We start from the raw sequence: 56,237 nt of genomic DNA, 5'->3' as shown, positions 1-56,237 counted from the left end.
TCCGCTGACCGGCCTGGCCAACCGGCGGGCCGTGGACATGCGGCTCGACGAGGCCCTGGAGGAGCACCGGCGCAGCGGGGCGGTGGTGAGCCTGGTGGTGTGCGACCTGAACGGCCTCAAGCGGGTCAACGACACCCTCGGGCACGCGACGGGCGACCAGCTGCTGGAGCGGTTCGGGTCGGTGCTGAGCCTGTGCGGGGCGATGCTGGCGGGGGCGCTGGTCGCGCGGCTGGGCGGGGACGAGTTCTGCCTGGTCAGCGTGGGGCCGTCGGCGGACGAGGTGGTCCGGGTCACCGGGGAGGTGTGCCGGCGGGCCGCCGAGCTGGAGCTGGGGGAGGGCGTGGCGTGCGGGGTCGCCTCCACGGGGGACCCGATCGGGCCGGTGAAGTCCTCGCGGCGGCTGTTCCGGCTGGCGGACGCCGCGCAGTACAAGGCGAAGGCGGCGAGGTCGGCGGGGCCGGTGGTCGCGGGGCGCGATACGGCGGTGGTCCGGATGGCCGATGCGGCTGCCGCGCGGGAGCTGCCGGGGGAGCGGAGGCGGTTCCGCGGGCGGCGGTGAGCCGGGCGGGTGGCCGGTACGGGTGCCGGTCGCCGGGCCGGCGGCGGGTCGGCGTGCTCGCCCCCGGGCCGGCGGCGCGGGTGTGCCGGGCTGCGGGTGCCGCTGCGCGGGCCGGTCCCCTAGCCGCCCTTCGCCCGTTCCCCGGGGCTCCGCCCCCGGACCCCTGCCGGGAGCTCCGCCCCCGGACCCCCGCGTCTCAAACGCCGGCGGGCTGGGGTGGGTGCGCCTCGAACGTCGGCGGGGCGGGATCCCCGGGCCTCAAGCGGTGGTGCGCCCGGTGGGTGCGCGTCAAGCGTCGGCGGGGCTGGGCGGGTGCGGCTCGGGCGCTGGGAATCAGAGGGGTGACATGAAGGGATTCAGTCCGTAGGGTGCTGAATATGGATATGCACACTGTCGTGGTGGGGACGTCCGGGACCACCGCCGAGGACGTCATCGCCGTCGCCCGCGGCAACGCGCGCGTCGAGCTGTCCGCCGAGGCGCTGGAAGCGCTCGGCCGCGCTCGTGAGATCGTCGACGCGCTCGCCGCCAAGCCCGAGCCCGTCTACGGGGTCTCCACCGGCTTCGGGGCGCTCGCCTCCCGGCACATCAGCCCCGAGCTGCGCGCGCAGCTCCAGCGCAACATCGTCCGTTCGCACGCCGCCGGCATGGGCCCGCGCGTCGAGCGGGAGGTCGTCCGCGCCCTGATGTTCCTGCGCCTGAAGACCGTGGCCTCCGGGCACACCGGCGTGCGGCCCTCGGTCGCCCAGACCATGGCCGACCTGCTCAACGCCGGGATCACCCCCGTCGTCCACGAGTACGGCTCCCTCGGCTGCTCCGGCGACCTCGCGCCGCTCTCCCACTGCGCCCTCGCGCTCATGGGCGAGGGTGACGCCGAAGGCCCCGACGGCACCGTCCGCCCCGCCGGAGAGCTGCTCGCCGAGCACGGCATCGAGCCCGTCGAGCTCCGCGAGAAGGAGGGCCTCGCCCTCCTCAACGGCACCGACGGCATGCTCGGCATGCTGGTGATGGCCCTCGCCGACCTGCGGACGCTCTACACCTCCGCCGACATCACCGCCGCGCTCACCCTGGAGGCGCTGCTCGGCACCGAGAAGGTGCTCGCCCCCGAGCTGCACGCCATCCGCCCCCACCCCGGCCAGGGTGCCTCCGCCGCCAACATGGCCGCCGTGCTGAAGGGCTCCGGACTGACCGGGCACTTCCAGGAGGAGTCCGCCCCGCGCGTGCAGGACGCCTACTCCGTGCGCTGCGCCCCGCAGGTCGCCGGCGCCGGCCGCGACACGATGGCGCACGCCGCCCTCGTCGCCTCCCGCGAGCTGGCCGCCGCCGTCGACAACCCGGTGGTCCTGCCCGACGGCCGCGTGGAGTCCAACGGCAACTTCCACGGAGCGCCCGTGGCCTACGTACTGGACTTCCTTGCCATCGCCGCCGCGGACCTCGGCTCCATCGCCGAGCGGCGCACCGACCGCCTGCTCGACAAGAACCGCTCGCACGGCCTGCCGCCGTTCCTCGCGGACGACGCCGGCGTCGACTCCGGCCTGATGATCGCCCAGTACACGCAGGCCGCCCTGGTCAGCGAGATGAAGCGGCTCGCCGTGCCGGCCTCCGCCGACTCCATCCCCTCCTCCGCCATGCAGGAGGACCACGTCTCCATGGGCTGGTCGGCGGCGCGCAAGCTGCGTACCGCGGTCGACAACCTGACCCGGATCATCGCCATCGAGCTGTACGCGGCCACCCGCGCCATCGAGCTGCGCCACGGGCTCACCCCGGCGCCGGCCAGCCAGGCCGCCATCGCGGCGGTGCGGGCGGCGGGCGTGGAGGGCCCCGGCCCGGACCGCTTCCTCGCGCCCGACCTGGCCGCCGCCGACGCCTTCGTCCGCGCGGGCGGCCTCGTTGCGGCCGTGGAGCCGGTGACGGGTCCGCTGGCCTGACGGACCGGCGCCCGAGCGCAAGGGCCGCACCCCGCCGGGGTGCGGCCCTTCGCCGTGCCTACAGGCTGCGGGAGCGGCGTACGGAGTAGGTGACGAAGCCCGCCCCCAGTCCCAGGCAGAGGGTGCCGCCCAGCACGTACGGGGTGGTGTCCACGCTGCCGGTGTCGGCCAGCGAGAGGACGGTGACACCGGCGGGCCGCCGGTCGGCGACGCCGGAGACACCGGTGACGCCGGGGACGCCGGCGATGGTTCCCGTACCCGTACCCGCACCGGGGTCGTTCCTGGTGCCCGAGACGGTTCCGGTGTTGGCGGCGGCGGGTGCGCCGCCCGAGGTGCCCTCCGGCAGGCCGGGGGCGGTGGCGTTCGCCGACGGGACGAACCAGAGGGCGGCGAGGAGGGTGGTCGCTCCGAGAGCGGTGAGCAGAGGCCGACGTGCGGACACGGTGCGATCCCCCTTGCGGAAGCAGCGAATTGGCCGTGTGCGCAGATGCTAGTGAAAGGGGCGGGTCGCGGGAAAGTCGAGGCTGTCGCGGGCTTACTCTCCGTCGTATGAACCCTTCTGATGAATCACGATACGTACGGCTTCGAGTGGATTTGGTGCTGGAGGTGTCGGACTCCGACGCCCTCACCGGCGCGGCCCTCGCCCACATCAAGGCCGACGAGTTCATGCCGGACGAGGAGCGGGCGCACGCGGAATCGGCCGTCATGGAGGACGAAGCGGAGGCGCTGGCCTACCTCGTCGACCCCACCGACCTGGTCGCCGAGCTCACCGGCGTCGAGCTGGCCCAGGCCTCCTGGAGCAGCGAACCGGTCGAATACGACCCCGACTCCCTGGAGTGGGACCTCGACGAGGAAGATGGAGACTTCGAGGAAGGGGCCGACAACGCCTGACCGTGGGGTTGCGCACATTCGAACGGAATGTGGAACCGAACCGCGTCGTTAACGCGTTGTCAGGACGAGCGGGGGGCGACGCCCCCTGCCCGGCCCGACCCCGGGATAGCAGCCCGGGGTTTCCGGCAACGATGGAGTGACGTGTGAGGACGTACAGCATGCGACGGAGAAGGTCCCTGGTGGCCGTGTCCGCCGTGCTCGGTGGCGTACTGATGCTTTCGGCCTGCAACGACGGGGGTGCCGACAAGCCGCAGGGCAGCGCCGAGGCAGGCAAGTCACAGGCGGAGGTCGACGCGGCAGCGGCCAAGGACGCCTCCAAGGCCCGAATAGCCATCACGCCCAAGGACGGTTCCGCCAACGTCCCGCTGAACGACGGGACGAACGTCGCCGTCAGCGATGGCACGCTCACCAAGGTCGAGCTGAAGAGCTCGGACGGCACCCCCGTCGCCGGCAAGATCGCCGGCGACGGCAAGAGCTGGAAGCCGGACGCCGCCCTGAAGCGTTCCACGAAGTACGCCCTGACGGCGACCGCCAAGGACGCGGCCGGGCGCGAGGCGCACGAGAACGCCACCTTCACCACCCTCTCCCCGGAGAACAGCTTCATCGGCTCCTTCGTCCCGGACGACGGCGAGACGGTCGGCGTGGGCATGCCGGTCTCGATCACCTTCAACAAGCCGATCAAGGACCAGAAGGCCGTCCAGGCGGCCATCAGCGTCAGCTCCAGCAGCGGCCAGGAGGTCGTCGGCCACTGGTTCGGCAACCAGCGGCTCGACTTCCGCCCCGAGCAGTACTGGCAGGCGAACTCCACCGTCACCCTGAAGCTCGCCCTCCAGGGCGTGCAGGGCGCGCCCGGCATCGTCGGCGCGCAGAACAAGACCGTCACCTTCAAGGTCGGCCGGAGCCAGGTCTCCACCGTCGACGTGAAGGCCAAGACGATGACGGTCACCCGTGACGGACAGGTCCTCAAGACCATCCCCATCTCGGCCGGTTCCCCCGAGAACCCGACCTACAACGGCCAGATGGTGATCTCCGAGAAGTTCAAGGAGACCCGCATGGACGGGTCCACCGTCGGCTTCACGAACAAGGAGGGCAAGGGCGAGTACGACATCAAGGACGTCCCGCACGCGATGCGGCTGTCCACGTCCGGCACCTTCATCCACGGCAACTACTGGGGCGCCGACTCGATCTTCGGCAAGGTCAACACCAGCCACGGCTGTGTCGGCCTGAACGACGCCAAGGGCGCCAACGACCCCAACCAGCCCGGCGCCTGGTTCTTCGACAACTCGCTCATCGGCGACGTCGTCACCGTGGTGAACTCCCCTGACAAGACCATCAAGCCCGACAACGGCCTCAACGGCTGGAACATGTCCTGGGCCGAGTGGAAGGCCGGTCCGTCGGCCTGATCCGACGCGGCACGGCACGCGAGACGTAACGGACGGCGGGGAGCCCGGAAGGGCTCCCCGCCGTCCGGCGTCCAAGGGGCGGAAACCGCCAACCCGCCGCCGGAAAAGCCCAGTCGGGTTCACGGGAGAAGCGCTTAGGGTCCTGGCATGACGAAGATCAGCCCGCTGTCCGTCCCCCCGACCGACGCCGAGGCGGACACCTGGTGGGCGGTCCAGACCGCCGCCCACGCCACCGACGCCGCCGGCCTGCCCGCGCTGCCCGCCCCCTCACGCCTCGAAGCCGCCGGACGGCTCAGGGTCCCGCCGCAGCGCGGCCGCCTCGCGCGCTGGACGGCGGGCGACGGCGACGGTCAGGCCGCCCTGCTCCTCTTCACCGAACGCGGCAACACCCACACCGCCTTCCTCGACGAGCTGACCGTACGGCCCGACGCCCGCCGGCGCGGCGTCGGCACCGCCCTGTGGCAGCGGGTCCACCGCGAGCTCCTCGACCAGGGCCGCACCTCCGTCACCACCGTCACCGACCTCGGCGGCCCCGGCCAGGCCTTCGCGGAGGCCCTCGGCTTCGAGAACGTCCTCACCATGGGCTGGTACGTACGCGAACTCGGCCAGGACGGCCCCCCGCCGCTCCCCGCCACCCCCGGCTACGAGCTCCACGTCTGGCCCGGCCTGGTGCCCGACGCCTGGGCGCCGGCCACCGCCGTCGCCCACGGCGCCATGGAGGACGCCCCGAGCGGGGACAGCGAGGAGACCTTCCAGCCCTGGACCGCCGAACGGGTGCGCGGCGCCCAGCGGCTGGTCCTCGACCGGGGCGGCGAGATCACCGTGGTCGCGGCCGTCACCCCCGCCGGAGAGGTGGCCGCGTACACCGTCCTGGTGCTCCCGGACCCCCGGGGCCCGCGCGCCCTCCAGTACGACACCGTCGTCGTACCCGCCCACCGCGGCCACGGCCTGGGCCGCGCGGTCAAACTGCGCATGGAGGTGTACGCCGCGGAGCACCTGCCCGGCCTGCGCCGGATCGGCACCACCGTGGCGGACGAGAACACCCCGATGCGGGCCGTGAACGAATCCCTCGGCTACCACCGCGAACGCGGCGCGGGCCTCTTCCAGTTCAGGCTCTGACCCCGGCCCAGGCCCGGGCCCCAGCCCAGGCCCCGGCCCTGACCTCGGTCCCCGCCGGGGCCTACGCCCGCTCCTCGGCGGGCCGCGGGGACGACAGCGGCGACGGCGCCGTCCAGGACGACAGCAGCCGCAGCGCGTCCGCCGACGGCGAGCCCGGCTCGGCGTGGTACGTCACCAGGAACTGCGCCGGGTCGTCGGGCAGCGTCAGCGTCTCGAAGGACAGCTCCAGCTCGCCCACGATCGGGTGCCGCAGCCGCTTCACCCCGTGCGTCTTGTCCGCCACCGTGTGCGCCGCCCACAGCCGGCGGAACTCCTCGTTCTTCACCGACAGTTCCCCGACCAGCGCCGACAGCCGCTCGTCGTCCGGGTGCTGGCCCGCGTACAGGCGCAGGTTGCTGACCACCTCGCACGCCCGGCACTCCCAGTCCGCGTACAGCTCGGCCGTCGCCTCGTCCAGGAACACCAGCCGCACCAGGTTCCGCTCCGCCACCGGCAGCGCCCCGAAGTCCCCGAAGACCGCCGCCGCGAGCGGGTTCCAGCCGATCACGTCCTGCCGCCGCCCCACCAGGTACGCCGGTACGCCCTCCATCGCGGCCAGCAGCGTGCGCAGCTCCGGCCGGACCTGCTGCGGCCGGGCGGAGCGGCCGCGCCGGCGGGTACGGGGGCTCGCCAGGTGGTTCAGGTGCGCCGACTCGGTACCGCTCAGGCGCAGCGCCCGAGCGATGGCGTCGAGCACCTCCGCCGACACGTTCTGCCCGTGCCCCTGCTCCAGCCGCGTGTAGTACGCCACCGACACCCCGGCCAGCTGCGCCAGCTCCTCGCGCCGCAGACCGGGCACCCGGCGGCGCCGGCCGTGGTCGGGCAGGCCCACGTCGGCGGGGCGCAGCCGCGCGCGGCAGCTGCGCAGGAAGTCCCCGAGTTCGGCTCGCTGATCAAGCTGGTCCATACCGCAAGTATCCCCGCCGGGAGCACCGGGAACGGAGCTCAACCTGACCCCGCCAGGGGTAGGTCCGGCAGTCCTAGGCTCAGCAGGGGGCTGGGTGCGCCGCACGGACCGGGGCATCGTGGGGACATCGCAGAACGGACGCCACGGCACGCGCCGCCCGCACCACGCGGCGCGGCCCCCGCGGCGTCCTCGTCCGAGGAGAACACCCCATGTCCGTTACCCAGGCAGCCGCCTACGCCGCCCCCGCCCCCAAGGCCCCGCTGGAGCGCACCACGATCCCGCGCCGCCCGGTCGGCGAGCACGACGTCCTCATCGAGGTCAAGTACGCCGGCATCTGCCACTCCGACATCCACCAGGCCCGCGACGGCTGGGGCGAGGGCATCTTCCCGATGGTCCCGGGCCACGAGGTCGCCGGTGTGGTCACCGAAGTCGGCCCGGGCGTCTCCCGGTTCGCGGTCGGCGACCGGGTGGGCGTCGGCTGCATGGTCGACTCCTGCCGGGAGTGCGAGTACTGCCTGGCCGGGCAGGAGCAGCACTGCGTGAAGGGCGCGACGGGCACCTACAACGCCCTCGACCGCGACGGCGAACCCACCTACGGCGGTTACTCCACGCACCTCGTCGTCGACGAGAACTACGCCGTTCGCATCCCCGAAGGCCTCTCCCTCGACGTCGCCGCGCCGCTGCTGTGCGCCGGCATCACCCTGTACTCGCCGCTGCGGCACTGGCAGGCGGGCCCGGGCAAGAAGGTCGCGGTCGTCGGCCTCGGCGGGCTCGGCCACATGGGCGTGAAGATCGCCGCCGCACTCGGCGCGGAGGTGACCGTCCTGTCCCAGTCGCTGCGCAAGAAGGAGGACGGCCTGAAGCTGGGCGCCTCCCACTACTACGCCACGAGCGACGGGGCCACCTTCGAGGAGCTCAAGGGCAGCTTCGACCTGATCCTGTCCACGGTGTCGGCGCCGCTCGGCCTGGACCGCTACCTGTCCCTGCTGCGGGTGGGCGGCGCACTCGTGAACGTGGGCGCCCCCGAGGAGCCGGTGGCGCTGAACCTGTTCTCCGTCATCGGCGGCAACAAGACCCTCGCCGGGTCGATGATCGGCGGCATCGCCGAGACCCAGGAGATGCTGGACTTCTGCGCGCGGCACGGCCTGGGCTCGGAGGTCCAGGTGATCCGCGCCGAGGAGATCAACGAGGCGTACGAACGCGTCCTGGCCAGCGACGTCCGCTACCGCTTCGTCATCGACGCCTCGACCATCTGACCCCCGGCCCGGCCGGCGCCCGGGGGATCATCCCGCCGGGGCCACGCCGATCGGGCAGGAGACGCCCGTGCCGCCGATGCCGCAGTAGCCGCCGGGGTTGCGGTCGAGGTACTGCTGGTGGTACGGCTCCGCCGGCCAGAAGGGGCGGTCCGCCGCGGGGAGGACGGCCGTGGTGATCTCGCCGTAGCCGGAGGACGTGAGGACCTTCTGGTACGCCGCGCGGGAGGCCTCGGCGGCCGCCTGGTGGGCGGGGGAGTGGGTGTAGACGGCCGAGCGGTACTGGGTGCCGACGTCGTTGCCCTGGCGGAAGCCCTGGGTGGGGTCGTGGGACTCCCAGAACAGCTTCAGGAGGGCTTCGTAGGAGACCCGGGCCGGGTCGAAGACCACGCGGACGACCTCGGTGTGTCCGGTCCCGCCGGAGCACACCTCCTCGTACAGCGGGTTCTCGGTGTAGCCGCCCTGGTAGCCGGCCAGGGTGGTCCACACGCCGGGGGTCTGCCAGAACTTGCGCTCGGCGCCCCAGAAGCAGCCCAGGCCGAAGTCGGCGACCTCCAGGCCTTCCGGGTAGGGGCCGGACAGCGGGTTGCCGAGGACGGTGTGGCGCTCGGGCAGCGAGAACGGTGCTTCTGCGCGGCCCTCGATGGCTTCCTCGCGGGTGGGGAGCTCGGGGGTGCGGCGGTACGAGAACATGGATTCCCTCCTTGTGGGAGGGACAACGGCCGGGGGCGGGCGGGGATTCCCCGGCCCGCCCCCTTCCGTTCCGCCGACGCGGCGCCGTTACCGCTCCGGCGCCGTTACCCCGCCGGCGTGGTCACGTCCACCGCCCAGTCGCGGGCGTACAGGTAGCGCCGCTTCGGCGACCCGGCGTACGTCCACGGCGCGGCGCCGATGTACCCGTCGACGTGGCGGAACTGCTCGACCGCCTCCGCGTCCCGGTCCTGCCAGAACAGCAGGTAGGCCAGCATGTGCCGCATCCGCGGGGTGCCGGGGTGCTCGTTGCCGGCGGCGGCCAGGTCGGCGAGCGCCGCGTCGGCCGCGGCGACGATCTCCGGCTCCTTGTAGTACGTCTCCGGCAGGAGGTCGTCCTCGTACGTCTCCTGCTCGAAGTGGGCCATGAGGGGGAGCAGGGTGAGCAGGTCGCCCGGCTCGCCGGCGGCCGCCGACGCGCGGGCGAAGTCCATGGCCAGCTCGTGCGAGCCCTGCCACTTCGCGCACCAGTACTGAAGGCCCGCGACGTGCGACCACAGCAGCCTCGGGGCGCGCTCGGTGATCCGCTCCCACAGCTCCCGGTAGCGCTCGTGCGAGTAGCCCAGACCCATGCCGATGGCCTGCTCGACGACGTACGGGGTGGGGTCCGCGGGGTCGGCCAGTTCCTGCGCCTCGTGCGCGTCGGCCTGGGCCGTGGTCAGCAGCTCGTGGAAGAGCCGGAACTGCTCCTGCGTGGTGCGGCTGCCGGACTGGCTGCCGCGTACGTTCCAGGCCACCATCACGCTGGTGTCGGCGTTGACGAGCGCCGCCGTGGGGTCGCCGGGCCGGGCGGCGCGCCAGGCCAGCAGCCACGCGTCGTCCTCGGCGGCCGCCTCGGCCAGCGGGCGCACCCGCTCCAGCCGCTCCTGCCAGTCCTTCCCGGCTGCCTCGACGTACGCGGCCGCCGCCTCCCAGTCGCCCGAGCGGACGGCCTCCAGGACGGCGAGGCGCTCGGCCGGGACCGGCGCCGGGTGGTCGGTGTCGAGGTCGGCTTCCGCGACGAAGCCCAGCGCGACGACGGCAGCCGCCTTGCGGGCCTCCTCGTCGGCTTCGCCGGCCTCGGCCCGCGCGTCCAGGGCGCCGATCTCGGCCTCCAGGCGCTTGGCCTTGCGGATGAGGTACATCCCGCGCAGCACCCAGCAGGCGACGGCCAGCAGCAGGGCGGCGAGGGCGATGAGTACGACGGTCACGGGGCGAGCACCAGCTTCCGCAGGAGTTCGGTGTCGGGCTGGTCGGCGACGGCCGCGTCCAGGGCGGGGCCGAGCTCGTCCTCGAAACCGGGAACGGGGTAGGACAGGACGGCCGGGGCCGACCAGGACAGCTGCCAGCGGGCGGCGCCGCGGGCGAGCAGTTCGACGGTGACCAGCCGGACGAGGGCGCGCCGGACGACGGGCCGGGCGAACTCGCGGGCCGTGCGGCCGGTCGCGGCCTGCGCCTCCTCGGACTTCGGGAAGCGGTCGGCGATCCGCCAGCGCACCGCCGGGTCGGCGTCGACCGCGTCGAGGAAGGCGGCGAGGCCGGGGCCCGCGCCCTCGGCGTCGAGGGCCTCGCCGACCTCCTGCGCGGTCCGGCCGGCGTACGTGGTCATCGCCTGGTGGACGAGGTCCTCCCAGTCCAGGCGGGTGAGCGCGAGGGCCTCGGGGGTGAGGACCGCCTGCTCCAGCGCGGCCAGCGCCTCCTGCGGGGAGGACAGCAGTTCCAGGGCCGGGCGGGCCGCCTGGCCGGCGCGGCCGTCGTCGGGCAGGGCCTCGATGCGGGCCACGCGTTCGGCGAGCGCGGGGTGGGAGTCGTACGGGGAGGCGGGCTCGGTGGACAGCTCGCGGCGCAGGTCCTCCAGCTCGGCGGAGCGCGCGTCGAGGAGCTGCCGGAGGCCGCCGAAGACCTGGCCGGGGCGCGGCAGCAGGCCGGCGCCGACGCCGAGGGTGGCGTACGAGCTCATGTAGAAGTCGTGCGCGGAGCCGATGGCGTTCAGTTCGCGCAGTGCGGAGGCGGCGGAGTCGCGGCCCGCGACGCGGACGGAGGCGAGGTCGGCGGCCAGCTCCTGGCGGCGGGCGGAGGAGAGGGTGGCGCGCATGTAGAACTCGGCGTAGGCGGTGTAGATCCTCGCCATGGTGCGGTAGGTGATGCCCGCGCCGCCGGTGTCGATCTCCTTGGCCTTCTTGCCCTTGGCGAGGCGCTTCCCGGCGCGCTTCTCCTGCCTGGCGCGCTCCTTGGCCTCCGTGCCGGCGGCGCGGTCGTGGAAGTGGCCGATGGTGCGGATCAGCTGGGCGCGGCCGCGGGCGATCAGCGGGGTGAGGCGGGTGTCGAGGTTGGCGTAGTGGCCCATCTCGTGGGCGAGCACGGCGCGCAGCTGCATCTCGTCCAGGCCCGCCATCAGGGGCAGGCCGATGTAGAGGCGGCGGGTGCCGGACCGCAGGCCGAGCAACCGGGCGTCCTCGGCGACGGCCGCGTTGACCTCGTCGATCAGGACGATCTCGTCGGGGGCGCGGGTGCCGACCTGGTCGGCGACGTCGCGGACCGTCCGCCACAGGGCGGGCTCCCGCGCCTCGGTGACGGGGACGCCGGGGAGCGGGTCCTCCCTGGGGGTGCGGAGCATGAACATGCCGCGCACGATCGGGACGGCGAGGACCACCGACACGATGACGATCTTCCCCGCGACGGGGCCGTGCAGCCAGGTGAAAGTGGCCCAGTCGGCGAGTGCGAGCAGGGCGAGCAGGATGACGCCGAGCAGATAGAAGCCGGCGAGCAGGACAAGGGCGCGCAGAGCGCGCAGCGAAGCGCCCATGTGGATGGGGTCCCCCAGGAATGGTGCGCTTTATTGACGCGCACATGATGCAATGTTCACGCGCACCTTATGGCCCGGCGCCGCCGGCCTGCGAACGGGGGTGCCGGTGGGGGAGCGGCCGGGGGCGGACGCGGCCGTCCGCCCCGTACCGCGGGTCAGTGCGGCAGCGTCGCCGGGGAGCCGCCGTTGGCCTCGTAGCCGGCCACCGCCATCGCCCGGGCCACCGCGTACGCGGCCGCCGGGTCCTCCGAAGCCGACCAGGGCAGGGCGCCGACGTAGCCGTCGACGTGCCGGACCTGCTCCATGGCCTCCGCCCAGCGGCCCGTGCCCACCAGGAACCACAGCAGCAGGTGCCGTACGTGCGCCAGCATCGGGTCGTCCGCCCGCGCCTGGTGCACCGCGTACAGGGCCCCCTCCAGCGCCCGCGAGACGACCGCGGTGCGCCCGAAGTCGCTGACCAGGACCGTGTCGGGCATGTTCTCGTACACCGAAAACAGCGGCAGCGCCGCCAGCAGCGAGCCCTGCGGCGCGCGGGCGGCGGCCGCCTGCGCGAAGGCGTCGGCCTTCTCCCGCGAGCCGTGCCACTTCTCGCACCAGTAGTGCAGGGCGGCCAGGTGGGCGCCCATGTGCGCCGGGGCCACGTCGATCACCCGGGCCCACAGGGCGTCGAACTCCGCCTCCGAGTAGCCCAGGCCCCGGGCTACGGCGAGCTCCGTGATGACGGGGACCGGGTCGCCGGGCGACAGCAGCGACGCCTTGCGGCAGGCCTCGCGCGCCTCCTCCAGGATGATCCGGTGGTCGTGCGAACCCACCCCGCCGGAGGACCGCCACGCCTGCTGCACCAGCAGCTCCGCGTGGACCTGTGCGCCGCCCGCGTCCTTCTCCGCCTCCAGCCGCCAGGCCTTCAGCCACGGCGCGCCGGCCCCGGGCTGCTGCGCCAGCTCCAGCGCCGCCGCGCCGCCGAAGGCCTGCACGCGCTGCCAGCGCCGCTCGCCGTCCTTCGGGGTGCCGGCGAGCAGGGCGGACGCGGCCTGCCAGTGGCCGGTGCGCTGGACGTTCTCCAGAGCGTCCATCAGGTCCTGGTCGGGGCCGGGCACCCGGACGTCCAGCTCCTCCTGGCGTACGAACCCGTAGTCCGCGGGGTCGGCGGCATCGGGGCTGCCCGGGGCGACCAGGCGCAGCCCCCCGTCGCGCCGGGCCCGTGTGAACGACCAGACCAAGAGGGCGACCAGGGCGAGCCCCATCAGGACCGAGATAATCTCCATACCGCCAAGCGAACCAGACCGGGCGGCCCAATGGCCAACGGCGGGTGCCGCGCACCGGGCCCGTGCGGGGCCGGTCCAGGAGAGGACCCCGGCGCTGACGGGGCATAGCATCTGCCTCATGAGCGACGACAGCCACGAGCACCAGAGCTTCGAGACCCGCGCGATCCACGCGGGCAACACGGCGGACCCGCAGACCGGTGCGGTCGTACCGCCCATCTACCAGGTGTCCACCTACAAGCAGGACGGCGTGGGCGGACTGCGCGGCGGCTACGAGTACAGCCGCAGCGCCAATCCGACCCGGACCGCGCTGGAGGAGAACCTCGCGGCGCTGGAGGGCGGCCGGCGCGGCCTCGCCTTCGCGTCCGGGCTCGCCGCCGAGGACTGCCTGCTGCGCACGCTGCTCTCCCCGGGCGACCACGTGGTCATCCCGAACGACGCCTACGGCGGCACGTTCCGCCTCTTCGCGAAGGTCGTCTCCCGCTGGGGCGTGGAGTGGTCGGTGGCCGACACCTCCGACGCGGACTCGGTGCGTGCCGCCCTCACCCCGAAGACCAAGGTCATCTGGGTCGAGACCCCCTCGAACCCGCTGCTGGGCATCACCGACATCGCGATGGTCGCCCAGATCGCGCGGGACGCCGGCGCCCGCCTGGTCGTGGACAACACCTTCGCCTCCCCCTACCTGCAGCAGCCGCTGGCGCTCGGCGCCGACGTGGTCGTGCACTCGCTGACCAAGTACATGGGCGGCCACTCCGACGTCGTCGGCGGTGCCCTCGTCACGGCCGACGAGGCCCTGGGCGAGGAGCTGGCCTACCACCAGAACGCGATGGGCGCCGTCGCCGGGCCCTTCGACTCGTGGGTCGTGCTGCGCGGCATCAAGACGCTGGCCGTGCGGATGGACCGGCACGCGGAGAACGCGGCGAAGGTCGTGGAGGCGCTCAAGCGCCACCCGAAGGTCACCAAGGTCCTCTACCCGGGCCTGCCCGAGCACCCGGGCCACGAGATCGCCGCCAAGCAGATGCGCAACTTCGGCGGCATGGTCTCCTTCCAGGTCGCCGGCGGCGAGGAGGAGGCAGTCGCGGTCTGCGGCCGCACCAGGATCTTCACCCTGGCCGAGTCCCTCGGCGGCGTCGAGTCCCTCATCGAGCACCCGGGCCGGATGACGCACGCCTCGGTGGCCGGCTCGGCACTGGAGGTCCCCGCGGACCTGATCCGTGTCTCCGTCGGCATCGAGAACGCCGACGACCTCGTCGCGGACCTCACCCAGGCCCTCGGTTAGGCGCTGCCGTCACGGCACCCCGGCCAGTCCGGGACCGCCCCTGGAGGTCACCAGCCCTCCAGGGGCGGCGAGACCTCGCTCGGCGGGACGGCCCAGGGCCGGGTCAGCGCCGCCCACACCGTGAAGGCCACCGCCGCCGCCCACAGCAGCGCCCAGCCGAACCGGCGCAGCGCCCGCCGGCGGCGCAGCAGCCGCCTGCCGTGCGCCCGGGCCGCCGTCGCCAGACCGGCCGGCACCGCCGGATGCGGGCCGTCGAGCAACCGTCTGACCTGGGCCTCCTTGCGGTCGAGGGGGCTCATGCCGCCTCCGCCGAGGCCGCGGCCGCCGCGCGCAGCACGGCCACCGCCCGGTTGCACACGGCCTCGACCCTCTCCGGCGGCAGCCCCAGCTGCGCGGCCGTGACCTCCTCCGCGACACCCTCGTAGATCCGCATCACCAGCACCAGCCGCTCCTGCGGGCCCAGCGGTGCGAGGACCCCGCCGCCGCGGGGCAGCCGGCGGGCGGTGCGGGCGTACGCGGCGCACAGCTCGGCGCGGGTGTGGTCGTACGGGTCGTCGTCGCGCAGCCGCGCCCAGTGCGCGTACGTACGGGCCAGCGCGCCCGCGAGGATCCGCCGGGCGGCGGGCGCCGCGTCCGGGGGTTCGGCCGTCAGCAGGGCGGCGACGTGCAGCAGCCGCCCCGCCGCGCCCGCGACGAAGGCCTCGAACTCCGCATCCCGCCCCGAGCGCCGGTCCACGGCACCCATGGTGCGGCCGGTGCCACCACCCCGGTCAAGAGGTCGGACACGGCGTTGTGAACGCCGAGGTGGCGTCAGGGCGGCGGCGGGTGCGGGAGCGGCGCGCGCGCCGGCCGGCTCAGGAGGCCGGGCCGCCCTCGGAGACGGCGGACATCAGCTCCGACAGCGAGCCGTTGAAGCGGGTCAGCAGCGCGGTGAACACCTCGCGCTCCTCCTGCGACCAGCCCTCCGTCACCCGGGCCATCAGCTCGCGCCGCGAGGAGCGGACCTCCTCCAGACGGGCCAGGCCGCGCGGCGACAGCGCCAGCACCACGGCCCGGCCGTCCTCGGGGTGCGAGGTGCGCTTGACCAGGCCGCTGTCGACGAGCGGGGCGACCTGGCGGGTGACGGTGGACGAGTCGATGCCCATCCCGCCCGCGAGGGCCTTCACCCCCATCGGGCCTTCCAGGTCGAGCCGGTTCAGCAGCAGGTACGCGGCGCGGTCCATCGAGTTGCGGGCCTGGCCGACACCGCCCAGGCGGGTCTGCTCGGCCCGGCGGGCGAAGACGGCCACCTGGTGCTGGAGCGCGTCGAGGAGTCCCGCTCCGGCGGGCGCTTCGGCCGCCGCGGGCAGGTCGGAACTGGCCGGGATCGAGGGCATGGCCGTGGGCTCTCTTCGCATGGGGCCGACAGGGATGGGGGACAGAGTACGCGGCCCCGCGTCGGCTCGTACGCCGCGTTTGACAACTGATACGGCCCCCGGCCGCGGCCGTGGGGGGAGTGTCCCGCATGGCCGGATTCCGCCCCCCGTGCGGCCCTTGTGCGCTCTCCCCGCCGCCCCGGCGCGGTCCGCGCGCGGCGTTCCCCCGGATCCCGCGGCCGGGTCCGTCCCTGAGCCGGGGCCCCCGCGGGCTGCGAGACTGGCCGCATGAACTACCGCGTGCCCGTGCCCGTCCCGCAGGTCATCCTCGACGACGTCCGGGGGGCCCAGAAGATGCTGTCGGGCGTGTCCAGGGTGACGCCGATGGAGGGCAGCCGGCACCTGTCGGCCCTCACGGGCTCCCCCGTCCACTTCAAGTGCGAGAACCTCCAGCGCACCGGCTCCTTCAAGTTGCGCGGAGCTTACGTGCGCATCGCGGGCCTGCGCCCCGAACAGCGCGCCGCCGGAGTCGTCGCGGCCAGCGCGGGCAACCACGCCCAGGGCGTGGCGCTGGCCTCCTCCCTGCTCGGGGTCCGTTCCACCGTGTTCATGCCGGTCGGTGCCCCGCTGCCCAAGGTGGCCGCCACCCAGGAGTACGGCGCGGAGGTGCGCCTGCACGGCCAGGTCGTCGACGAGACCCTCGCCGCCGCCCAGGAGCACGCCGACCGCACCGGGGCGGTGTTCATCCACCCCTTCGACCACCGCGACATCATCGCCGGCCAGGGCACGGTAGGCCTGGAGATCCTGGAGCAGTGCCCCGAGGTGCGCACGATCCTCGTCGGCATCGGCGGCGGCGGGCTCGCCGCCGGCATCGCCGTCGCGGTCAAGGCGCTGCGCCCGGACGTGAAGGTGGTCGGCGTCCAGGCGGAAGGGGCCGCCGCGTACCCGCCGTCCCTGCGGGTCGGGCACCCCGTGTCGATCGAGAACCCGAACACGATGGCGGACGGCATCAAGGTCGGCCGCCCCGGGGACGTCCCCTTCGCGATCATCGGGGAGCTGCTGGACGACGTACGGACCGTGTCCGAGGACGCCCTGTCCAGCGCCCTGCTGCTGTGCCTGGAGCGGGCCAAGCTGGTGGTGGAGCCCGCCGGGTGCAGCACCGTGGCGGCCCTGCTGAGCGAGCCGGAGCTGTACGGGAACGGGCCGGTGGTCGCCGTACTGTCCGGCGGCAACGTGGACCCGCTGCTGCTCCAGCGGATCCTGCGGCACGGCATGGCGGCGGCGGGCCGTTACCTGTCGCTGCGGCTGCGGGTCGCCGACCGGCCGGGGGCGCTGGCGGGGCTGCTGGCGGTGCTGTCGACGGTGGACGCCAACGTGCAGGACGTCAGCCACGTACGCACGGATCCGCGGCTCGGGCTGACCGAGGTCGAGGTGGAGCTGCACCTGGAGACGAAGGGGCCCGAGCACTGCGCGGAGGTCGCCCGCTCCCTGCACAGCGCGGGATACCGGGTCATGGCCTGACCCTGGCGGCCCCGATGCCCCCGTTCCGCGCGAAAACCGTGGCGGGACGCGATATGACGCGATACGGTGCCGGTGCGCGCCGGGCGGACACGGCCCGGCGACCCTAGGCTTGCCTGGGAACGCCCAGAATCTGCCGGCCCCATCGCTCAGGGAGAACCCCCTATGCCAGGCGCCATATACGCCGAAGGCCTGGTCAAGTCCTTCGGTGACGTACGGGCACTGGACGGCGTGGACCTCGATGTCCCCGAAGGCACCGTCCTGGGCCTGCTCGGCCCGAACGGTGCCGGCAAGACCACGACCGTGCGCGTCCTGACCACCCTGCTCCAGCCCGACAGCGGCCACGCCGTCGTCGCCGGGATCGACGTACTCAAGCACCCCAACGAGGTGCGCCGCTCCATAGGTCTCTCCGGCCAGTTCGCCGCCGTCGACGAGTACCTCACCGGCCGCGAGAACCTCCAGATGGTCGGCCGGCTCTACCAGATGAACGCCAAGGCGGCCCGGGCCCGGGCCGTGGAGCTCCTGGAACGCTTCAACCTCGCCGACGCCGCCGACCGCACCGCCAAGACCTACTCCGGCGGCATGCGCAGACGCCTCGACCTCGCCGCCGCCCTCGTCGTCCGCCCGCCGGTGATGTTCATGGACGAACCCACCACCGGCCTCGACCCGCGCAACCGTCAGGCCCTGTGGGACGTCATCGAGGAACTCGTCGCGGGCGGCACCACCCTGCTCCTCACCACCCAGTACCTGGAGGAGGCCGACCGGCTCGCCCACGACATCTGCGTGGTCGACCACGGCAAGGTCATCGCCCGCGGCACCTCCGACCAGCTCAAGGCGCAGACGGGCGGAGAACGCGTCGAGGTCGTCGTCCACGAACGCGACCACATCACCACCGCCCGCGAGGTCCTCGCCGGCTTCGGCAAGGGCGAGACCACCGTCGAGGAGCACACCCGCAAGCTCACCGTCCCGGTGCGGGGCGGCGCCAAGCTGCTCGCCGAGGTCATCCGCGAACTGGACGCGCGGGGCATCGAGATCGACGACATCGGCCTGCGCAGGCCCACCCTCGACGACGTGTTCATCTCCCTCACCGGCCACGCGGCCCAGCTGACCACCGACGAGAACGGCACCCCGGAGGCCGCCCGCGGCCGCGAGGAGGCGGCGAAGTGACCATCACCTCCCCCCGTACGGAGCCCACCGCCCCCCGCCCCGGCGGGGGCATCACCCAGGGCGTCAGGGACTCCCTGGTCATCGCCCGGCGCAACCTCGTGCGGATGGCGCGGATACCCGAGGTGGTGATCTTCGGACTCATACAGCCGGTGATGTTCGTCGTGCTGTTCAGCTACGTCTTCGGCGGTTCCATCGCCGTGGGCGGCAGCACCTCGCCGGCCGCCTACCGCGAGTTCCTGATGGCCGGCATCTTCGCCCAGACCGTCACCTTCGCCACCGCCGGAGCCGGCGCGGGCATCGCCGACGACATGCACAAGGGCCTGATCGACCGCTTCCGCTCGCTGCCCATGGCCCGCGGCGCCGTCCTCACCGGCCGCACCCTCGCCGACCTCGTCCAGACCATGCTGACCGTGGTCGTCCTCGCCGTCGTGGCCCTGTTCGTCGGCTGGCGCACCCACGAGAACATCGGCAAGGTCCTCGCAGGCTTCGCCCTGCTGCTCCTGCTCGGTTACGCATTCTCCTGGATCGGCGCCCTGATCGGCCTGTCCGTGCGCACCCCTGAGGCGGCCACCTCGGGCGGCCTGATCTGGCTCTTCCCGCTGACGTTCATCTCGAACGCCTTCGTCCCCTCCGAGAACATGCCGGCCTTCCTGCGGCACATCGCGGAGTGGAACCCCTTCAGCGCGACCGTCCAGGCGGCCCGCGAGCTCTTCGGGAACCTCCCCGAGGGCTACCCGGTGCCGCAGGCCTGGCCCATGCAGCACCCGGTCGCGGCGTCCGTCCTCTGGTCGCTGCTGATCATCGTGGTCTTCCGGACCCTGGCCGTACGCAAGTACCGCTCGGCGAGCGCCTGAGACCCGGGAACGCGCAGGAGCCCCCGCCGGACCGGGTCCGGCGGGGGCTCCTACGCGTACGTGCCAAAGGGTGATCAGCCGGTGAAGGGCTTGACGGCCAGGATCTTGACCGTGGCCTTCTTGCCGTTCGGCAGCTCGTACTGGGCGTCGTCGCCGACCTTCTTGCCGTTCACGCCGGCGCCCAGCGGGGACTGCGGCGAGTAGGTCTCGAAGTCGCCGGACGCGTACTCGCGGGAGGCCAGCAGGAACTCCAGGGTGTCGTCCTCGTCGCCGTCGAAGGCGATCGTGACGAGGGTGCCCGGCGCGACCTCTCCGTCGGAGGCGGGGGCCGTGCCGACCTTGGCGTTCTCCAGGAGCTGCGTGAGCTGGCGCACCCGCAGTTCCTGCTTGCCCTGCTCCTCCTTGGCCGCGTGGTAACCGCCGTTCTCGCGCAGGTCGCCCTCCTCGCGGGCAGCCGCGATCTTCATGGCGATCTCCGTGCGGGCGGGACCAGAGAGGTAGTCCAGCTCGGCCTTCAGCTGGTCGTACGCCGCCTGGGTCAGCCAGGTGACGCTCTCGCTCGTCTGGGTCACGGGTGCTCCTCGTCGGTACAGGGGACTACTTAGCCGCCAGCGGCGGGCGAAACCACGAGCCTAACAATTCGGGAAGAAAAGGGGGAGGACACCCTGCGTATGAAGTGTGTCATTGGACCAGGGGAGCGCGCGCGGCCTCCCAGACGGTGCTGGTCCCGAAATACGAGTCGTACAGCTCCTGGACCTCCAGCAGGCTCTCCGGCGGCACCGACCCGTACCGGATGCGCTCCAGGTGCCGGAAGTACTCGAACCGCTCCACCCCCGGGGTGATGATCACCAGCATCTCGGCGGTCTCCCCGGGGGCGGCGGCGAAGGCGTGCTGCTGTCCCGGCGGCACGATGACGACGTCCCCGGCCCCCGCGGTGACCACCTTGTCGCCGGCCAGCAGCTGAGCCGTCCCGTCGACCACGTAGAACATCTCGGCGGACCGTCCGTGGTGGTGCGGGCGGGCGCCGTCGGCGCCCTCGCCCAGGGTCACGCGCATGCTGGACAGGGCCCCGCCGGCGGCCGCACTGTCGGCCAGGAGCCGGACGGCGGAGTCGGACCCGAACCGGATCTCCTCGGCGTCGGCGGCGCGCACGACCACGGCGTCGTCGAAGTCAGGGACGAAGAGTGACATGGCGGCTCCTGGCGCTCGGATGGCGGAACACCCCAGTCCACCCCGCCCGGGGCGTGCCGCGCACGCCCCGGGCCGCCGTCTGTCACCTCGGCCGGCGCCCGCTCGTCAGCGCTCGTAGTTGGTCAGGACGCAGCCCTCGACCTGAGCCTTCTCCAGCCGGTACCCGGCCGGCGCGGTGAAGCCGGCCTCGCAGTTCAGGGAGAGGAACTGGAGCTGGTAGAGCCCGTGGCGCAGGCTCTCGTTGTTGGTCTCCACGGCGATGTCCGTACCGACCAGCAGCTTGCTCTTGGTGGCCCTCGGCCGGCCCGCCCGCAGGTCGGCCAGCTGCGCCGTCTTGGCCTTGGCCTGGAGGGTCTTCATGTCGGAGACGGTGTTCAGCCAGTTCAGGTCGTGCGCGCGCCGTTCCCCGCCGAGCTGGCCGCAGACGGCCCGCTTGCCGATCCCCCAGGAGCGGGGGTCGCCGTCGACGACCGGCTGGTAGTCGATCGACTCGACGTGCTCGTCGGTGACGGTCATGCGCGTGCAGTCCACCCCGCCCTGGCCGACGAGCTTCCTCAGCTCCTCGATGCTGCCGGCGCTCGGCAGGCCCAGGCTGCCGGTGGCCGGCTGGCCCGGCTTCTCGGCTCCCGCCGTCCGCTCGGTGGCGGGGTCGCGGACCGGCCCGCGGAAGGGGCTGCCCTGCCCGTCCGCACTGTTGACGTAGTCGGTGAGGACGCAGCCCTCGACCAGGGCCTTCTCCTTCTTGAACCCCTCGGGCACGTAGACGTCGGGGTTGCAGCTCAGGATGCGCAGGTCGGAGCCGGCGGGGTCGACCAGGGACACGGCGGTGGCGGTCTTGAGCGCGGTCAGCGCGAAGGTCTTGCCCACGACGGTGCGGCTGGCGAGGTCGTGTTCCTCGCGGCCCTCGGCGAGCAGCTTCGCGGCGTTGTCCTTGGCGGCCTGCTGGAAGGCCTTCATGTCCGGGGTGAGGAAGAGGACGATCTCGCCCCGCGCCTTCTTGTCCGTGCAGACGCCGCGCTCCGTGATGGACCAGTCCCCGACGCCGATGAAGCCGCTGAGCGGCACGCGGCGGTCGTTGGGGTCGGTGCTCAGGTTCTCGCAGGACGTGTACTTCCGCACGTGCGCCTGCGCCCCGGCCAGCGTGGCGGGCGCGGAGCCGGCGGCCGCCGGGGAGGCCTGGGCGGAGGCCGAGGCGCTCGCGGCCGGGCCCGCCCCGGGCGGCGGCTTGGCGGGGTCATCACAGGCGGTGGCGAGGACCGTGAGCGAGGCGAGGGCTGCGGTGGCGGCGAGCATCCGCTGGAGGCGCATGGGTGTCTTCCGTCGGCTGGACCTGGCACGGGGGATGGCGTGCACATGCTAAGCAACGGGCATGATCATGATCAAAGACGCGGCGCCGGGTCCGACCCCCGGGTTTCCGCGGACCGGAGTCGCGGCGGGCCTGGGCTTCCGCAGGCCCGCGGTACGGGTGCGCGGTGCGGGTCCGCGCACGGGTCCGCGGGTCTCAGCCGGCGCTGCCCGCCGGCTGGCAGCCGACGAGCTCCACCATCGTGGCGCGGCCCGTGGTCTTCAGGGTGACCACCTCGTCCACCCGCTCCTCCGCCTGCCCGAACGTGAAGTCGGCACGGCCCACCTCGCCGTGCTCCTCGTCCTGGGAACTCAGGGTGCACACACCGGTGACCGAGGCCTCCTTGCGGATCTCCAGGTGCACCTGGACCTCGCTGTCGGAGACGATCTGGAACTTGATCACCTCGGCGCTGACGCTCTGCCCGCCGACGTAGTCCCAGCCGATCCAGCCGACCACGGCCAGCAGCCCGACCCCGAGCAGCGACCCGACGACCTTCAGCTTCCGGTCCGCGCGCTCGTCCGCCGACCGTCCGTACCGGCCCTCGGGAAGCCCTTCGCGCACCGCGCTCATGATCGAATCCTCTCGTCGGGAAGGGGTGGCACAGCCAGGAATTTTCCCTCCCCCGATTCGGTCAATATAGAGGCTGACCGTCGCGCCGAATCGCAGAGGATCCTGTCTTGACCGAGCAGCTTCGACTGATGGCCGTCCATGCCCACCCCGACGACGAGTCGAGCAAGGGCGCGGCCACGATGGCCAAGTACGTATCCGAGGGGGTGCCGGTGCTCGTCGTCACCTGCACCGGCGGCGAGCGCGGCTCCGTGCTGAACCCCAAGCTCCAGGGCGACAAGTACATCGAGGAGAACATCCACGAGGTGCGCGCCAGGGAGATGGACGAGGCCCGCGAGATCCTCGGCGTCGAGCAGGAATGGCTCGGTTACGTCGACTCCGGCCTCCCCGAGGGCGACCCGCTGCCGCCGCTGCCCGAGGGCTGCTTCGCCCTCGCGGACGTGGACGAGGCCGCCGGAGAGCTGGTGAAGAAGATCCGCGCCTTCAAGCCGCAGGTCATCACCACCTACGACGAGAACGGCGGCTACCCGCACCCCGACCACATCATGACCCACAAGATCACGATGGTGGCCTTCGACGGCGCGGCCGACACCGAGAAGTACCCCGAGGCCGAGTACGGCGCCCCGTACCAGCCGCAGAAGCTCTACTACAACCAGGGCTTCAACAAGCCGCGCACCATCGCCCTCCACGAGGCGCTCCTCGCCCGCGGCCTGGAATCCCCCTACGGGGAGTGGCTGGAGCGCTGGAAGGAGTTCGAGCGCACCGAGCGCACCCTCACCACGCACGTCCCGTGCTCCGACTTCTTCGAGATCCGCGACAAGGCCCTCATCGCGCACGCCACGCAGATCGACCCGGACGGCGGCTGGTTCCGCGTCCCGATGGAGATCCAGAAGGAGGTCTGGCCCACCGAGGAGTACGAGCTCGCCAAGTCGCTCGTCAACACCTCCCTCCCCGAGTCCGACCTCTTCGCGGGCATCCGGGAGAATGTGTAGCCATGAGCGCTACGCAGGCCGCAGTCACCCAGCTCCTTCCGCTGGCCGCCGACACCTTCGACAAGAACAAGGTGACCCCCGGACTCCTGGGGTTCGTCGTGTTCGCCGCCCTCGCCCTCGGCGTGTGGGGCCTGATGAAGTCGATGAGCAAGCACATGGGGCGCGTCGACTTCCAGGAAGCCCCCGAGCCGGCCGCCGCCACCCCGGCCGCCGACGCCCCCAAGGCGTAGGACCCCGCGCACGGCGCGACAGCGCCGTCCCGCCCCACACCCGGGCGGGACGGCGCCCCCGCGCGCGCCCCTACGCCCCGGCCGGACGGCGCCCCGCGTCCGCCTGCACCTCCGGTGGCTACGGCGCCCCCCGTCCGCCTGCACCTCCGGCCCCGGCCCCGCGCGGGTACGGCGCCTCCGCGCCCGCCCCTACGCCTCCGGCACGGCCACCCCCATCACCTCCCGCGCCCGCAGGCCCGGGACCAGGCCCAGCCGCCACGCCTGCCAGCCCTCCGCCGGGTCCGCCCCCCGCGCCAGCACCACCCCGTACGTCTCCAGGCAGTCCTCCAGCCGGCCGTCACGCAGCGCATGCGGCGCCGCCACCAGCCGCGCCAGCTCCGCCCGCGCCTCCTCCACCACCGCGTCACCCCCACCCGCGTACGGCAGCATCGTGCAGCGCAGGAACCGCGCCCAGTCCTCCCCGCGCCGGTCCCCGTACGACACGAACAGCCGCACCGCGTCCTCGCACAAGCCCACCGCCTGCGCCGCCCGCGCGTTCCCCGCGTCGATCACCGCCAGCTCCACGCACGTCCACGCCTCCCCGTGCGCCAGCCCGATCCGCCGGAAATCGGCCCGCGCGTCCACCAGCAGCTGCCGCGCGAAACCCGAGTTCCGCAGGTTCCCCGTCTGCGCCGCCCGCTGGTCCCGCGTCACCCGGCCCGACTGGTAGCGGGCGTGCGCCAGCCCGTACACGTCCCGCATCCGCGAGAACATCGTCCGGGCCCGCTCCAGCTCCCGCACCGCCCGGTCCCGCTCACCGGCCTCCTCCAACGCCTGCCCCAGGTGGTACAGCGTCCACGCCTCACCCCGCGCGTCCTCCGCCACCCGGTGCCGCGCCAGCGCGTCCCGCAGCCGCTCCAGCGCCCCCTCCGGATCCCCGTCCACCACCCGGGCCCGCCCCAGCTGCGTCAGCGCCCACGCCTGACCGCGGTCGTCCCGCGTCCGCCCGTACAGCTCCAGCGCCAGCCGGAGCTCCTGCTCCGCCCGCGCCACCCCGCCCGTCCGCAGGTACACCTGCCCCAGCTGGAAGTGCGCCCACGCCTCACCGTGCACGCTCTCGCTCTCCCGGTGCAGCACCAGCGACCGCTCCAGCAGCTCCAGCGCCTCCGCCAGCCGCCCCCGGTCCCGCTCCACCGCCCCCAGCGCGTGCAGCGCCCACGCCCGGTCACCCGCCAGCTCCTGCGGCTCCTGCAACGCCAGCGCCTCCCGGATCCGCGCCGCCGCCTCCGGCAGATTGCCCTGATGGTGCAGCGTGATCCCGAGCGACACCAGCGCCATCCCCGCGCCCGCCTCCTGCCGGGCCTCCCGGTACTGGTCCACCAGCGAGGTCAGCGTCGTCCGCGACTTGTCCAGCTCGCCCAGCTGACGCGCCGCGATCCCCGTACGCCACTGCACCGAACGGTTCAGCCGCCCCCGGTCCACCGCCCGCGTCAGCTCGTTGATCTCCCCGAGCCGGTACAGGTCCCCGCGCAGCAGACAGAAATCGCACAACGCCCCCAGCAGATCCAGCACCGCCTGCTGGTCCACCCCCTCCGAATGCCGCAGCGCCGCCGTGATGAAGCTCGACTCGTCGTCCAGCCAGCGCAGCGCCGCGTCCAGCGAGCCGAAACCGTGCCCCCCGACCGCGTCCGACCTCAGCACCGCGTTCGACCGCGTCGACATCTTCCCGTCGACCATCCGGATCACCGAGTCCGCGAGCCGCGCGTAGTCCCGGATCAGCCGCTCGTGCGCGGCCGCCGCCTCCGCCCGCTCCTCGTCCGCCTCCAGCCGCGCCGCCGCGTACGCGCGCACCGCGTCGTGCATCCGGTACCGCTCCCCGCGTACGAGGTCCAGCAGACCCGCCCGCGCCAGCTCCCCCAGCAGCCGCCCGGCCTCCACCCGCTCCGCACCGGCCAGCGCCGCCGCCGCGGCCGCTCCCAGCGAAGCCCGCCCCGCCAGCGTCAGCCGCCGCAACAGCCGCCGCCGCTCCTCCGGCAGCCGTACGTAGGCCAGCTCCAGGGCGTGCTCCAGACCCCCGCCCCCACCACCGTCCGAGGCCCGCGCCGACCCCAGCGGAGCCAGCACCCGCAGCGCCAGCGGCAGCCCCGCCCCCAGCTCCAGCAGCCCCGACAGCGCGGCCCCCTCCGGCGCCGGCTCACCCGCCGCCCGCGCCCCCGCGCGCAGCACCCCGGCCGCCTCCTCCCGCGCCAGCCGCACCACCGGCAGCCGGTGCGTCCACGCCGCCAGGCCCTCCGGCAGCTCCAGCGGCTCCCTGGCCGTGACCAGCACCAGGCTCTCCGAGCGCTCCGGCACGAGCGCCCGTACCTGCTCCGGATCCACCGCGTCGTCCAGCACCACCGTCACCGGCGACCCCTGGAGGTGCTGGTGGTACAGCTCCGTCAGCCGGCGCACCTGCGACTCCGCCGACGCGCCCTCACGGAACAGCAGCTGCTCCCGCGGCGCCCCCAGCCGGTTCAGCAGGTGCAGCAACGCCTCCCGCGTCGACAGCGGCGCCTCGCCCGCCCCGGTGGACCCGCCCCGCAGATCCACCACGCACGCCCCGCGGAACTGGTCCCGCAGCGCGTGCGCCGCCCGCAGCGCCAGCGCCGTACGCCCCACCCCCGGCTCGCCGTGCAGCACCACCACCACCGGCCGGGTCTCCGTACTGGCCCGCGCCGCGCCCACCCACTGCGCGATCCGGGTCAGCTCCGCCCGCCGGCCCGTGAACAGCGCGTCGGCGTCCGGGAGCTGCCCGAACGACTGCTCCAGCATGCCGCGCCGACGGGCCTCCGCGCTGCGGTCACCCCCGCGCGGCAGCGGCGCCACGCCGCCGCTGCCGTTGACGGCCCCGCCGCCGGCGGAGGCCCGGGACCGCGACGGGCCCCGCACCGCGGCCGCCGCGACCGCCCGCTCCTGCTCCAGGAACGGCCGGATCCCGCGCACCTCCAGCGCCGTCAGCCACTGCAGCCGCAACTGCTCCGGCCCGCCCGGGCGGCCCGCGGCCCCGGCCCGGCGGTTCGCCGCGGGCACGTGCAGGGCGGTCACCGTGGCCACCGTCGCCGCCGCCCCCGCGACGCCCACGACGATGCCCGCGCTGACCGCCGTCCCCGCCGCCACCCCGAAGGCCAGGTCCGCCCCCACGGCGGCGGCCGCCGCGACCCCCGACACGAACAGCGACGCCCCGGTGCTGCCCCGCCGGAAGGCCTCCCCGAGGGACCGCTCGCCGGCGGCGGCCTCGTCCAGGGCGGCCACGTACGCCGCGTACTCCTCCCCGGCGGCCGCCGCGATCCCGTCCAGCGCCTCCCGCCCCCGCGCGAACAGCGCCTCGCGGTCCCCCGCCCCCGCCCGCCGGACCTCCTCCTCGACGGCCCGGGCCAGCACCCGTTCGGCCTCGACACGATGGCTGTCCCGCATCGGCATCCTCCTCGGAGAGCTCCGGAAACGTGCGCCAAGTGTCCTGCGGGACAGGGCGCAGCGCGAGGAATCTGAGCTATTTCAGAGGGAGTTGAGCATCGACGGACATCCGCGTGCATATATGTACGCCTAGGCTGGGCGCATGACCCCGCGCTGGACGGCCCTGGCCCTGTGCGCGGCCCTCCTCGCGGCCTCGTCCGGCTGCGGGAAGGAGCCGCCGGCCCCCGGTTTCGCCATCCGGTACGAGGACCCCGACCGGCCCGACGAGGACCACGCCGCCCTGCTGCGCTCCCGCAGGCCCGTCGAACGGGCCGTCGAAGCCCTCAACGCCTACCTCCGCCTCCCGGCCCGGGTCACCGTCCTCGCCCGCTCCTGCGCGGGCGAGGGCACCGGCTACGACCCGGACGCCCGCCGCATAGAGCTCTGCTACGACGACCTCGCGGAGGAGCGGGCCCTCCTGGGCGACGACGAAGCCGCCGCCGACGTCACCACCGAGACCGTCCACCACGAGGCGGGCCACGCCCTCATCGACCTCCTCGGGCTGCCCGTCGCCTCCGACCGGGCGGAGGAGGACGCCGCCGACCGCTTCGCCGCGTTCATGCTGATCCGCGAGGGCCCGCGGGGAGAACGCGCCCTGCGCGCCGCCGCCGAGGCGTACCGGCTGTCGCCACCCGCGGACCCCGGCCCGGACGAGCACGCCCCGCCCGCCGCCCGCGCGGCCGCCCACCTCTGCCTGCTGCACGGCGCGGCCCCCGACCGCCACCCGGACCCGGCCCCCCGCCCCCACGCCTGCACCCCCACGTGGCCCACCGTCCGCGACACCTGGACCCAAGCCCTGACCCCCCTCCTCCGGCACCCCTGAGCGCCGGGCATCACTGCCCTTGCTGTTTCGGGGGCCTTCGCGGCCGGGGCGCTCGTCTACCGCCGGACCGCACCGTCGAAGGGGGAAGGGGAAGGCCCCGGGGCGCCGCCAGTATCCAGGTGCGCCCTACAGATGACCGCCGGCATCTGCGATGCGACGGCGCGGGGCGGATCCACGACCGCTCGACGGCGGGTTCGGGCGGGGCTCCGTTGACCGAGGTTGGTGGGCAGCCACTTTGAGAAAGTGCCTGTCTAAGGCCCATGGTTTCCGTACCGTTTTCCCCGAATACAGAGGGGATTCTGGTGCGCGAGGACCATGCGACGCTGGTTGGGTTGGGGCTCAGTCCTGAAGACTTGGAAGCCCTGGGACTGGACCGCCCCGCGACGGCCGAGCCGTCGGGACTCATGGACGCCTACCTGCGGCGAAGCAGCAAGAAGGAAGGCCTGGCCACGCTCCGGGGACACTTGCGGGACGTGGTGCGCTGGGCGCAGACGAACGGTCTCCAGATCCGACACGTATGGTTCGAGCAACTCTCCGCATCCAAGGCCTACGTAAGGCGTCGGGAGTTCGAGAAGGCCACCCAGGCGGTCATGGACGGTAAGTCCAAGACGCTCGGCGTGTGGAAGACGGACCGCTTCGACCGGCGCGGCATGGGAGCGGTGGGCCGGATGCTCGACGAGTTCGACCGCCGGCAATCGCGGCTCGTCTCCGTTTCCGAAGGGCTGGACTCGTCACAGGGTGGCCGCATGGTCTTCGCGATCCTGAGCGAGCGTGCCAGGGAGGAAGCGAAGGACATGGCGAAGCGCGTGAAGATCGGCCATGACTCGCACAAGGCGGAAGGCCGAAGGGGAACGGGCAGGCCACCGTTCGGTCTGTACAGCGCGCCCGGAAGCGGGAAGGTCGAGCCCCATCCCGACGAGTACGGCACAGCCCGCAGGCTGGCCGACCTCTTGCTCGACAAGAAGACGACGAAGGACACCGCCCACCAACTCAACGAGGAGGGGTACCGGACCCGGAGCGGTGCTACCTGGTCGCCCACCGCGGTGAGCAAGCTTGCTCAGTCGCCCCTCTTCGCGGGCATGGTCCCGGTCCGGCGCCGCAGGATGGACGAGCACGGCAACCCCTTGGACAGTTGGGAGGGGTACGGGGAGCCCCTGCGCAACGAGAAGGGCGAAGTCACCATGTGCGGCAAGGGGGTCGTGACGCCGGGCGAGTGGTTCAAGATCAAGGCGCTCATTGCCGAGCGGACCGACGAACGGTGGGCGAAGGGGAAGCCGGAAGCGAAGTATCTGGGCACGGGGAGCTATCGATGCGGGCGGCTACGGGACAAGACGGGCGCGGGGGAGCTTGAGTCGTGCGGTGGCTCGATGAGCCACCGTGGCGGACGCTACCGGTGTGAGGTCCGGCAGACGCGGGGCAAGTCCATCTGCGAGGGAGTGGTGACCCTCGCCGACCGCATCGACCACGCGGTGGGACAGGCTTGGGTCCGCCACATCACGGCTCTTCAACCCGGCGACCCGGTGATCACCGAGATTGCCCGCCGGTGGCTCGCCTTCGCGGACCCCGAAACGCAGGCGAAGAAGGACGAGGTCCGGAAGGCCCTTGAGGCCGCCCAGTGGCGTGTGAGGAAGCTGGAAGACGACTTCTACGTGTACGGGAAGATGGACGAAGAGCGCTTCGAGGAGCTGAGCGAAGGGCAGCGCGCTGTCATCGAGAGCACCACCGCGACCCTTGAGGCATTGGATGCTGAGGCAGACCTGTCGCCCCTCGGGCAAGCCGACACGCTGCGTGAGGCATGGGAAGCGGCGAGTGTGGCCGACAAGCGGATGCTCCTGAAGTGCGCTCTCGGAGAGAAGGGCATCACGGTCAAGCCCGCCGCGCGGCAGGGGGACCACACCCCCATCCTGGAACGGCTCGAGTTCGACTGGCTGTCGGAGAAGGACACGACCACCGAGAAGTAGGACCCCTGCTCGTGCGCAGGTCACCGTTGCCATGGGTGCCCTCGGGCAACGTGCGGGCAACCTCGGTCAGGCGCCGGGGGAGCTGGTTCTGCTCCCCCCGGCGTGGTCGCATCGGGCCGCGTGAGGGCCGGCCGGAGCTGTGATGGCGGCGCAACGCGGCCACTCGCCAGCCGGACCGGCCGCGCGAGCACGGACCGGACCCCTCGGCCCCCGTTTGTGTGCCGCCCCTGTGGCGCATGGGCGGCCGGAGGCCGGGTGCGTAAGGATGGGGGTATGTCGAACCGACTTGCGCAGGCCACATCCCCCTACCTCCTCCAGCACGCGGATAACCCCGTCGACTGGTGGCCTTGGGAGACCGTCGCGTTCGAAGAAGCCCGGCGGCGCAACGTCCCAGTGTTCTTGAGCGTGGGCTACAGCGCGTGCCACTGGTGCCATGTCATGGCACATGAGTCCTTCGAGAACGACGACACCGCTGCGTACATGAACGAGCACTTCGTGTCCGTCAAGGTGGACCGTGAAGAGCGGCCGGACGTGGACGCTGTCTACATGGAAGCCGTGCAGGCCGCCACGGGCCAGGGCGGCTGGCCGATGTCCGTCTTCATGACGCCGGACGCGCAGCCGTTCTACTTCGGCACGTATTTCCCGCCGGAGCCCCGCCATGGGATGCCGTCATTCCGGCAGGTGCTCGAAGGTGTTCACAGCGCGTGGACGAGTCGGCGTGACGAGGTGGGCGAAGTCGCCGCGAAGATCACCAGGGATCTTGCCGGGCGGGAGCTGAGGATCGAGTCCACAGGATCGCCCACCGACGAGACTCAGGCCCTGGCGCTCCTCCAGCTGACCCGGGACATCGACCCCGCGAGCGGTTGGTTCAAGGGCGACACCAAGTTCCCGCCGTCGATGGTGGTCGAGTTCCTGTTGCGCCACCACGCGCGTGCCGGTTCGGTGGCTGCCCTGGAGATGGCGGAGGGACTGTGCGGCGCGATGGCTCGTTCGAGCCTGTACGACCAGGTGGGAGGGGGGTTCCACCGGTACGTACTCACGCCCCGTCCGAATGGACCTTTGGTACCCCACTTCGAGAAGATGCTGTACGACAACGCGCTGCTGTGCCGGGTGTACGCGCACCTGTGGCGGGCCACCGGGTCCGATCTGGCGCGGCGCGTCGCGCTGGAGACGGCCGACTTCATGGTGCGGGAGCTGCGCACCGAGCAGGGCGGGTTCGCGTCGGCGCTCGATGCCGACAGTGAGGATCCGCTGACCGGCGGGCACGTCGAGGGGGCGTACTACGCCTGGACGCCCGCGCAGCTGGCCGAGGTGCTCGGGGAGGAGGACGGGGCCCTCGCCGCCGCGTACTTCGGGGTCACCGAGGAGGGGACCTTCGAGCACGGCAAGTCGGTGCTGCAACTGCCGTCGGCCGGGCCGGCGGTGGAGGCGGAGCGGATCGCCTCCGTCAGGGAGCGGCTGCTGGCGGCCCGGGCCCTGCGGCCCGCGCCTGGGCGGGACGACAAGGTCGTCGCCGCCTGGAACGGGCTGGCCGTCGCGGCGCTCGCCGAGTGCGGGGCCTTCTTCGAGCGGCCGGACCTGGTGGAGCGGGCCATCGAGGCCGCCGACCTGCTGGTGCGGGTGCACATGGACGGCAGGGCCCGGCTGGCGCGGACCAGCAAGGACGGGAGGGCCGGCGCGAACGCGGGGGTGCTGGAGGACTACGGGGACGTCGCCGAGGGGTTCCTCGCGCTGGCCTCCGTCACGGGGGAGGGGGTGTGGCTGGAGTTCGCCGGGTTCCTCGTCGACCTGGTGATGGCGCGGTTCACCGCCGAGGACGGGTCGCTGTACGACACCGCGCACGACGCCGAGCAGCTGATCCGCCGGCCGCAGGACCCCACCGACACGGCCGCCCCCTCGGGCTGGACGGCGGCCGCCGGCGCGCTGCTGTCGTACGCCGCGCACACGGGGTCGCGGCCCCACCGGGAGGCGGCGGAGCGGGCGCTCGGGGTGGTGCACGCGCTCGGGCCGCGCGCCCCGCGTTTCATCGGGCACGGGCTGGCGGTCGCGGAGGCGCTCGTCGACGGGCCGCGTGAGGTGGCGGTGGTGGGGCATCCGGAGGATCCGGCGACGGCCGCGCTGCACCGGACGGCGTTGCTGGGGACGGCTCCGGGGGCGGTGGTGGCGGTCGGGCCGCCGCGCAACGCCGACGGCAGTGGCGGGGAGTTCCCCCTTCTGGCCGAGCGCACACTGGTGCGCGACCTTCCGACGGCGTACGTGTGCCGACATTTCGTCTGCGCGCGGCCTACGACCGAACCGGTCGAGTTGGCCGAGCAGTTGGGTGTGGTACGTCCCTGATTGGGGCGGAGTGGCGTCAATTCCGGTTGCGCTGGGGCCACTTGGAAATGTGGTTTTTATTCGTGCGGCGCCTGACCTTCGTCCTCGCTGCCTAGTCTCGTGTCTCCGGGAGTAACCGAGATCGCGCACTGGGGGGTGCGCGCGTGGGGGAAGCGGAGGCGGCGGGCCGGGGGGCCGGGCCGTCCTCCGGGGTTCGGTCGCCGCCTGGGGTTGCGGCTTGTCTGCGGGGGACGGTTTGCTCACCTCTGTCTTTGTTTCCGCCATTTCTCTGGCGCTCTTCTGGATGGCCGCGTTCACGCTGTGGTGGCAGATGCACGCCTGGCGCACGCCCGAGACGCTGGCCTCGACCCGCTTCGACAGCCCTGACGGCGGGGGCCGGCTCTCCTTCTCGCTGCTGCTGCCCGCCCGTCACGAGCAGGCCGTGCTGGAACACACGATCGACCGGCTGCTCGAATCGAGCCACACCGATTACGAGATCATCGTCATCGTCGGCCACGACGACCCGGAGACGGCCGCGGTGGCCGCCCGCGCCGCGGCCGGCGCGCCCGAGCGCGTACGGGTCGTCGTCGACCACCACGAGACCAAGAACAAGCCGAAGGCCCTCAACACGGCCCTCCCGCACTGCCGGGGCGACATCGTCGGGGTCTTCGACGCCGAGGACCAGGTCCACCCCGAGCTGCTCACCCACGTCGACCACGCCTTCCGCGCCACGGGCGCGGACGTGGTCCAGGGCGGGGTGCAGCTGATCAACTTCCACTCCAGCTGGTACAGCCTGCGCAACTGCCTGGAGTATTTCTTCTGGTTCCGTTCCCGTCTCCACCTGCACGCCGAGAAGGGCTTCATCCCGCTGGGCGGCAACACCGTCTTCGTGCGCACCGGGGTGCTGCGCGAGGTCGGCGGCTGGGACCAGAACTGCCTGGCGGAGGACTGCGACCTGGGCGTGCGGCTGTCCTCGGTGGGCAAGAAGGTGGTCGTCGCCTACGACTCCGACATGGTCACCCGTGAGGAGACCCCGGGCTCGCTGATGAGCCTGCTGAAGCAGCGCACCCGCTGGAACCAGGGCTTCCTCCAGGTCTACCGCAAGAAGGACTGGCAGCAGCTGCCCGGGCGCGGTCAGCGCTGGCTGGCCCGCTACACCTTGATGACGCCCTTCATGCAGGCGGCCTCCGGGGTGATCATCCCGGTCAACTTCGCCGTGGCGGTCTTCCTCGACGTGCCGGTCGGCATCGCGGTCATCACCTTCCTCCCCATGATCACCGCGATGGTGACCTTCGTCTTCGAGATCGTCGGCCTGCACGACTTCGGCCGCCAGTACGGCCTGCGGGTGCGCTTCGCGCACTACGTCAAGCTCATCGTGGGCGGCCCCTTCTACCAGGTGATGCTGGCGGGCGCCGCGATCCGTGCGGTCTGGCGCGAGCAGCGCGGCCGCAACGAGTGGGAGCTGACCAGCCACACCGGCGCCCATCTGACCTCCGCCACCGCGATCCGAGAGGACAGCCTCCAGTGACCGCCACCCTGCCCACGGCCACTGATCCCCAGCCGGCCGACGCCACGGCCGCCGCCCAGCTGCTGCCCGTCCGGCGCCCGCCCGGCTCCGGCACCGGGTCCGACGCCGGCTCCGGCTCCGGCTCGGGCACCGGCACCGGACCCGATGCCGGCTCCGGAGCGCGTCCGGCGGCTCCCGCGCGCCCGATGGTGCGCTTCCGCTCCTCCCGCCCGGACCTGCTGCTCTGCGGCGCCGTCCTGCTCGTGATCCTCCTCGTACAGGGCTGGAACATCACGGGCTTCCCGACGCTCAGCGACGACGAGGGCACCTACCTGGCCCAGGCGTGGGCGGTCCAGCAGGGCGAGGGGCTGGCCCACTACACGTACTGGTACGACCACCCGCCGCTCGGCTGGATCCAGGTCGCCGCACTGACGTACCTGCCCTCCCTCTTCGTGCCCGACTGGATGACGGTCGCGCCGATGCGCTTCTCGATGCTCGCGGTGTCCGGCGCCGGTTCGGTGCTGATGTACGTCCTGGCGCGCCGGCTGTGGCTGCCGCGCTGGGCGGCGGGGCTGGCGATGGGGCTGTTCGGGCTGTCCCCGCTGTCGGTGGTCCTCCAGCGGGAGATCTTCCTCGACAACCTCGCCGTGGTGTGGATGCTGCTGGCCTTCTGCCTGGCCGCGTCCCCCAGACGCCACCTGTGGCACCACTTCGGCTCGGGGCTGGCGGCGGCCACCGCCGTCCTGACCAAGGAGACGATGCTGGTGGTGCTGCCGGCGCTGCTGGTGACGATGTGGCGCCACAGTCACCGCGACACCCGCAAGTTCGCCGTGACCGGGGCGATCACCGCCTGCACCCTGATAGGGCTCTCGTACCCGCTGTACGCCCTGCTCAACAACGAGCTGCTGCCGGGCGACGGGCACGTCTCCCTGATCGACGGCATCACCTACCAGATGAGCCGTCCCGGCTCCGGTTTCATCCTCGATCCCGGCTCCGGCTCGAACGGGGTCTTCCGGTCCTGGCTGTACTACGACACCGTCCTGCCGCTCGGCGGGCTGGCCGGCGCCGTGCTGCTGCTGACGACCCACCGGTGGTCGGTGACCGCCCGCGCGCTGGCCGGGCCGGCCCTGGCCGCGGTGATCCTGGCCGTGGTCGCGATGCGTCCCTCCGGCTACCTGCCGGCGATGTACGTGATCCAGGCCCTGCCGTTCCTCGCCCTGGTCCTCGCCGGGGGCGCGGCCAGCGTCACGCACGCGGTGCTGCGCCGCCGCCGTACGCCGGGGGAGCGCAGGGGCGTGGTGTACGCGCGCCGGGCGCTGGTCGGCGTCCTCGCCGTGGCGGCCGCGGCGTACGTGCTGCCGCGTTGGTACGAGGGCAACCGCACCGCCCTGACCGTCGACGCCAACGGCCCCTACCGGCAGGCCGCCGCCTGGCTGGGCCGGGAGGTCGCCGACCCGGCGAACACCCGCGTCCTCCTCGACGACGCGCTCTGGCTGGACGCCGTCCACCACGGTTTCGCCCCCGGAGACGGGGCCATCTGGTTCTACAAGGCGGACCTCGACCCGGCCGTCACCAGGACCCTGCCGCGCGGCTGGCGGGACATCGACTACGTGGTCTCCTCGCCCACCGTGCGTCGCGACGCGGTGGACCTGCCCAACGTGAAGGCTGCTCTCGAGCATTCGACCGCGGTCGCCGTCTTCGGTACGGGCGAGGACCGTATCGAGATCCGCCGCACCGACCGCGAGAGTGGGAGCTGAACCACCATGAGCGAGGACCCGTGGCCCCCGCATGCCCCGAACGATCCGGAAGTCGACGCTCCGCCGGTGGCGGCCGGCGGCGGCGTCACTTTGATCGTCCCGACCCGCAACGAGTCCGGGAACGTACGGGAGTTGCTCGGCCGGCTGAGCGCGGCCGTCCCCGGCCGGCCGGCCTTCGAGGTCCTGTTCGTCGACGACTCCACCGACGACACCCCCGCCGTGATCGAGAAGGCGGCCGCCGACTGCCCCTTCCCGGTGTCCGTCCTGCACCGCGAGAGCCCGGACGGGGGCCTCGGCGGGGCCGTCGTCGCCGGGATCGAACGGGCCGGGTCCGACTGGATCGTGGTCATGGACGCCGACCTCCAGCACCCGCCCCACCTGGTTCCCGAACTCGTCGGCGAGGGCGAGCGCACGGGTGCCGACCTCGTCGTCGCCTCCCGCTACCTGCCGGGCGGCAGCCGGGCCGGGCTCGCCGGCGGCTACCGCGTCGCCGTCTCGCGCGGTGCGACCTGGCTGGCCAAAGGGCTCTTCCCGCGGGCCCTGCGCGGCATCAGCGACCCGATGAGCGGCTTCTTCGCGATGCGGCGGACGGCCGTGACGAGCGCCGCGCTCCAGCCGCTCGGCTACAAGATCCTGCTGGAGCTCGCCGTCCGCTGCCGCCCCGAGCGGCGCGCCGAGGTCCCCTTCGTCTTCCAGGACCGCTTCGCCGGGGAGTCGAAGTCCACCGCCCGCGAAGGGCTGCGCTTCCTGACGCACCTGGCGGCCCTGCGTTCCGCGAACCGCCTGGCCCGGATGGCCGGCTTCGGGCTGATCGGGCTCTCCGGCTTCGTCCCCAACCTGCTGGCGCTCTGGCTGCTCACCCGCGCCGGGATGCAGTACCTCGTCGCGGAGGCCGTCGCCAACCAGGCCGGGGTCCTGTGGAACTTCCTCCTCATCGAGACCCTGCTCTTCCGCGACCGGCGCCGCCACCGCCACTGGGCGGACCGCCTGGGCCGCTTCGCCCTCCTCGCCAACGCCGACCTGCTGCTGCGCATCCCGCTCATCGCGCTGTTCGTGGGCCGCTTCGGCATGGACGTGCTGCCCGCGACCGCCCTCGCGCTGGCCACCACCTTCGTCCTGCGCTTCGCCGCCACCGAAGCGCTCGTCTACCTGCCGCGCGGGCCGCGCGCGGCGCGCACCGCCAGGAGTTGAGCCGCACCGAAAGGAACCGCGTATGCGTAGGAAGATCCGACGGAGGGCGGGGCGCCGGGCCGCCCTCCTCGCCGTCGGCGCGATGACCGCCTGCCTCCTCCTGACCGCACCCCAGCAGGCCACGGCCGGACCGCCCAACCTGCTGACCAACCCGGGCTTCGAAACCGCCGGCGCGGCGGGCTCCGACATGCCGTCCTGCTGGTCGAAGTCGGGCTGGGGCGACAACGACTTCACCTTCGCCACCGTCGCCGACGCCCACAGCGGCACCAAGGCCATGAAGGTCTCGCTCACCCGGCGCGTCAGCGGTGACCGCAAGGCCCTGGTCACCGAGAACACCGCCTGTGCCCCGACCGTGGTGCCGGGCAGGCAGTACGACCTGTCCGCCTGGTACAGGTCGGACACCCCCGACGTGTCGGTGACCGTGTTCCGCCACGACACCACCACGGGCTGGCAGTACTGGACCGACCTGCGGAACCCGCCGGTCAGCGCCGCGTGGGCGCGTACGGAAGTCCGTACGCCCGCCGTCCCGCCGAACACCGACAAGATCGCGTGGGGCCTGTCCGTCTACGGGGTGGGCAGCCTCACCTCCGACGACTACGCGCTGGAGGAGGTGGCGGCACCCGTGCCCCAGCCCGTCTGCACGGGTACCGCCGAGCAGTGCGCCAAGGGCGAGTGGGAGGTGATGGCGGCCCGGAACCCGGTGCGTTCCATGCACGCGGTCGTGCTGAGGAACGGAAAGGTGCTGCTGATCGCCGGCTCCGGCAACGACATCTCCCAGTTCAACGCCGGTACCTTCACCTCCGCCGTCTACGACCCGGTGACCGGCAGCGTCAGGACGATCCCGACGCCGGTGGACATGTTCTGCTCCGGGCACGTGCAGCTGGCCGACGGCCGGGTGCTGGTGATGAGCGGCAACAAGGGCTACCCGTCCGCCGACGGCACGATCGGCTACCAGGGCCTGAAGGACTCGTACGTCTTCGACCCGGCCACCGAGCAGTACACGAGGACCAACGACATGAACGGCGGCCACTGGTACCCGTCCGCCACCATCCTCGGCAACGGCGACGTGATCTCCTTCGGCGGGCTGAAGGAGGACTCCACGGGCAACGTCACCGCGGAGAAGTTCTCGGCGGCGCAGGGCAAGTGGCTGCCGATGAACGAGGTCAACCAGACCTGGTCGTACTGGGGCCTGTACCCGTCGATGATCCTGATGCAGGACGGCCGGCTCTTCTACTCCGGCAGCCACACCTTCGGCAACGGCACGCCCGGCTCCGGCGCCTCGGTCTACGACTACGACGCCAACACCATCACCGACGTGCCCGGACTGCGGAACAAGGACCAGCGCGACGAGTCGGCGAGCGTCCTGCTGCCCCCGGCCCAGGACCAGCGGGTCCTGACCATCGGCGGCGGCAACAACGAGACCAATCCGGCCGCCAGCCGGCTCACGGACATCATCGACCTGAAGAAGCCGAGCCCCGCCTACACCGCGGGCCCCGACCTCCCCCAGGGCCTGGTCGACACCGGCACGGGCAAGCGTCCGCAGACCGGCGCCGAGGGCAAGATGTACGTCTCCGCCGTGCTGCTGCCCGACGGAAAGGTGCTGGAGACCGGCGGCGGCCTCCACGACCGCGCCGACCCGGTCTTCGAGGCCTCCTTCTTCGACCCCGCCGCCAACACCTACCAGGCGGGCCTCGCCACGGACCCGATCCCGCGCACCTACCACTCGGGGGCGTTCCTGCTCCCCGACGGCCGGGTCATGTCGGTCGGCGACAACCCGGGCAACGGCACCTACAACCACGCGGTGTCCGTCTACAGCCCGCCCTACCTGTTCAAGGGGCCGCGCCCGAAGCTCACCTCGGTGATCGACACCGAGTGGGTGTACGGGGACACGCAGCGGATCACCGTCGACCGGCCGATCGCCAAGGCGGAACTGATCCGCCCGGCGGCGGTGACCCATTCCTCCGACCCCAACCAGCGGTTCGTGGACCTGCCGATGACGGTCGTCAACGGCACCACCGTCGACCTCAACGTCACCAGCAACCCCAACCTGGCCCCGCCCGGCTGGTACATGCTCTTCGGGGTCGACGCGAACGGCGTCCCGTCGGTCGCGACCTGGGTCCACCTGGGCGGAGCGCCCGCGCTCGCGGCGGCCGCCGCGGCCGGGCAGCTGCCCGCACCGCACGAGCACGCCTTCGCCGACAGGCTCGCCGCGCCCAAGCCCAACCCCGCGCGGCGGGACGCGGCGCCGGTCGCGCCCACCGTGGCCGGCTGCGACCGGCACTACGGAACGGCGAGCGTGTGCGTACCGGGCACCTTCCCGGCGGGGGTGAAGAAGACGACCGAGGCCCGCTGCGCGTGGCTGGCCGGCCACCGGTTCCCGAAGCGGATGAAGGTGAACGGCAGCGACCCGCTGCGCCTGGACGCGGACCGCGACGGCTACACCTGCTGACACCGCCCGGCGCCCTACGCCCGGATTGCACCCGTTTGACGGCCCGTCGCCCCCTGGGGGAGGCGGGCCGTCCTCCTACGCTGAGCGCTGGGCCGGCGGCGCGGCCGCGTCCCGCCGGCGGGCCGGTCTACGCGTGCTGGTAGGCGGCCAGCGAGATGCCGATGTAGTGGGCCACGAAGGCCGCGAGCGTCAGGGAGTGGAAGACCTCGTGGAAGCCGAAGAAGCGGGGGGAGGGGTTGGGACGCTTCATCCCGTAGATGACCCCGCCCGCGCTGTAGAGCAGACCGCCGACGATCACCAGGACCAGGACGGCTACGCCGCCGGTCCGCATGAAGTCCGGCAGGAAGAAGACGGCCGCCCACCCCATCGCGATGTAGCACGGGGTGTAGAGCCAGCGTGGTGCGCCGACCCAGAAGACCCGGAAGGCGATCCCGGCCGCGGCCGCGATCCACACCGCCCACAGCAGGGTCTTGCCGGTGGAGCCGGGCAGCAGCAGGACCGTGAGCGGGGTGTAAGTGCCCGCGATGATCAGGAAGATGTTCGCGTGGTCGAGCCGCCGTAGGACGGCTTCGCCGCGCGGCCCCCACGTGCCGCGGTGGTAGACGGCGCTGACGCCGAAGAGCAGGCAGGCGGTCAGGACGTACACCCCGCAGGCGACGCGGGCCTCCGTCGAGTCGGTGAAGGCCATCAGCACCAGGCCGGCGACCACCACGGCGGGGAACATCCCGAGGTGCAGCCAGCCGCGCATCAGCGGCTTCTCCTCCAGGGCGGTCTCGGCCGCCTCCAGGGCCTGGACGACCGGGGAGGCCTGGGCGGCCGGCGCGGCGGTGGCGTCTGAAGTCATGGTCCACATGTTACCTACGGGTCCGTAGGTTTCCGTTAGTCCTCTTTACGGAAGATTGACGGACGTGGCGATGCTCACGTGAGAGGCCCCCTGGACATATGCGCACATCCACCGGATGATCAGATGAGTGCGGTCGGCACCGGATGAGCGGAGCGCGAAGCGTCCGGGTCGCAGCCCCCACGGGGCATACACCAAACAACCCCTCAACAAGGAGCAATCGTGGCGCGCGACAACGCGGCTCCCACTTCCGTCCCGACGAACCACCGGGAGCTCGTCTCCTGGGTGGAGGAGATCGCAGCCCTGACCCAGCCGGACCGCATCGTCTGGTGCGACGGCTCCGAGGCCGAGTACGAGCGCCTGTGCGAGGAGCTCGTCGCCAAGGGCACGTTCAAGAAGCTCGACGAGACCAAGCGCCCGAACTCGTACTACGCCGCCTCCGACCCCTCCGACGTCGCGCGCGTCGAGGACCGCACCTTCATCTGCTCCGAGAAGGAGGAGGACGCGGGCCCGACCAACCACTGGAAGGCCCCGGCGGAGATGAAGGCCCTCTTCACCGGTGAGGGGGGCTCCGAGGGAGAGCAGGGCATCTTCCGCGGCTCCATGAAGGGCCGCACGATGTACGTCGTCCCCTTCTGCATGGGCCCCCTCGGCTCCGACCTCTCCGCGATCGGCGTCGAGATCACCGACTCCGCCTACGTCGCGGTCGCCATGCGCACCATGACCCGCATGGGCAAGGCCGTCCTCGACGAGCTCGGCACCGACGGCTTCTTCGTCAAGGCCGTCCACACCCTCGGCGCTCCGCTCGCCGAGGGCCAGGACGACGTGCCGTGGCCCTGCAACACCACCAAGTACATCTCGCACTTCCCCGAGACCCGCGAGATCTGGTCCTTCGGCTCCGGCTACGGCGGCAACGCCCTCCTCGGCAAGAAGTGCTACGCGCTGCGCATCGCCTCCGTCATGGCCCGCGACGAGGGCTGGCTCGCCGAGCACATGCTGATCCTCAAGCTCACCCCGCCGGCCGGCGAGGGCGAGGCGAAGTACGTCGCCGCCGCCTTCCCGAGCGCCTGCGGCAAGACCAACCTGGCCATGCTGGAGCCCACGATCCCCGGCTGGACGGTCGAGACCATCGGCGACGACATCGCCTGGATGCGCTTCGGCGAGGACGGCCGCCTCTACGCGATCAACCCGGAGGCCGGCTTCTTCGGCGTCGCCCCGGGCACCGGCGAGCACACCAACGCCAACGCCATGAAGACGATGTACGCCAACACCGTCTTCACCAACGTCGCGCTCACCGACGACGGCGACGTGTGGTGGGAGGGCATGACCGAAGAGGCGCCCGCCCACCTCATCGACTGGAAGGGCAACGACTGGACCCCGGAGAGCGACACCCCGGCGGCCCACCCCAACGCCCGCTTCGCCGTCCCGGCGTCGCAGTGCCCGACGATCGCCCCCGAGTGGGAGGACCCCAAGGGCGTCCCGATCTCCGCGATCCTCTTCGGCGGCCGCCGCGCCTCCGCCGTCCCGCTGGTCACCGAGTCCTTCGACTGGAACCACGGCGTCTTCATCGGCTCGAACATCGCCTCCGAGAAGACCGCCGCCGCCGAGGGCAAGGTCGGCGAGCTGCGCCGCGACCCCTTCGCGATGCTGCCCTTCTGCGGCTACAACATGGGCGACTACATGGCCCACTGGGTCAAGGTCGCGGCCGGCAAGGACCAGTCCAAGCTCCCGAAGATCTACTACGTGAACTGGTTCCGCAAGAACGACGCGGGCAAGTTCGTGTGGCCCGGCTTCGGCGAGAACAGCCGCGTCCTGAAGTGGATCGTCGGCCGCCTCGACGGCACGGCCGAGGGCGTCGAGACCCCGATCGGGATCCTGCCGACCAAGGACGCCCTCGACCTCGACGGCCTCGACATCGCGGACGAGGACCTCGACTTCCTCCTCACCGTCGACAAGGAGGTCTGGCGCGAGGAGGCCGCTCTGGTCCCCGAGCACCTCAACACCTACGGCGACCACACCCCCAAGGAGCTGTGGGACCAGTACCACGCACTGGTCGAGCGCCTCGGCTGAGCACCCGGTCGGCCGTTCTCCGGCCGGCCGCCCCGCCCTGACACGACAGGGCAGCCCTGACACGACAGGGCACACGAACGTGGGAGTCCCCGACCAAGGTGCTCCCACCGCTGTGGGAATCCCCGACCAAGGCTTTCCCATCGCAGCACACGCCTGACTGGCCGACGGGCCGGCGCCACTGTCCCGGCCGCCGCCCGCCTCAGGAGCGTCCGCGCTCCTCCAGATAGGCCGTGTGCGTCTGCTGACGGCGGACCTCCCTGTCCTGGAGGTCCGCCGTCAGGCGTTGCGCCTCCTGCGACAGCACCGACAGCTGCCGCTCCGGGCCCTCCCCGCCCGGCGTCAGCCGGGTCCACCAGCGCGTCCGGTGGTACGTGTCCACGCACTCCGGCACGTCCGTGCGGACCGCCCGCGCCAGCGCGTGCACCGCCTCCGGCTCCGCCGCCGGCACTTGCGCCACCCAGCCCGGCCCCAGCAGGGCCGCGTACAGGTCCAGCAGCTCGCCCGGCTTCCCCTCCACCGCCGCAGGCAGCTCCACCTCCGCCACGCACGCGCGCAGCCGGCCAGGTCAGCAGTCCGTCCGCCACCGACCGGGCACCGGGGAAGGGCAGTTCACGCCGCACCGAGGTGTCCAGCCCGGCCGCCGGAGCCACCCCGGCCGCCACCGGCCGCCGGAAGGTCTTCTGGGTGATCGCCTTCTGCGCCGTGTCGCCCCGCAGGTACTCCGTCAGCGGCCGCCCCGACTCCCGCGCCCCGGCCGGGGCCGAGGCGAGCAGCGTCAGCGGGTAGTGCGCGGTGACCACCCCGTCCTTCGGCCGGATCACCTTCAGCGGGGCCTGGCCTTCGCGGCGATCTCGTCTGCGGGCTCGCTGCTGCTGGGAAGGGCCTTGACGACATCGGGGTCGCGGAAGAATCCGGACTTCTCCGACCCGATGACGCCGCGCACGGTCTTCGTTGCCGTGCCCTCCGGTGTTCCGGTCCGCCCGAGGACGATGACGGCGATCACGCCGCCTGTCAGGAGGACCGCCAGAGCGATGCCAAGGATGCGTCTCACGGGTGCAGCCTGCTCACGAAAACCCACATTCCGCGCCCTCTCGGGTGAACGCCCGGTGTCCAGACGGTCCCGCTTCGAAATGCTGTCCGGGTCGGCGGGTGCTGGTGGGCGGCGGCGGGCGGCGGGAGGATCGGAGGATGGGCGTGAGCGCGGGCGTGGGTGCGTTGAAGTGGCAGGGGTGGGTGGTGGGCCTGGCGGGGCTGTCCTGCCTGCTGGTGTTCGCTCCGCTGGGACTGTACGTCTGGGCCGGCGGCTCCCCGGCCCCGGCGGCGCCGCCGCCGCCGGACGTACGGATCACCGACTGCCGGATCGACCCGCCGAGCCGGCGCGCGGTGGCGGTGGTGGAGGCCCGCGGCGAGGGCTCGTACGTCGCCACGGTCGAGTTCCGCGACGGACCGCCCTCGCTCCCGGACGCCCGGGAGGCCCGCGCCCTGGTCCCCCTCCGGGGGCTGACGGCCGGCGCCCCGCCGGCCCGCGCGGAGGCCGTCGGCCCGGTGTGGGCGGCGGGGGCCGGCGTGTGGTGCGGGGTGACGGCGGTGGGGGAGCCTGGGGAGCCTTAGCGGGCGGAGTCAGGGGACAGCGGCCTCACGTCCCCCGGGGCGTGGCGCCCGGTCCGGAGCCTGCGCGGTCCCGGACCGGGGCCGTCAGTGGGCGCCGGCCCGGTCGGGGGTTTCGAGGGCGGCGGTGTGGGCGTCCATGCGCTGCGCCGCGAGGATCGCCGCGGCGGTGTCGGCACGGGACGCGGCGACGAGCAGGGCGCGCGCGGCGAGGTCGCGGGCGCGGCGGTGGAGGGTGCGGCTGTCGGCCCCGTCGGCCAGCGCGGGATAGGCGATGCGGACGGGGTGGGAGCCGCGCAGACGCTGGACCTGGGCGGCGATGCGCACGGCGCCGTCGTCGTCGAGGCCGAGCTCGTCGGTGACGGCGAGCAGCGCGGAGAGGTGCCCGGCGAGCTGGATGTCGAGGGCTTCGCCCCGGCTGCTCTGCGGGTAGTGGGCGTCGGTGTGGTTGCCGTCCACTCGGTGGACGACCGACTTGGGGCGGATCGGCTCGTACATGAGGAGGCCTCCTGCTGGGTCAGGAGGCCATCCTACATTGGAACCGGTCTAAGGTTGAGTCGAATCCTGGCTGAGTGCCGCTGGAGCAGGGGCCTGCGACGGCTACGGCTGCCCGTAGCCGTCCAGGAAGCGGCCGATCCGGGTGACGGCGTCCGCGAGGTCCTTGGTGCTGGGCAGGGTCACGATGCGGAAGTGATCGGGCTCGGGCCAGTTGAAGCCCGTGCCGTGCACGACCATGATCTTCTCGGCCCGCAGCAGGTCGAGGACCATCTGCCGGTCGTCCTTGACCTTGTAGACCGCCGGGTCCAGCTTCGGGAACAGGTAGAGCGCGCCCTTGGGCTTCACGCAGGTGATGCCCGGGATCCGCGTCAGCAGGTCGTACGCCGTGTCGCGCTGCTCCAGCAGCCGGCCGCCCGGCAGCACCAGGTCGACGATCGACTGGCGCCCGCCCAGGGCGGTGGCCACGGCGTGCTGCGAGGGCATGTTCGCGCACAGGCGCATGTTCGCCAGGATCGTCAGGCCCTCGATGTACGAGGCGGCGTTCTTCTTGGGCCCGCAGACCGCCATCCAGCCCGCCCGGTAGCCGGCCACGCGGTAGTTCTTGGACAGCCCGTTGAAGGTCAGGGTCAGCAGGTCGGGCGCGATCGCGGCGGTGTTCGTGTGCGTGGCGCCGTCGTAGAGGATCCGGTCGTAGATCTCGTCGGAGCAGACCACCAGGTTGTGCCGGCGGGCGATGTCCGTCAGGCCCCGCAGCATCTCGTCGTCGTAGACGGCGCCCGTCGGGTTGTTCGGGTTGATGATCACGATCGCGCGGGTGCGGTCGGTGACCTTGCGCTCGATGTCGGCGAGGTCGGGCATCCAGTCGGACTGCTCGTCGCAGCGGTAGTGCACGGCGGTACCGCCGGCCAGCGAGACCGAAGCCGTCCACAGCGGGTAGTCGGGGGCGGGGACGAGGACCTCGTCCCCGTCGTCCAGCAGCGCCTGCATCGACATCTGGATCAGCTCGGAGACGCCGTTGCCGAGGTAGATGTCCTCGACGTCCAGGTGGATGCCCTTGGTCTGGTAGTGCTGCATGACCGCTCGCCGCGCCGACAGCAGGCCCTTCGCGTCCCCGTAGCCGTGGGCGTTGCCCAGGTTGCGGAGCATGTCCTCGAGGATCTCCGGCGGGCACTCGAAGCCGAAGGCCGCGGGGTTGCCGGTGTTCAGCTTGAGGATGCGATGACCTGCCGCTTCGAGCCGCATCGCCTCTTCGAGGACGGGTCCGCGGATCTCGTAGCAGACATTGGCGAGTTTCGTTGACTGGATCACCTGCATGACGGGAGCTTACGGGCCCCGCCGCCCGCCCGCTCGAACGTTCCGGGGGAATTCCGCCGAGGGAAATGTCCCACTTCGCGCGATGGGAGGGCGCGGACGCCGTCCACCCTTTGAAACGGCGGCCCGCCCGCCGCCCGGCCTGCGGAATGAGGAACCCCGGCCGGACCCCCCGCCCCCGGTGTTGCGCTCGTCACCCCGGACGACGGTCGGCTGCCGTCGCCCGCTGCTCATGGCTGCCCCGCCGGAGACGCCGTCGACTCGGGCCGGTTCCGGCCGTTTCACCGGGCTGAGCTCCAGCCGCTTTCGCGGAGGCGTTCGAAGCCGTCCAGGAGCAGGTCCAGTGCGAACTCGAACTCGAACTGGTCGTCACAGCCCCCGCCCATTACGGAGGCCCCGTCGTGCGCGGCCGCCGCGGCCAGTTCCGCGATGCGCGGGTAGCGCTCCGCCAGGGCCGGGTCCGGGGAGCCGGCGCTGCCCGAGTCGTCGAACAGTTCCTGGCTGAAGCCCAGCAGCCGGCTGCCCATCGCGTGCATCACGTGGTGCGTGAGGTCGGCCGAGAAGCCGCCGTCACGGAACGCCCCGATCATCGAGTCCAGGTACTCCAGCACCGCCGGCGTCGGGACGCCGCGCGACTCGAGCACCCGGTACGCCCAGCGGTGGCGCAGCAGGACCCGGCGGGCGGAAAGGATCCGCCGCCGCACCACGTCCCGCCAGTGGGGGCCGGGCTCCGGGGGGTCGACCCCGGCGACGACGGAGTCCAGCATGCCGTCGAGGAGCTGTTCCTTGTTGGCCACGTGCTTGTAGAGCGCCATCGGTACGACGTCCAGCTCCTGCGCCAGCCTGCGCATGCTGAGCGATTCGATCCCGCTCTCGTCGGCGAGCGCGACGGCGGCCCGCAGGACCCGCTCCCGGTTCAGCCGTGTCATCCGGCCCCTCCCTTCCCCTCCCCCTGTTCCTCCGCTTGACGAGTGTACGCCGTACACCTAGGGTTCCGGGCAAGCAGAGAGGTGTACGCCGTACACCTCCGCGGGGGGAGGGGTCGCGCATGAACGCGGACAGACGTACGGCGGTCGTCGCGGGGGTGCTGTTCCTGGTGACCGAGGCCGCCGCGATCGCGGGGGCCGTCCTCTACCGCCCCCTGCTCGGCGGCGGAGCGGCGGCCGGAGCGGGGGCCGGGCCAGGGGCCGTGGACCGGGCGCTGTCCGGCGTGCTCTGCGAGCTGGTGCTCGTCGCCGCCGTGGCTGGCACCGGCGTGGCGCTGTACCCGGTGGTCAGGCGGTGGGGCGAGGGCCTCGCGCTCGGGTACGTCTGCGCCCGCCTCGTGGAGGCGGTCGTCATCCTCCTCGGCATCGTCGCCGTGCTCACCCTGACGACCCTGCACCGGGAGGCGGCGGAGCCGGGCGCCGCCGACGCGGTGCTGGTGGCCGTCCACGACTGGACGTTCCTGCTCGGCCCCAACGTCGCCCTCGGCGTGAACACCGCCCTGCTGGCCTGGCTGATGTACCGCTCACGGCTCGTGCCCCGGCCCATCGCCGTGCTCGGGCTGGTCGGGGGCCCGCTGATCTGCGCCTCCGCCGTCGCCGTCATGTCCGGGCTCTACGCGCAGCTCTCCGTGCCCGGCTCGCTGGCGGCGCTCCCGGTGTTCGCGTGGGAGGTGGCCCTGGCCGGGTACCTCGTCGTCAAGGGCTTCCGGGACGCTCGGACCGTCGGCTGATCCGGCACGTGCCCGCCGCGGAGGGCCCCGTCCACGGCCCGGGCGTATCGATTCGCCTCGACCGGACGGGGCCGCCCGTCACCCCTCCACGATCACCAGCGGCAGCTCGCGGGGCCGTGCGCGCTCCTGGTGGTCGTCGTAGAGCGGCCACAGCGCGGTCAGCGCCTCCCAGTACGTCTCCCGCTCCACCGCGTCCGCCGTGCGCGCCCACGCCGCGAACGTCCGGGTGCCCACCTGGAGGCGTACCTCGGGGTGCGCGGTGAGGTTCCCGTACCAGGAGGGGTGGCGGCGCCCGCCGGAGCCGGCGGCGACGACCAGGTACCGGCCCTCGTCCTCGGCGTAGATCAGCGGCGTGCGCACCGGCCGGCCGGTGGCACGGTCGAGGGTGGTCAGGAGCAGGGTCGGGACCCCGCGCCACAGGTGGCCGTCGGTGCCCCCGCTCGACACGTACGCGCGTACGTGATCGAGCCGCGGCCCGGGACGCGGATCCGTCGGGTGGTCCCAGTCGACCGGCGGGACCGGGGAGACCGGGAAGACCGGAGTGCCCGGATTGACCGGGACGGCAACGCTGTTCATGTGACCTCCGTAGGGCGTCCCCCCCGGAGCGCTAACGAGCCTCCACCGATTCTGGATGCGCCGCGGCTCACCGAGGGCCACGGCCCGGGGGCGACCCCGGGCCGTGGAACCCGGCAGCGTCGTCCGGCCGGCCCCGCCCTACGGCAGGAAGCGCTCGATGACCTGCGGACCCTCCTTCTCGATCAGCTTCCGCGCCTTCTCGACCCGCTCCGGAGTCGGGTCGTGGCCGGTCGCCATCACCAGGTCCTCGGGGTCGTACGCGCGCTCCCCACCCGTGAAGAGCCGGTCCGACCGGGTGGGCTGCTCGTTGGCTTCACTGTCCATCGGATACCTCCTACGGTGCCCCCCAGGCCCCCATACTCCGGCTCCGGCCCCATGAACGCACGTCGGGCCCCCGAAGGCCCCGGCCCGGGGCGCCGCCTCCCGGCGGAACGGGCCTCAGGCAGGGGAGACGGCGGCCGTGAGCGTCGCCAGCGCGCCGACGGCGACCAGCGCCCCGCAGATCGACAGGTTGACCGCCCGGTGCTCCCAGAACACCGCCACGAACTCGCGCAGGGTGGCGCTCGGCAGGAAGTAGCGGGCCGTCGGCGAGCCGACCACCTGCCCGTTGACCCCCGTCTTGCGGGCCAGCATCGCGGCCCGGAAGGCGTGGAAGTTGTTGGTGACGACCACGCACCGGTAGCCCGGATTCGCCGCCAGCATGATCCCCTTCGAGAAGAGCATGTTCTCCTCGGTCGTGCGGGAGTTCTCCTCCAGCGTGATCGCCTCCGCCGGAACCCCCTCCGCGATCAGCCAGTCGGCCATCGCCCGCGCCTCGGAGACCCGCTCGTCGGAGCCCTTGCCGCCCGACACGAGCAGGACCGGCGAGCGCGAGCCGCGGGCCAGCTGGGCCTCGTAGATCCGCTGCCCCTTGCTCAGCCGCGAGGCCAGCAGCGGCGGCACCCGCTCCCCGCCGACCAGACCGGAGCCCAGCATCACCACGTGGTCGACGTCCCCGCGCACCTTGATCCGGCCGTAGAGGAAGGCGTACCCGAGGAAGCACAGGAAGAGGAAGGAGACGTAGCCGACGACCAGGGTCAGGGTCGCGGCCACACCGTTCAGGACCGTGGAGCGGAACATCGGGACGACGACCAGCAGCGCGATCATCCCGAAGATCCCGAGCCCCGCGAGCATCGACAGCAGGTTGGCCGGACTGCGGCCCTCCTTGCGGATCATCGTCACGCCGTTGGCGATCAGGAAACCGCCGATCGCCATGGTGCCGAGGGCGGGCGCCGTGAGGGCGATCGCGATGATCGTCAGGGCGGCCCACCCCGGCAGCGCCGTCACCTGGAAGAGCAGCGCGGCCGACAGCGTGATGAAGGTCAGGCCGAACAGCACCGCGTTGCTGAAGCGGCGGCGGTCCTTGAAGGTGCTTATGCAGAAGGCGAGGAAGAGGAGGGCGGGGAGCAGGAAGGCGGCCATGCCGTTCATCGTATGTGCCGGGCGCATACGCACTCCGGGACCAAAGCCCCTACCGGCCCACAGGGGTTCGGCGGACCGCCCGCCCGGCCAGGACACCGGTCCTGGTCCCGTCCCGCATGACGAACCGTCCGTCGATCAGGACGTACGGGATCCCCGTGGGCAGCGCGCGCGGCCGTTCGTACGTGGACCCGGCCGCGACCGTCTCCGGGTCGAAGAGGACCAGGTCGGCGCGGAACCCCTCGCGGACCAGCCCCCGGTCGGGCAGCCGCAGCCGCGCCGCCGGGCGGCCCGACAGGTGGGCCACGCACTCCTCCAGGGACAGCACGCCCAGCTCCCGCACGTAGTGCCCAAGGTAGTGCGGGAAGGTGCCGTACGCGCGGGGGTGCGGCTTCGTGCCGTGCAGGATCCCGTCGGAGCCGCCCGTGTGGACGGGGTGGCGCATGATCGCCCGGACGTTCCCCTCGTGGCCGACGTGCTGGAGCACGGTCGGTCCGAGCCGGTCCCCGAGCAGCAGCCGCCGCGCGGTCTCCCAGCCGTCGAGGCGGGTGCCGACGTGCCCCCGGTACGCGGGGTCGTTTGTCCCGGAGACCTCCACGCAAGCCCAGTCCACCGGCACCCCGTGGCAGCCGTCGGAGCCCGTCACCTCCAGGGCGTACCGGATCCGTCCGGCGGTGTCCTCGTCGCGCAGCCGCGCCAGAAGCGCCTCGGGGCCGCCCTCGTGCGCCCAGCCGGGCAGCAGCGCGGCGAGGGTGGTGCAGCCGGGGGTGTACGGGTAGCTGTCGAGGGTGACGTCGGCGCCGTCGGCGAGGGAAGCGTCGAGCAGGGCCAGCAGGTCGGGGGCACGGCCCTCGTTCTCCGCGAAGTTCATGGTGGCGTGCGCCAGGTGCAGCGCGCAGCCGGCCTCGCGGCTCAGCGCGAGCATCTCGGCGTAGGCGGCCAGCGCGCCGCGCCCGTACGAGCGGTGGTGCGGGCAGTAGTAGCCGCCGTACCGGGCGACCACGGCGCACAGCTCGGTGAGTTCGGCACCGGAGGCGTACATGCCGGGGGTGTAGGTGAGCCCGGAGGACATGCCGAAGGCGCCCTGCTCCAGGCCCTCGGCGACGAGCCGGCGCATCCGGTCGAGCTCGGCGGTGGTGGCGGGGCGGTCGTCCCAGCCGAGGGCGTACGCCCGCACGGTGCCCTGGGGCACGAGGTAGGCGGCGTTCACCGCGATGCCCTGTCCGCCGTGGGCCCGGTCCAGCCGGCCGAGGTACTCCCCGACGGTCCGCCAGTCGAAGTCGACGTCGTCACCGGGGCCGTTCCAGCCCGCGATGGCGGTCCGCACGCCGGCCAGGGTCCGTTCGTCGGCGGGCGCGTACGACAGGCCGTCCTGGCCGAGGACTTCGAGGGTGACGCCCTGTGCGGCCTTGGCGCTGTGGTCCGGGTCGCGCAGCAGCGCCAGGTCGCTGTGGGCGTGCATGTCGGTGAACCCGGGGGCCAGGACGAGCCCGTGCGCGTCGAGGGTGCGCCGTCCGCCGCCCGGGATCCGGCCGATCGCGGCGATCCGGCCCTCGTGCACGGCGACGTCCGCGGTGTACGAGGGCCCGCCCGTGCCGTCGACGACGCGGGCGCCCCGGATGAGGAGGTCCACGGCTAGAAGAAGGTGCGTACGTAGTCGGTGACCCGGCCGTCGGCCTCCACGACCGGGATCAGCGGCCACTTCTCGAAGATGGTGCAGGGGTGCGACATGCCGAGCGCCACCCAGTCGCCGACCTGGACGTCGTCGGCGGAGTCGGTCTCCAGCCAGGCGTGCTGGTCGGACAGCTTGACCACGCGGACGCCGGTCGCGGGCCGCTCGGTGCCGTCGAGGGCGTCGCGGACCAGCTCGGCCTCGGGCAGCCCGAGGTCGTAGGCGACGTCGCGCTTGCCGGCGTTGACGAAGGCCTGGGTGGGGGAGGGGCGGGAGACGACCTGGGTCCACAGCCGGAAGGCGGGGCGCAGTCCGCCCTCCCCGGGAACCCGGTTGAAGGGGGTCAGGCGGCCGTACCAGCCGTGGTCGTGGGAGACGTACGCGCCGGAGCGCAGCAGCTTCAGGACGGGCCGGGACAGGGCGGGCAGCTCGGCGAACACGTCGGCGACGGCGTCGAACCAGGCCGACCCGCCCGCGCTGACGACGATCTCCTCGACGTCCGGGCCGAACCGCCCGGCCTTGTCGAACTCGGCGGCCAGGCCGGTGAGCCGGCGCAGCCAGGCGCGCACGCCGTCCGCGTCGGCGCCGGGCACCTCGGCCTCGTACCCGGCGACACCGACCAGGCGCAGGGTGCCGGCCGCGGCGACGGCGTCGGCGACGGCCCGGCAGTCCTCGTCGGTACGGGCCCCCGTGCGAGCCCCCTCGCCGGCCCCGAGCTCGACGACCACGTCCAGCACGGCGCCCCGCCCCTGGAGGGCCCGGTCCATGAGCCGGACCCCGCGCACGGAGTCGACGTAGCAGACGAACCGGAAGCCGGGGTCGGCGACGAGTTCGGCGGCGACCCAGTGCAGGGCGGCGGGGTCGACGAGCTCGTTGGCGAGGAAGACGCGCTGGATCCCGAAGGCGCGGTAGACGCGGGCCTGGTGGGGGACGGCGGCGGTGATGCCCCAGGCGCCGTGCGCGAGCTGGCGCTCGAAGAGCTGGGGGGCCATGCAGGTCTTGCCGTGGGGCGCGAACGCGAGGCCGTGTCGGGCGGAGTACTCGCCGAGCACGGTGAGGTTGTGCGCGAGCGCGTCGGCGTCGAGGGTGAGGACGGGAGTGGTGAACCCGCCGCCGTACAGGTCGCGGCCTTGCGCGGCGAGTTCCCCGACGGTGAGGCCCGCCGCCTGCGCGTCCGGCGGGAGGCCCTTGAACCGGTGGTCGACCGGTTCGTCGGCGAGCCGTCGGACTGCGTCGCTGGCCATGGGGTCCTCCTGGGGGTGGTGCGGGCGTGCTGCGCGTGGTGCCTGTGGTCTAACACCCGGGGGGACGAGGGTCAACGGGGTGCCGGTTCCGCCGGGCGGAGGCGGCCGCCGCGGGGGGAGCCGGTCGCGCGGGGCGGTAGCCCGTCCTCGCGAACCGGTCGAACGGGCCCCCCGGGGACCGCGCCCCGCTGAGACCATCAGCGGGGGGAAACACCCCGCACCGATACGAACGCAGAGGACCCTCGTGAGCGAGAAGACCGCCGTCACCCCCGAGTCCCACCCCGCCCCGCCCGCGAAGTTCTCGCACGGCGTCCGCAAGGGCAACGTCCTCCAGGTCGCCGGCCAGGTCGGCTACCTGCCGCACGCCGAGGGGCGGCCGCCCACGACGGCCGGGCCGACGCTGCGCGAGCAGACCCTCCAGACGCTGGAGAACGTCCGTTCCGTGCTGGAGGCGGGCGGGGCGAACTGGGACGACGTGATGATGATCCGCGTCTACCTGACCGACACCGGGCACTTCGCCGAGATGAACGAGATCTACAACGCCTACTTCGAGGAGCAGGGCCTCAAGGAGGCCCCCGCCGCCCGCACGACGGTGTACGTCGGCCTCCCGGCCGGGCTGCTGATCGAGATCGACGCCCTGGCGGTACTGGGCTGACGCGGCGAAGGGGCGCCCCCCTGGCGGTGGGGCGCCCCGGTCCGGCCCGTCCGCGTCACGCGGTGCAGTACTGGGCTTCCTTGCCGATGGAGCGGTACATGCAGTCCGCGTTCTCCAGCAGCTGGAGCACGGCCTCCTTGTTGCGCGCCGTCTCGCGGTCGATCACCTCGTCGGGCGGGTAGAAGCCGCCGCCGCCGCTCGACGGGTACATCTCGAAGGTGTAGCCGAAGATCTTCTGGTCGCCCCACAGCCAGTCGTCGATCGTGCCGTCGGTGATGTAGAGGTCGCTCGACTGCTCGGGCGTGTAGCCGTTGCTGGCGGCCATGCTCGTGCCGATCTTCTTGTAGACGGCGAGGTCGTCGGCGGTCAGCCCCGGCGCGGTGTCGTTGTAGGTGTAGCCGAAGGGCCACAGCACCAGTTCGCTGTACGTGTGGAAGTCGATCGCGGCCTTGATCTGCTGCTTGCCGCCGACCACCCGGCCGCGGACGAAGTCGGAGACCGCCTTGACCTCGGGGGCGGACTCGGCGGCCGGCCCGCGGTAGGTCTCGGAGCTCTTGCTGCCGCTGGAGCCGCCGCAGCAGCCCCACTTGTAGTTCCAGTTGCGGTTCTCGTCCGTTCCGACGTACGAGGAGCCGCTGTTGGGCTGGCGGTTCTTGCGCCAGGAGCGGTAGGAGCCGGTGGCGATGTCGTACTCGCCGCCGTCCGGGTTGAGGTCCGGGATGATCCAGATCTCGCGCTGGTTGACCATGTTCGTGACGCGGCTCTCGCTGCCGTACTTCGAGCCGAACTCCTTGAGCAGGTACAGGGCCATTTCCACGGTCAGGTGCTCGCGGGCGTGCTGGTGGGCCGTGAAGAGCACCTCGGGTTCGGCCTCGTCCGTGCCGACGTTGTCACTGATCTTGATGGCGACGAGGTCCCGGCCCTGGTACGACTTCCCGATGACCCGCTTGCTCATGATCCCGGGGTACTGGGCGATGCGCTGGTCGATCTCCGCACTGGCCTCGGCGTAGTTGTGGTACCTGGAGTCCGCCGAGGGGAAGTCCATCGGAGAGGCCGCCACGCCCCGCTCGGTCCGGTCCGGCGGGCCGGGCAGCGCGGTGAGCTCGTGGCCCAGCGCGCGCAGGGCACGGGCCTGCATGGGGTCGGCGCTGACCACGACCGAGTGGGCGTCCACCTCGTCGATGGAGGCGCCGGTGCGCAGCAGGGCCGTGCGTTCGGCGGCCGTGGACGGGCCGTGGATCTCGTACTGGACGATCGCCTCGTCCTGGGTGGCGGTGGAGGGGGTGGGCGGGGGCGCTGCCGTCGCGCTCATGCCGTAGGCGGGTGCGCCGAGCGCGAGCGCCAGCAGGGCCGCCGTGACGGCGGCCCTCCGGCGGTGGTGGAGCCGCATGCGTTCTCCTGGGTGGGAGTGTGGGGTAGCCGTGCGGACGCGCACAGCGTGCTCTCATGGCATGTTCCGGTCAAGAACCCGAGGGGCTCACCGGGCCGAATCAGCCACCCCACACCTCTACCTCCTACGGCAGCGCGTGGACCTTCGGACCCACCGCGTTGGACCAGGTGCTACCCGCCTTGGCGTCCCAGTTGGTCGACCAGGTCATCGCCCCGCGCAGCGAGGGGTAGGTCTTCGACGGCTTGAAGGACCCGCAGCCGGTGCCCCTGGTCAGGCAGTCGAGGGCGTTGTTGACGATCGTCGGGGAGACGTAGCCGCTGCCGGCGCCGCTCGGCGAGGCCGGGACGCCGATGCCCACCTGGGAGGGGTCGAGGCCGCCCTCCAGCTGGATGCAGGCCAGCGCCGTCAGGAAGTCCACCGAGCCCTGCGCGTAGACCTTGCCGTCGCAGCCGTTCATCGCGCCGCTGTTGTAGTACTGCATGTTCACGACCGTCAGGATGTCCTTCACGGCCAGCGCCGTCTTGAAGTAGCCGTTCTGGGTCGACTGCATGTCGATGGTCTGCGGTGCCATGGTCAGGACCAGCGAGGGACCGGCCTTCGCCGACAGGGCGCGCAGCGCCTGCGTCATGTAGGTCGGGTTGAGGCCGTTCTCCAGATCGATGTCGATGCCGGTGAAGCCGTACTCCTGCATCAGTGCCCAGGCGGAGTTCGCCAGGTTGGCGGCGGAGGCGGAGTCATTGACCGAGATCGTGCCCTTCTCGCCGCCGATGGAGAGGATGACCGACTTGCCGGCGGCCTTCTTCGCGGCGACGTCCGCCTTGAACTGGGCCACCGTGTAGCCGCCGAGGCCCGCGGAGTCGAGGTTGAAGGCGATGGCGCCGGGCGTGGCCGTGGCGTCGGCGAAGGAGACGGCGATGATGTCGTACTGCGCGGAGACGTCGGAGATCCTCTGGACGGTCGCGCCGTTGTCGAAGTTCTGCCAGTAGCCGGTCAGCGCGTGCCGCGGCACCGAGGGGTTCGGGTTGGGGCCGCCGCCCCCGGTGGTGGTGCCGGTGACCGGAGCCGACCTGGGGCCCTCCCCGGCCGCGTTGTACGCGCTCACCTGGAAGGAGTACGAGGTGCCGGCCGCGAGCCCGGTGACGGCGGTGGAGGTGCCCGTCACCGTCTGGACGCGGGCCCCGTCCTGGTAGACGTGGTAGCCGCTCGCCCCGCCGACCGCGTTCCACGAAAGGGTGAGGCCGTTCTGGCTCTGGCCGGAAACGGCGGCCCCCGCGGGCGCGCCCGGCAGGCCCGGTCCGGGATCGGTGGGGCCGCCGCCGTCCGGGCCGAGGACGCTGAACTCGTCGGCGGTGTAGGCCGGCTGGCCGTACCAGCCGTGGGTGTGGACGGTGACCTGGGTGGTGTTCGGCCCGGTGGTGAAGGTGGTCGACAGCTTCTGCCAGCCGCCGCCCGTGCCGGGGGTCCAGGTGGAGACGTCCTGGGTGCCGGTGCCGGTCGCGCCCAGGTAGACGTACGAGCCCTGCACCTGGGCGCTGAGCGTGTACGTGGAATTCGGCCTGACCGTGACGGTCTGGCTGCAGCGGGCGTTGTCCGAGCCCGCCGGGGCGGCCTTCAGGGCGCCCGCCCCGGCGTAGACGGGAGAGGAGACGGAGGCGCCGCTGCCGTTCGAGCAAGACCAGTTGGCGAGGCCGGACTCGAAGCCGCCGTTGCGGACGACGTTGACGTCGGCGGCCCGGGCGGGACCGGCCGCGAGGGCGGTCAGCCCGCCGGCGGCGAGGGCGGCGGCGACGGGCAGGGCGAGGGAGCGTATGCGGTTCACGTGGGCTCCGTGGGGGGAGGAAGGGGAGGAGCGGAAGGGGGGGAGCAGTGCGGGGGAGTGGGGTCCCCGGGACCGAGAGCTGGCGCCAGCCAAGTTGGTCCAGACCAATCCCCGTGTCAAGGGTGTTTGCAATGTGGCTTGAAATGCGCGGAGCCGCGATCCCTGTTGTCCGGGTTTCCCGCCTCCTGTGACACGTGCTTCCGGCACGGGAATCCTCAAGCCCCTGCCCTGTCAGGGGCGTCGCGGATATGGTGCTCGGGCAAGGGGGAAGGGCGTCGATCGTTTGCGGTCGCGCAGCATGCGCGCGTACGCGAAGTCCGGCGGACGGCCGGGCGGACGGGCGCCGCGCAGAGGGTGAACGGGGGGGATTCGCGTGCCGACCGCCATCGCTGTCACCAGTGCCGATCTGGTGCTGCCGGCCCCCGACCGGCACACCCCGGGCGCCGCCGTACTGAGCCCGCCGGACGGGGCCGGCCTGGAGGCCTCCCTCGCCGAGACCACCGCCCTGCTGG

General features: G+C 72.7%; 50 protein-coding genes and 2 pseudogenes (2 of these 52 only partly in view). 24 read left to right on the top strand and 28 right to left on the bottom strand.

All coding sequences use genetic code 11. From position 1 onward, the window contains the following. Both ACFY7H_RS07420 and hutH read left to right on the top strand, forming a co-directional pair. A protein-coding gene (locus tag ACFY7H_RS07420; RefSeq protein ID WP_388934443.1) for a diguanylate cyclase domain-containing protein crosses the window boundary here: on the top strand, window positions 1-559 show its end. The gene continues 560 nt to the left of window position 1, outside the view; 559 of the gene's 1,119 nt are visible here — the last part of the coding sequence; its start codon lies off the left edge, out of view; its stop codon occupies window positions 557-559. A gap of 383 nt (window positions 560-942) precedes the next feature. Next, window positions 943-2,484 (top strand): histidine ammonia-lyase, encoded by a 1,542-nt coding sequence (hutH, locus tag ACFY7H_RS07415; protein WP_388934997.1) that lies wholly within the window; start codon window positions 943-945, stop codon window positions 2,482-2,484. Window positions 2,485-2,542: 58 nt separating this feature from the next. Here hutH and ACFY7H_RS07410 read toward each other — a convergent pair whose 3' ends face one another. Beyond that, window positions 2,543-2,926, bottom strand: a complete 384-nt coding sequence (locus ACFY7H_RS07410) for a hypothetical protein (RefSeq protein WP_388934439.1) — start codon at window positions 2,924-2,926, stop codon at window positions 2,543-2,545. Window positions 2,927-3,090: 164 nt separating this feature from the next. Between ACFY7H_RS07410 and ACFY7H_RS07405 the strand changes: the two genes are divergently transcribed. The 3 genes from ACFY7H_RS07405 (at window position 3,091) to ACFY7H_RS07395 (ending at window position 5,897) form a co-directional block, all read left to right on the top strand. Next, the gene (locus ACFY7H_RS07405; RefSeq protein WP_388934436.1) at window positions 3,091-3,375 is read left to right on the top strand and encodes a hypothetical protein; all 285 of its coding nucleotides are present in this window, start codon (window positions 3,091-3,093) and stop codon (window positions 3,373-3,375) included. 158 nt (window positions 3,376-3,533) lie between these two features. Continuing rightward, the gene (locus tag ACFY7H_RS07400; RefSeq protein WP_388934433.1) at window positions 3,534-4,778 is read left to right on the top strand and encodes an Ig-like domain-containing protein; all 1,245 of its coding nucleotides are present in this window, start codon (window positions 3,534-3,536) and stop codon (window positions 4,776-4,778) included. Window positions 4,779-4,925: 147 nt separating this feature from the next. Next, window positions 4,926-5,897 (top strand): GNAT family N-acetyltransferase, encoded by a 972-nt coding sequence (locus ACFY7H_RS07395; protein WP_388934431.1) that lies wholly within the window; start codon window positions 4,926-4,928, stop codon window positions 5,895-5,897. A gap of 61 nt (window positions 5,898-5,958) precedes the next feature. On the opposite strand, the gene ACFY7H_RS07390 is transcribed toward ACFY7H_RS07395, so the two are convergent. Continuing rightward, entirely contained in the window at window positions 5,959-6,843 is an 885-nt protein-coding gene (locus ACFY7H_RS07390; RefSeq protein WP_388934429.1) for a helix-turn-helix domain-containing protein, read from the bottom strand. Window positions 6,844-7,052: 209 nt separating this feature from the next. Here ACFY7H_RS07390 and ACFY7H_RS07385 point away from each other — a divergent pair, with 209 nt between their 5' ends. Further along, window positions 7,053-8,099, top strand: a complete 1,047-nt coding sequence (locus tag ACFY7H_RS07385; RefSeq protein ID WP_388934426.1) for an NAD(P)-dependent alcohol dehydrogenase — start codon at window positions 7,053-7,055, stop codon at window positions 8,097-8,099. Window positions 8,100-8,126: 27 nt separating this feature from the next. On the opposite strand, the gene msrA is transcribed toward ACFY7H_RS07385, so the two are convergent. The 4 genes from msrA to ACFY7H_RS07365 all read right to left on the bottom strand — a co-directional run bounded on the left by msrA (window position 8,127) and on the right by ACFY7H_RS07365 (window position 12,896). Next, window positions 8,127-8,789: a peptide-methionine (S)-S-oxide reductase MsrA gene (gene msrA, locus ACFY7H_RS07380; protein WP_388934424.1), complete on the bottom strand. Its 663-nt coding sequence runs from the start codon at window positions 8,787-8,789 to the stop codon at window positions 8,127-8,129. A 104-nt stretch (window positions 8,790-8,893) separates the two neighbouring features. After that, window positions 8,894-10,036 carry a hypothetical protein gene (locus ACFY7H_RS07375; protein ID WP_388934421.1) on the bottom strand — a complete coding sequence of 381 codons (1,143 nt, stop codon included), beginning with the start codon at window positions 10,034-10,036 and terminating at the stop codon, window positions 8,894-8,896. Further along, on the bottom strand, window positions 10,033-11,631 hold the full coding sequence (locus tag ACFY7H_RS07370; RefSeq protein ID WP_388934418.1) for a M48 family metalloprotease: 1,599 nt from the start codon (window positions 11,629-11,631) through the stop codon (window positions 10,033-10,035). Before ACFY7H_RS07370 ends, ACFY7H_RS07375 begins: the two co-directional genes overlap by 4 nt. Window positions 11,632-11,786: 155 nt before the next feature. Next, window positions 11,787-12,896: a hypothetical protein gene (locus tag ACFY7H_RS07365; RefSeq protein ID WP_388934415.1), complete on the bottom strand. Its 1,110-nt coding sequence runs from the start codon at window positions 12,894-12,896 to the stop codon at window positions 11,787-11,789. 118 nt (window positions 12,897-13,014) lie between these two features. On the opposite strand from ACFY7H_RS07365, the gene ACFY7H_RS07360 reads away from it, so the two are divergent. Further along, the gene (locus ACFY7H_RS07360; protein ID WP_388934413.1) at window positions 13,015-14,172 is read left to right on the top strand and encodes a cystathionine gamma-synthase; all 1,158 of its coding nucleotides are present in this window, start codon (window positions 13,015-13,017) and stop codon (window positions 14,170-14,172) included. Between the two features lie 47 nt (window positions 14,173-14,219). On the opposite strand, the gene ACFY7H_RS07355 is transcribed toward ACFY7H_RS07360, so the two are convergent. From ACFY7H_RS07355 to ACFY7H_RS07345, 3 genes are all read right to left on the bottom strand, one after another. After that, window positions 14,220-14,471 carry a hypothetical protein gene (locus tag ACFY7H_RS07355; protein WP_388934410.1) on the bottom strand — a complete coding sequence of 84 codons (252 nt, stop codon included), beginning with the start codon at window positions 14,469-14,471 and terminating at the stop codon, window positions 14,220-14,222. Next, window positions 14,468-14,917: an RNA polymerase gene (locus ACFY7H_RS07350; RefSeq protein WP_388934407.1), complete on the bottom strand. Its 450-nt coding sequence runs from the start codon at window positions 14,915-14,917 to the stop codon at window positions 14,468-14,470. Before ACFY7H_RS07350 ends, ACFY7H_RS07355 begins: the two co-directional genes overlap by 4 nt. Before the next feature lie 109 nt (window positions 14,918-15,026). Beyond that, window positions 15,027-15,548, bottom strand: coding sequence for a MarR family winged helix-turn-helix transcriptional regulator (locus ACFY7H_RS07345; protein ID WP_388934404.1), 522 nt, complete (start codon window positions 15,546-15,548; stop codon window positions 15,027-15,029). A 267-nt stretch (window positions 15,549-15,815) separates the two neighbouring features. Between ACFY7H_RS07345 and ilvA the strand changes: the two genes are divergently transcribed. From ilvA to ACFY7H_RS07330, 3 genes are all read left to right on the top strand, one after another. After that, a complete protein-coding gene (ilvA, locus tag ACFY7H_RS07340; RefSeq protein ID WP_388934401.1) occupies window positions 15,816-17,048 on the top strand; it encodes a threonine ammonia-lyase in 1,233 nt (410 codons plus the stop codon). 162 nt (window positions 17,049-17,210) lie between these two features. Continuing rightward, the gene (locus tag ACFY7H_RS07335) at window positions 17,211-18,212 is read left to right on the top strand and encodes an ATP-binding cassette domain-containing protein (protein WP_388934398.1); all 1,002 of its coding nucleotides are present in this window, start codon (window positions 17,211-17,213) and stop codon (window positions 18,210-18,212) included. Continuing rightward, complete coding sequence (locus tag ACFY7H_RS07330) at window positions 18,209-19,066, top strand: ABC transporter permease (protein ID WP_388934394.1); 858 nt, start codon at window positions 18,209-18,211, stop codon at window positions 19,064-19,066. The genes ACFY7H_RS07335 and ACFY7H_RS07330 overlap by 4 nt, the downstream gene beginning before the upstream one ends. A gap of 74 nt (window positions 19,067-19,140) precedes the next feature. On the opposite strand, the gene greA is transcribed toward ACFY7H_RS07330, so the two are convergent. The 4 genes from greA to ACFY7H_RS07310 form a co-directional block, all read right to left on the bottom strand. Continuing rightward, window positions 19,141-19,638: a transcription elongation factor GreA gene (greA, locus tag ACFY7H_RS07325; RefSeq protein ID WP_388934392.1), complete on the bottom strand. Its 498-nt coding sequence runs from the start codon at window positions 19,636-19,638 to the stop codon at window positions 19,141-19,143. A 109-nt stretch (window positions 19,639-19,747) separates the two neighbouring features. Beyond that, window positions 19,748-20,257, bottom strand: coding sequence for a cupin domain-containing protein (locus tag ACFY7H_RS07320; RefSeq protein WP_388934390.1), 510 nt, complete (start codon window positions 20,255-20,257; stop codon window positions 19,748-19,750). Window positions 20,258-20,362: 105 nt separating this feature from the next. Then, window positions 20,363-21,565 carry a hypothetical protein gene (locus tag ACFY7H_RS07315; protein ID WP_388934387.1) on the bottom strand — a complete coding sequence of 401 codons (1,203 nt, stop codon included), beginning with the start codon at window positions 21,563-21,565 and terminating at the stop codon, window positions 20,363-20,365. Between the two features lie 193 nt (window positions 21,566-21,758). Then, window positions 21,759-22,172 carry a DUF4307 domain-containing protein gene (locus ACFY7H_RS07310; protein ID WP_388934385.1) on the bottom strand — a complete coding sequence of 138 codons (414 nt, stop codon included), beginning with the start codon at window positions 22,170-22,172 and terminating at the stop codon, window positions 21,759-21,761. A 107-nt stretch (window positions 22,173-22,279) separates the two neighbouring features. On the opposite strand from ACFY7H_RS07310, the gene mca reads away from it, so the two are divergent. Together mca and ACFY7H_RS07300 are read left to right on the top strand one after the other, a co-directional pair. After that, window positions 22,280-23,161: a mycothiol conjugate amidase Mca gene (gene mca / locus ACFY7H_RS07305; RefSeq protein WP_388934382.1), complete on the top strand. Its 882-nt coding sequence runs from the start codon at window positions 22,280-22,282 to the stop codon at window positions 23,159-23,161. Window positions 23,162-23,163: 2 nt separating this feature from the next. Continuing rightward, window positions 23,164-23,391: a hypothetical protein gene (locus ACFY7H_RS07300; protein ID WP_388934380.1), complete on the top strand. Its 228-nt coding sequence runs from the start codon at window positions 23,164-23,166 to the stop codon at window positions 23,389-23,391. A 189-nt stretch (window positions 23,392-23,580) separates the two neighbouring features. Here ACFY7H_RS07300 and ACFY7H_RS07295 read toward each other — a convergent pair whose 3' ends face one another. Then, window positions 23,581-26,823 (bottom strand): tetratricopeptide repeat protein, encoded by a 3,243-nt coding sequence (locus ACFY7H_RS07295; protein ID WP_388934378.1) that lies wholly within the window; start codon window positions 26,821-26,823, stop codon window positions 23,581-23,583. Window positions 26,824-26,965: 142 nt separating this feature from the next. Between ACFY7H_RS07295 and ACFY7H_RS07290 the strand changes: the two genes are divergently transcribed. The 7 genes from ACFY7H_RS07290 (at window position 26,966) to ACFY7H_RS07260 (ending at window position 38,866) form a co-directional block, all read left to right on the top strand. Further along, on the top strand, window positions 26,966-27,685 hold the full coding sequence (locus tag ACFY7H_RS07290; RefSeq protein ID WP_388934375.1) for a DUF4344 domain-containing metallopeptidase: 720 nt from the start codon (window positions 26,966-26,968) through the stop codon (window positions 27,683-27,685). A 302-nt stretch (window positions 27,686-27,987) separates the two neighbouring features. Beyond that, window positions 27,988-29,646 carry a recombinase family protein gene (locus ACFY7H_RS07285; protein WP_388934372.1) on the top strand — a complete coding sequence of 553 codons (1,659 nt, stop codon included), beginning with the start codon at window positions 27,988-27,990 and terminating at the stop codon, window positions 29,644-29,646. Window positions 29,647-29,919: 273 nt separating this feature from the next. Continuing rightward, a complete protein-coding gene (locus ACFY7H_RS07280; RefSeq protein ID WP_388934369.1) occupies window positions 29,920-31,983 on the top strand; it encodes a thioredoxin domain-containing protein in 2,064 nt (687 codons plus the stop codon). Between the two features lie 235 nt (window positions 31,984-32,218). Continuing rightward, a complete protein-coding gene (locus ACFY7H_RS07275) occupies window positions 32,219-33,490 on the top strand; it encodes a glycosyltransferase (RefSeq protein ID WP_388934367.1) in 1,272 nt (423 codons plus the stop codon). Further along, on the top strand, window positions 33,487-35,226 hold the full coding sequence (locus ACFY7H_RS07270) for an ArnT family glycosyltransferase (protein WP_388934365.1): 1,740 nt from the start codon (window positions 33,487-33,489) through the stop codon (window positions 35,224-35,226). Before ACFY7H_RS07275 ends, ACFY7H_RS07270 begins: the two co-directional genes overlap by 4 nt. 6 nt (window positions 35,227-35,232) lie before the next feature. Beyond that, complete coding sequence (locus ACFY7H_RS07265; protein ID WP_388934362.1) at window positions 35,233-36,417, top strand: glycosyltransferase; 1,185 nt, start codon at window positions 35,233-35,235, stop codon at window positions 36,415-36,417. Between the two features lie 22 nt (window positions 36,418-36,439). After that, on the top strand, window positions 36,440-38,866 hold the full coding sequence (locus ACFY7H_RS07260; RefSeq protein WP_388934359.1) for a galactose oxidase-like domain-containing protein: 2,427 nt from the start codon (window positions 36,440-36,442) through the stop codon (window positions 38,864-38,866). A gap of 127 nt (window positions 38,867-38,993) precedes the next feature. On the opposite strand, the gene ACFY7H_RS07255 is transcribed toward ACFY7H_RS07260, so the two are convergent. Beyond that, entirely contained in the window at window positions 38,994-39,710 is a 717-nt protein-coding gene (locus ACFY7H_RS07255) for a hemolysin III family protein (RefSeq protein WP_388934357.1), read from the bottom strand. A gap of 219 nt (window positions 39,711-39,929) precedes the next feature. Between ACFY7H_RS07255 and ACFY7H_RS07250 the strand changes: the two genes are divergently transcribed. Next, entirely contained in the window at window positions 39,930-41,777 is a 1,848-nt protein-coding gene (locus ACFY7H_RS07250; protein ID WP_388934355.1) for a phosphoenolpyruvate carboxykinase (GTP), read from the top strand. 199 nt (window positions 41,778-41,976) lie between these two features. On the opposite strand, the gene ACFY7H_RS07245 is transcribed toward ACFY7H_RS07250, so the two are convergent. The 3 genes and pseudogenes from ACFY7H_RS07245 to ACFY7H_RS07235 all read right to left on the bottom strand — a co-directional run. Continuing rightward, the gene (locus ACFY7H_RS07245) at window positions 41,977-42,312 is read right to left on the bottom strand and encodes a hypothetical protein (RefSeq protein WP_388934353.1); all 336 of its coding nucleotides are present in this window, start codon (window positions 42,310-42,312) and stop codon (window positions 41,977-41,979) included. 31 nt (window positions 42,313-42,343) lie between these two features. After that, a pseudogene (locus ACFY7H_RS07240) lies at window positions 42,344-42,613 on the bottom strand (hypothetical protein); the annotation flags it as partial. Continuing rightward, window positions 42,613-42,855: pseudogene (locus tag ACFY7H_RS07235) on the bottom strand (hypothetical protein); the annotation flags it as partial. The pseudogenes ACFY7H_RS07235 and ACFY7H_RS07240, both read right to left, overlap by 1 nt. Window positions 42,856-42,965: 110 nt before the next feature. Between ACFY7H_RS07235 and ACFY7H_RS07230 the strand changes: the two are divergent. Further along, complete coding sequence (locus ACFY7H_RS07230) at window positions 42,966-43,388, top strand: hypothetical protein (RefSeq protein ID WP_388934350.1); 423 nt, start codon at window positions 42,966-42,968, stop codon at window positions 43,386-43,388. An 84-nt stretch (window positions 43,389-43,472) separates the two neighbouring features. Here the strand turns inward: ACFY7H_RS07230 and ACFY7H_RS07225 are convergent, their stop codons facing one another. From ACFY7H_RS07225 to ACFY7H_RS07215, 3 genes are all read right to left on the bottom strand, one after another. Then, the gene (locus tag ACFY7H_RS07225) at window positions 43,473-43,883 is read right to left on the bottom strand and encodes a hypothetical protein (protein ID WP_388934348.1); all 411 of its coding nucleotides are present in this window, start codon (window positions 43,881-43,883) and stop codon (window positions 43,473-43,475) included. Between the two features lie 102 nt (window positions 43,884-43,985). Then, window positions 43,986-45,197, bottom strand: coding sequence for a pyridoxal phosphate-dependent aminotransferase (locus ACFY7H_RS07220; RefSeq protein ID WP_388934345.1), 1,212 nt, complete (start codon window positions 45,195-45,197; stop codon window positions 43,986-43,988). Between the two features lie 278 nt (window positions 45,198-45,475). Beyond that, window positions 45,476-46,123: a TetR/AcrR family transcriptional regulator C-terminal domain-containing protein gene (locus ACFY7H_RS07215; protein ID WP_388934342.1), complete on the bottom strand. Its 648-nt coding sequence runs from the start codon at window positions 46,121-46,123 to the stop codon at window positions 45,476-45,478. Window positions 46,124-46,242: 119 nt separating this feature from the next. Between ACFY7H_RS07215 and ACFY7H_RS07210 the strand changes: the two genes are divergently transcribed. Continuing rightward, window positions 46,243-46,911, top strand: coding sequence for a DUF4386 domain-containing protein (locus ACFY7H_RS07210; RefSeq protein ID WP_388934339.1), 669 nt, complete (start codon window positions 46,243-46,245; stop codon window positions 46,909-46,911). A 78-nt stretch (window positions 46,912-46,989) separates the two neighbouring features. Here ACFY7H_RS07210 and ACFY7H_RS07205 read toward each other — a convergent pair whose 3' ends face one another. The 5 genes from ACFY7H_RS07205 to ACFY7H_RS07185 form a co-directional block, all read right to left on the bottom strand. Next, window positions 46,990-47,487: a nitroreductase family deazaflavin-dependent oxidoreductase gene (locus ACFY7H_RS07205; protein ID WP_388934337.1), complete on the bottom strand. Its 498-nt coding sequence runs from the start codon at window positions 47,485-47,487 to the stop codon at window positions 46,990-46,992. A gap of 138 nt (window positions 47,488-47,625) precedes the next feature. Further along, complete coding sequence (locus ACFY7H_RS07200) at window positions 47,626-47,811, bottom strand: hypothetical protein (protein ID WP_388934334.1); 186 nt, start codon at window positions 47,809-47,811, stop codon at window positions 47,626-47,628. 114 nt (window positions 47,812-47,925) lie between these two features. Beyond that, a complete protein-coding gene (locus ACFY7H_RS07195) occupies window positions 47,926-48,948 on the bottom strand; it encodes a YdcF family protein (RefSeq protein ID WP_388934332.1) in 1,023 nt (340 codons plus the stop codon). A 49-nt stretch (window positions 48,949-48,997) separates the two neighbouring features. Then, window positions 48,998-50,578 carry an amidohydrolase family protein gene (locus ACFY7H_RS07190; protein ID WP_388934330.1) on the bottom strand — a complete coding sequence of 527 codons (1,581 nt, stop codon included), beginning with the start codon at window positions 50,576-50,578 and terminating at the stop codon, window positions 48,998-49,000. Window positions 50,579-50,580: 2 nt separating this feature from the next. After that, window positions 50,581-51,861, bottom strand: coding sequence for an alanine racemase (locus ACFY7H_RS07185; protein WP_388934328.1), 1,281 nt, complete (start codon window positions 51,859-51,861; stop codon window positions 50,581-50,583). Window positions 51,862-52,105: 244 nt separating this feature from the next. On the opposite strand from ACFY7H_RS07185, the gene ACFY7H_RS07180 reads away from it, so the two are divergent. Further along, complete coding sequence (locus ACFY7H_RS07180; RefSeq protein WP_388934325.1) at window positions 52,106-52,516, top strand: RidA family protein; 411 nt, start codon at window positions 52,106-52,108, stop codon at window positions 52,514-52,516. A gap of 55 nt (window positions 52,517-52,571) precedes the next feature. On the opposite strand, the gene ACFY7H_RS07175 is transcribed toward ACFY7H_RS07180, so the two are convergent. After that, window positions 52,572-53,906, bottom strand: a complete 1,335-nt coding sequence (locus ACFY7H_RS07175) for a M14 family metallopeptidase (RefSeq protein WP_388934322.1) — start codon at window positions 53,904-53,906, stop codon at window positions 52,572-52,574. Window positions 53,907-54,030: 124 nt separating this feature from the next. After that, on the bottom strand, window positions 54,031-55,725 hold the full coding sequence (locus ACFY7H_RS07170) for a chitinase (protein WP_388934319.1): 1,695 nt from the start codon (window positions 55,723-55,725) through the stop codon (window positions 54,031-54,033). 373 nt (window positions 55,726-56,098) lie between these two features. Between ACFY7H_RS07170 and ACFY7H_RS07165 the strand changes: the two genes are divergently transcribed. Beyond that, window positions 56,099-56,237, top strand: the beginning of a protein-coding gene (locus ACFY7H_RS07165) for a hypothetical protein (RefSeq protein WP_388934317.1). Its footprint extends 731 nt past the window's final position; 139 of the gene's 870 nt are visible here — the first part of the coding sequence; the start codon lies at window positions 56,099-56,101; the stop codon falls past the right edge of the window.

It is taken from the genome of Streptomyces sp. NPDC012794, from assembly GCF_042901085.1.
Lineage (GTDB): Bacteria > Actinomycetota > Actinomycetes > Streptomycetales > Streptomycetaceae > Streptomyces.
This window is presented reverse-complemented; position numbering and strand designations above follow the sequence as displayed.

Coding starts and splice junctions, on each gene's coding strand:
- hutH (WP_388934997.1), top strand. CDS start 943: ATGCACACTGTCGTGGTGGGGACGTCCGGGACCACCGCCGAGGACGTC.
- ACFY7H_RS07400 (WP_388934433.1), top strand. CDS start 3,534: ATGCGACGGAGAAGGTCCCTGGTGGCCGTGTCCGCCGTGCTCGGTGGC.
- ACFY7H_RS07395 (WP_388934431.1), top strand. CDS start 4,926: ATGACGAAGATCAGCCCGCTGTCCGTCCCCCCGACCGACGCCGAGGCG.
- ACFY7H_RS07390 (WP_388934429.1), bottom strand. CDS start 6,843: ATGGACCAGCTTGATCAGCGAGCCGAACTCGGGGACTTCCTGCGCAGC.
- ACFY7H_RS07385 (WP_388934426.1), top strand. CDS start 7,053: ATGTCCGTTACCCAGGCAGCCGCCTACGCCGCCCCCGCCCCCAAGGCC.
- msrA (WP_388934424.1), bottom strand. CDS start 8,789: ATGTTCTCGTACCGCCGCACCCCCGAGCTCCCCACCCGCGAGGAAGCC.
- ACFY7H_RS07370 (WP_388934418.1), bottom strand. CDS start 11,631: ATGGGCGCTTCGCTGCGCGCTCTGCGCGCCCTTGTCCTGCTCGCCGGC.
- ACFY7H_RS07365 (WP_388934415.1), bottom strand. CDS start 12,896: ATGGAGATTATCTCGGTCCTGATGGGGCTCGCCCTGGTCGCCCTCTTG.
- ACFY7H_RS07360 (WP_388934413.1), top strand. CDS start 13,015: ATGAGCGACGACAGCCACGAGCACCAGAGCTTCGAGACCCGCGCGATC.
- ACFY7H_RS07355 (WP_388934410.1), bottom strand. CDS start 14,471: ATGAGCCCCCTCGACCGCAAGGAGGCCCAGGTCAGACGGTTGCTCGAC.
- ACFY7H_RS07350 (WP_388934407.1), bottom strand. CDS start 14,917: ATGGGTGCCGTGGACCGGCGCTCGGGGCGGGATGCGGAGTTCGAGGCC.
- ACFY7H_RS07345 (WP_388934404.1), bottom strand. CDS start 15,548: ATGCCCTCGATCCCGGCCAGTTCCGACCTGCCCGCGGCGGCCGAAGCG.
- ilvA (WP_388934401.1), top strand. CDS start 15,816: ATGAACTACCGCGTGCCCGTGCCCGTCCCGCAGGTCATCCTCGACGAC.
- ACFY7H_RS07335 (WP_388934398.1), top strand. CDS start 17,211: ATGCCAGGCGCCATATACGCCGAAGGCCTGGTCAAGTCCTTCGGTGAC.
- ACFY7H_RS07320 (WP_388934390.1), bottom strand. CDS start 20,257: ATGTCACTCTTCGTCCCTGACTTCGACGACGCCGTGGTCGTGCGCGCC.
- ACFY7H_RS07315 (WP_388934387.1), bottom strand. CDS start 21,565: ATGCGCCTCCAGCGGATGCTCGCCGCCACCGCAGCCCTCGCCTCGCTC.
- ACFY7H_RS07310 (WP_388934385.1), bottom strand. CDS start 22,172: ATGAGCGCGGTGCGCGAAGGGCTTCCCGAGGGCCGGTACGGACGGTCG.
- ACFY7H_RS07300 (WP_388934380.1), top strand. CDS start 23,164: ATGAGCGCTACGCAGGCCGCAGTCACCCAGCTCCTTCCGCTGGCCGCC.
- ACFY7H_RS07295 (WP_388934378.1), bottom strand. CDS start 26,823: ATGCGGGACAGCCATCGTGTCGAGGCCGAACGGGTGCTGGCCCGGGCC.
- ACFY7H_RS07290 (WP_388934375.1), top strand. CDS start 26,966: ATGACCCCGCGCTGGACGGCCCTGGCCCTGTGCGCGGCCCTCCTCGCG.
- ACFY7H_RS07280 (WP_388934369.1), top strand. CDS start 29,920: ATGTCGAACCGACTTGCGCAGGCCACATCCCCCTACCTCCTCCAGCAC.
- ACFY7H_RS07265 (WP_388934362.1), top strand. CDS start 35,233: ATGAGCGAGGACCCGTGGCCCCCGCATGCCCCGAACGATCCGGAAGTC.
- ACFY7H_RS07260 (WP_388934359.1), top strand. CDS start 36,440: ATGCGTAGGAAGATCCGACGGAGGGCGGGGCGCCGGGCCGCCCTCCTC.
- ACFY7H_RS07255 (WP_388934357.1), bottom strand. CDS start 39,710: ATGACTTCAGACGCCACCGCCGCGCCGGCCGCCCAGGCCTCCCCGGTC.
- ACFY7H_RS07230 (WP_388934350.1), top strand. CDS start 42,966: ATGGGCGTGAGCGCGGGCGTGGGTGCGTTGAAGTGGCAGGGGTGGGTG.
- ACFY7H_RS07225 (WP_388934348.1), bottom strand. CDS start 43,883: ATGTACGAGCCGATCCGCCCCAAGTCGGTCGTCCACCGAGTGGACGGC.
- ACFY7H_RS07220 (WP_388934345.1), bottom strand. CDS start 45,197: ATGCAGGTGATCCAGTCAACGAAACTCGCCAATGTCTGCTACGAGATC.
- ACFY7H_RS07215 (WP_388934342.1), bottom strand. CDS start 46,123: ATGACACGGCTGAACCGGGAGCGGGTCCTGCGGGCCGCCGTCGCGCTC.
- ACFY7H_RS07210 (WP_388934339.1), top strand. CDS start 46,243: ATGAACGCGGACAGACGTACGGCGGTCGTCGCGGGGGTGCTGTTCCTG.
- ACFY7H_RS07205 (WP_388934337.1), bottom strand. CDS start 47,487: ATGAACAGCGTTGCCGTCCCGGTCAATCCGGGCACTCCGGTCTTCCCG.
- ACFY7H_RS07200 (WP_388934334.1), bottom strand. CDS start 47,811: ATGGACAGTGAAGCCAACGAGCAGCCCACCCGGTCGGACCGGCTCTTC.
- ACFY7H_RS07195 (WP_388934332.1), bottom strand. CDS start 48,948: ATGGCCGCCTTCCTGCTCCCCGCCCTCCTCTTCCTCGCCTTCTGCATA.
- ACFY7H_RS07185 (WP_388934328.1), bottom strand. CDS start 51,861: ATGGCCAGCGACGCAGTCCGACGGCTCGCCGACGAACCGGTCGACCAC.
- ACFY7H_RS07175 (WP_388934322.1), bottom strand. CDS start 53,906: ATGCGGCTCCACCACCGCCGGAGGGCCGCCGTCACGGCGGCCCTGCTG.